The 57,671-nt window shown below is 60.5% G+C and carries 47 protein-coding genes, 1 tRNA gene and 1 pseudogene (1 of these 49 running past the window's edge); 15 read left to right on the top strand and 34 right to left on the bottom strand.

Annotation, left to right across the window (positions count from 1 at the left end):
* From C9E91_RS04065 to C9E91_RS04015, 11 genes are all read right to left on the bottom strand, one after another.
* Positions 1–240 carry the beginning of a gluconokinase gene (locus C9E91_RS04065; protein WP_107107095.1) on the bottom strand. It extends 288 nt beyond the left edge of the window, so the window shows 240 of its 528 coding nt (coding positions 1–240); its start codon is at positions 238–240; its stop codon lies off the left edge, out of view.
* 14 nt (positions 241–254) lie between these two features.
* A complete protein-coding gene (locus tag C9E91_RS04060) occupies positions 255–1,208 on the bottom strand; it encodes a peptide ABC transporter ATP-binding protein (protein ID WP_107107094.1) in 954 nt (317 codons plus the stop codon).
* Positions 1,208–2,221, bottom strand: coding sequence for an ABC transporter ATP-binding protein (locus tag C9E91_RS04055; protein ID WP_107107093.1), 1,014 nt, complete (start codon positions 2,219–2,221; stop codon positions 1,208–1,210). The genes C9E91_RS04060 and C9E91_RS04055 overlap by 1 nt, the downstream gene beginning before the upstream one ends.
* The gene (locus tag C9E91_RS04050) at positions 2,221–3,114 is read right to left on the bottom strand and encodes an ABC transporter permease subunit (protein WP_107107092.1); all 894 of its coding nucleotides are present in this window, start codon (positions 3,112–3,114) and stop codon (positions 2,221–2,223) included. The genes C9E91_RS04055 and C9E91_RS04050 overlap by 1 nt, the downstream gene beginning before the upstream one ends.
* A gap of 9 nt (positions 3,115–3,123) precedes the next feature.
* Positions 3,124–4,128, bottom strand: coding sequence for an ABC transporter permease subunit (locus C9E91_RS04045; protein ID WP_107107091.1), 1,005 nt, complete (start codon positions 4,126–4,128; stop codon positions 3,124–3,126).
* Between the two features lie 90 nt (positions 4,129–4,218).
* Positions 4,219–5,814 carry an ABC transporter substrate-binding protein gene (locus tag C9E91_RS04040; protein WP_107107090.1) on the bottom strand — a complete coding sequence of 532 codons (1,596 nt, stop codon included), beginning with the start codon at positions 5,812–5,814 and terminating at the stop codon, positions 4,219–4,221.
* 341 nt (positions 5,815–6,155) lie between these two features.
* The gene (gene rirA, locus C9E91_RS04035) at positions 6,156–6,644 is read right to left on the bottom strand and encodes an iron-responsive transcriptional regulator RirA (RefSeq protein WP_107107089.1); all 489 of its coding nucleotides are present in this window, start codon (positions 6,642–6,644) and stop codon (positions 6,156–6,158) included.
* Positions 6,645–6,761: 117 nt separating this feature from the next.
* Complete coding sequence (locus C9E91_RS04030) at positions 6,762–7,859, bottom strand: M48 family metallopeptidase (RefSeq protein WP_107107088.1); 1,098 nt, start codon at positions 7,857–7,859, stop codon at positions 6,762–6,764.
* Complete coding sequence (locus C9E91_RS04025) at positions 7,831–8,895, bottom strand: YjgN family protein (RefSeq protein WP_107107087.1); 1,065 nt, start codon at positions 8,893–8,895, stop codon at positions 7,831–7,833. The genes C9E91_RS04030 and C9E91_RS04025 overlap by 29 nt, the downstream gene beginning before the upstream one ends.
* 253 nt (positions 8,896–9,148) lie before the next feature.
* A complete protein-coding gene (locus C9E91_RS04020; protein ID WP_107107086.1) occupies positions 9,149–9,496 on the bottom strand; it encodes a VOC family protein in 348 nt (115 codons plus the stop codon).
* A 156-nt stretch (positions 9,497–9,652) separates the two neighbouring features.
* Entirely contained in the window at positions 9,653–11,149 is a 1,497-nt protein-coding gene (locus C9E91_RS04015; RefSeq protein WP_107107085.1) for a CoA-acylating methylmalonate-semialdehyde dehydrogenase, read from the bottom strand.
* Positions 11,150–11,261: 112 nt separating this feature from the next.
* Between C9E91_RS04015 and C9E91_RS04010 the strand changes: the two genes are divergently transcribed.
* Positions 11,262–12,143, top strand: coding sequence for a LysR family transcriptional regulator (locus C9E91_RS04010; protein WP_107107084.1), 882 nt, complete (start codon positions 11,262–11,264; stop codon positions 12,141–12,143).
* A gap of 114 nt (positions 12,144–12,257) precedes the next feature.
* Here C9E91_RS04010 and C9E91_RS19715 read toward each other — a convergent pair whose 3' ends face one another.
* Positions 12,258–12,416, bottom strand: a complete 159-nt coding sequence (locus C9E91_RS19715; protein ID WP_181316006.1) for a hypothetical protein — start codon at positions 12,414–12,416, stop codon at positions 12,258–12,260.
* A gap of 320 nt (positions 12,417–12,736) precedes the next feature.
* Here C9E91_RS19715 and C9E91_RS04000 point away from each other — a divergent pair, with 320 nt between their 5' ends.
* Positions 12,737–13,051, top strand: coding sequence for a hypothetical protein (locus tag C9E91_RS04000; protein ID WP_146143973.1), 315 nt, complete (start codon positions 12,737–12,739; stop codon positions 13,049–13,051).
* Positions 13,052–13,162: 111 nt separating this feature from the next.
* Complete coding sequence (locus C9E91_RS19710) at positions 13,163–13,309, top strand: hypothetical protein (protein ID WP_181316005.1); 147 nt, start codon at positions 13,163–13,165, stop codon at positions 13,307–13,309.
* Between the two features lie 50 nt (positions 13,310–13,359).
* Here the strand turns inward: C9E91_RS19710 and C9E91_RS03995 are convergent.
* Positions 13,360–13,436 (bottom strand) — tRNA-His (locus C9E91_RS03995).
* Positions 13,437–13,659: 223 nt separating this feature from the next.
* The gene (locus C9E91_RS03990) at positions 13,660–14,109 is read right to left on the bottom strand and encodes a phasin (RefSeq protein ID WP_107107081.1); all 450 of its coding nucleotides are present in this window, start codon (positions 14,107–14,109) and stop codon (positions 13,660–13,662) included.
* A 223-nt stretch (positions 14,110–14,332) separates the two neighbouring features.
* Between C9E91_RS03990 and C9E91_RS03985 the strand changes: the two genes are divergently transcribed.
* Complete coding sequence (locus tag C9E91_RS03985) at positions 14,333–17,965, top strand: ATP-binding protein (RefSeq protein WP_107107080.1); 3,633 nt, start codon at positions 14,333–14,335, stop codon at positions 17,963–17,965.
* A gap of 20 nt (positions 17,966–17,985) precedes the next feature.
* Here C9E91_RS03985 and C9E91_RS03980 read toward each other — a convergent pair whose 3' ends face one another.
* Positions 17,986–18,387 carry a GFA family protein gene (locus C9E91_RS03980; RefSeq protein ID WP_107107238.1) on the bottom strand — a complete coding sequence of 134 codons (402 nt, stop codon included), beginning with the start codon at positions 18,385–18,387 and terminating at the stop codon, positions 17,986–17,988.
* A gap of 76 nt (positions 18,388–18,463) precedes the next feature.
* Entirely contained in the window at positions 18,464–19,354 is an 891-nt protein-coding gene (locus tag C9E91_RS03975) for a LysR family transcriptional regulator (protein ID WP_107107237.1), read from the bottom strand.
* Positions 19,355–19,529: 175 nt separating this feature from the next.
* Here C9E91_RS03975 and C9E91_RS03970 point away from each other — a divergent pair, with 175 nt between their 5' ends.
* Together C9E91_RS03970 and chrA (C9E91_RS03965) are read left to right on the top strand one after the other, a co-directional pair.
* Positions 19,530–20,444, top strand: coding sequence for a DMT family transporter (locus C9E91_RS03970; protein ID WP_107107079.1), 915 nt, complete (start codon positions 19,530–19,532; stop codon positions 20,442–20,444).
* A 124-nt stretch (positions 20,445–20,568) separates the two neighbouring features.
* Positions 20,569–21,822, top strand: coding sequence for a chromate efflux transporter (gene chrA, locus C9E91_RS03965; RefSeq protein ID WP_107107236.1), 1,254 nt, complete (start codon positions 20,569–20,571; stop codon positions 21,820–21,822).
* Between the two features lie 63 nt (positions 21,823–21,885).
* Here chrA (C9E91_RS03965) and chrA (C9E91_RS03960) read toward each other — a convergent pair whose 3' ends face one another.
* The 4 genes and pseudogenes from chrA (C9E91_RS03960) to C9E91_RS03945 all read right to left on the bottom strand — a co-directional run bounded on the left by chrA (C9E91_RS03960) (position 21,886) and on the right by C9E91_RS03945 (position 28,582).
* Complete coding sequence (gene chrA, locus C9E91_RS03960; RefSeq protein WP_107107078.1) at positions 21,886–23,289, bottom strand: chromate efflux transporter; 1,404 nt, start codon at positions 23,287–23,289, stop codon at positions 21,886–21,888.
* Between the two features lie 6 nt (positions 23,290–23,295).
* Positions 23,296–24,108: pseudogene (locus C9E91_RS03955) on the bottom strand (chromate resistance protein ChrB domain-containing protein).
* 249 nt (positions 24,109–24,357) lie between these two features.
* Positions 24,358–26,277, bottom strand: coding sequence for a DEAD/DEAH box helicase (locus tag C9E91_RS03950; protein ID WP_107107235.1), 1,920 nt, complete (start codon positions 26,275–26,277; stop codon positions 24,358–24,360).
* 352 nt (positions 26,278–26,629) lie between these two features.
* Complete coding sequence (locus C9E91_RS03945; protein ID WP_107107077.1) at positions 26,630–28,582, bottom strand: acetoacetate--CoA ligase; 1,953 nt, start codon at positions 28,580–28,582, stop codon at positions 26,630–26,632.
* A 164-nt stretch (positions 28,583–28,746) separates the two neighbouring features.
* Here C9E91_RS03945 and C9E91_RS03940 point away from each other — a divergent pair, with 164 nt between their 5' ends.
* A complete protein-coding gene (locus C9E91_RS03940) occupies positions 28,747–30,648 on the top strand; it encodes an AsmA family protein (protein WP_107107234.1) in 1,902 nt (633 codons plus the stop codon).
* Between the two features lie 23 nt (positions 30,649–30,671).
* Here C9E91_RS03940 and C9E91_RS03935 read toward each other — a convergent pair whose 3' ends face one another.
* The 4 genes from C9E91_RS03935 to C9E91_RS03915 all read right to left on the bottom strand — a co-directional run bounded on the left by C9E91_RS03935 (position 30,672) and on the right by C9E91_RS03915 (position 34,879).
* Complete coding sequence (locus tag C9E91_RS03935) at positions 30,672–31,487, bottom strand: ABC transporter permease subunit (RefSeq protein WP_107107076.1); 816 nt, start codon at positions 31,485–31,487, stop codon at positions 30,672–30,674.
* A 3-nt stretch (positions 31,488–31,490) separates the two neighbouring features.
* On the bottom strand, positions 31,491–32,402 hold the full coding sequence (locus tag C9E91_RS03930) for an ABC transporter permease subunit (protein WP_107107075.1): 912 nt from the start codon (positions 32,400–32,402) through the stop codon (positions 31,491–31,493).
* A gap of 2 nt (positions 32,403–32,404) precedes the next feature.
* Entirely contained in the window at positions 32,405–33,547 is a 1,143-nt protein-coding gene (locus C9E91_RS03925) for an ABC transporter ATP-binding protein (RefSeq protein WP_107107233.1), read from the bottom strand.
* A gap of 246 nt (positions 33,548–33,793) precedes the next feature.
* Positions 33,794–34,879, bottom strand: a complete 1,086-nt coding sequence (locus C9E91_RS03915) for a polyamine ABC transporter substrate-binding protein (protein WP_245407419.1) — start codon at positions 34,877–34,879, stop codon at positions 33,794–33,796.
* A 334-nt stretch (positions 34,880–35,213) separates the two neighbouring features.
* Here C9E91_RS03915 and C9E91_RS03910 point away from each other — a divergent pair, with 334 nt between their 5' ends.
* Positions 35,214–36,212, top strand: coding sequence for an aldo/keto reductase (locus tag C9E91_RS03910; protein WP_107107072.1), 999 nt, complete (start codon positions 35,214–35,216; stop codon positions 36,210–36,212).
* 55 nt (positions 36,213–36,267) lie between these two features.
* Here the strand turns inward: C9E91_RS03910 and C9E91_RS03905 are convergent, their stop codons facing one another.
* Positions 36,268–37,140 (bottom strand): LysR family transcriptional regulator, encoded by an 873-nt coding sequence (locus C9E91_RS03905; RefSeq protein ID WP_107107071.1) that lies wholly within the window; start codon positions 37,138–37,140, stop codon positions 36,268–36,270.
* 88 nt (positions 37,141–37,228) lie between these two features.
* Here C9E91_RS03905 and C9E91_RS03900 point away from each other — a divergent pair, with 88 nt between their 5' ends.
* A complete protein-coding gene (locus C9E91_RS03900) occupies positions 37,229–37,483 on the top strand; it encodes a hypothetical protein (RefSeq protein WP_107107070.1) in 255 nt (84 codons plus the stop codon).
* Here C9E91_RS03900 and C9E91_RS03895 read toward each other — a convergent pair.
* The 3 genes from C9E91_RS03895 to C9E91_RS03890 form a co-directional block, all read right to left on the bottom strand.
* Positions 37,459–39,996, bottom strand: coding sequence for a methyl-accepting chemotaxis protein (locus tag C9E91_RS03895; RefSeq protein ID WP_107107069.1), 2,538 nt, complete (start codon positions 39,994–39,996; stop codon positions 37,459–37,461). The genes C9E91_RS03900 and C9E91_RS03895 overlap by 25 nt on opposite strands.
* Positions 39,997–40,351: 355 nt before the next feature.
* A complete protein-coding gene (locus C9E91_RS19705) occupies positions 40,352–40,495 on the bottom strand; it encodes a hypothetical protein (RefSeq protein ID WP_162950124.1) in 144 nt (47 codons plus the stop codon).
* Between the two features lie 253 nt (positions 40,496–40,748).
* Positions 40,749–41,933 (bottom strand): BaiN/RdsA family NAD(P)/FAD-dependent oxidoreductase, encoded by a 1,185-nt coding sequence (locus C9E91_RS03890; RefSeq protein ID WP_107107068.1) that lies wholly within the window; start codon positions 41,931–41,933, stop codon positions 40,749–40,751.
* Positions 41,934–42,069: 136 nt separating this feature from the next.
* Between C9E91_RS03890 and C9E91_RS03885 the strand changes: the two genes are divergently transcribed.
* From C9E91_RS03885 to edd, 5 genes are all read left to right on the top strand, one after another.
* Positions 42,070–43,506 carry a glutamine synthetase family protein gene (locus tag C9E91_RS03885; RefSeq protein WP_107107067.1) on the top strand — a complete coding sequence of 479 codons (1,437 nt, stop codon included), beginning with the start codon at positions 42,070–42,072 and terminating at the stop codon, positions 43,504–43,506.
* Positions 43,507–43,516: 10 nt separating this feature from the next.
* Positions 43,517–44,815 (top strand): NAD(P)/FAD-dependent oxidoreductase, encoded by a 1,299-nt coding sequence (locus C9E91_RS03880; protein WP_107107066.1) that lies wholly within the window; start codon positions 43,517–43,519, stop codon positions 44,813–44,815.
* Positions 44,816–44,945: 130 nt separating this feature from the next.
* Positions 44,946–46,421: a glucose-6-phosphate dehydrogenase gene (zwf, locus tag C9E91_RS03875; RefSeq protein WP_107107065.1), complete on the top strand. Its 1,476-nt coding sequence runs from the start codon at positions 44,946–44,948 to the stop codon at positions 46,419–46,421.
* A gap of 15 nt (positions 46,422–46,436) precedes the next feature.
* Positions 46,437–47,135, top strand: coding sequence for a 6-phosphogluconolactonase (gene pgl / locus C9E91_RS03870; protein WP_107107064.1), 699 nt, complete (start codon positions 46,437–46,439; stop codon positions 47,133–47,135).
* Positions 47,136–47,311: 176 nt separating this feature from the next.
* Positions 47,312–49,135: a phosphogluconate dehydratase gene (gene edd, locus C9E91_RS03865; RefSeq protein ID WP_107107063.1), complete on the top strand. Its 1,824-nt coding sequence runs from the start codon at positions 47,312–47,314 to the stop codon at positions 49,133–49,135.
* A gap of 66 nt (positions 49,136–49,201) precedes the next feature.
* Here the strand turns inward: edd and C9E91_RS03860 are convergent, their stop codons facing one another.
* From C9E91_RS03860 to C9E91_RS03835, 6 genes are all read right to left on the bottom strand, one after another.
* Entirely contained in the window at positions 49,202–49,615 is a 414-nt protein-coding gene (locus C9E91_RS03860; protein ID WP_181316004.1) for a hypothetical protein, read from the bottom strand.
* 140 nt (positions 49,616–49,755) lie between these two features.
* On the bottom strand, positions 49,756–50,847 hold the full coding sequence (locus C9E91_RS03855) for an ABC transporter ATP-binding protein (RefSeq protein WP_107107061.1): 1,092 nt from the start codon (positions 50,845–50,847) through the stop codon (positions 49,756–49,758).
* A gap of 24 nt (positions 50,848–50,871) precedes the next feature.
* The gene (gene bglA / locus C9E91_RS03850) at positions 50,872–52,524 is read right to left on the bottom strand and encodes a beta-galactosidase BglA (protein WP_107107060.1); all 1,653 of its coding nucleotides are present in this window, start codon (positions 52,522–52,524) and stop codon (positions 50,872–50,874) included.
* A gap of 36 nt (positions 52,525–52,560) precedes the next feature.
* Positions 52,561–53,724, bottom strand: coding sequence for a carbohydrate ABC transporter permease (locus C9E91_RS03845; RefSeq protein WP_107107059.1), 1,164 nt, complete (start codon positions 53,722–53,724; stop codon positions 52,561–52,563).
* Position 53,725: 1 nt separating this feature from the next.
* Positions 53,726–54,742: a carbohydrate ABC transporter permease gene (locus C9E91_RS03840; protein WP_107107058.1), complete on the bottom strand. Its 1,017-nt coding sequence runs from the start codon at positions 54,740–54,742 to the stop codon at positions 53,726–53,728.
* Between the two features lie 132 nt (positions 54,743–54,874).
* Positions 54,875–56,236 (bottom strand): ABC transporter substrate-binding protein, encoded by a 1,362-nt coding sequence (locus tag C9E91_RS03835; protein ID WP_107107057.1) that lies wholly within the window; start codon positions 56,234–56,236, stop codon positions 54,875–54,877.
* 308 nt (positions 56,237–56,544) lie between these two features.
* Here C9E91_RS03835 and C9E91_RS03830 point away from each other — a divergent pair, with 308 nt between their 5' ends.
* Positions 56,545–57,570, top strand: a complete 1,026-nt coding sequence (locus C9E91_RS03830; protein WP_107107232.1) for a LacI family DNA-binding transcriptional regulator — start codon at positions 56,545–56,547, stop codon at positions 57,568–57,570.
* Positions 57,571–57,671 lie beyond the last annotated feature (101 nt).

The raw sequence follows: 57,671 nt of genomic DNA, 5'->3' as shown, positions 1-57,671 counted from the left end.
GCCTTTCGCAAGACTGGCGGCGATCTGCTGGCCGATCAGGTCGAGCCAGGGCCAACGATCCTCATCCGTCAGCGGAATGCCCTTGCTCATCTTCTCGACATTGGCCGCGGGATGCAGCGCATCACCCTCGACAAAATACTGACCCCGCAGCGCCGCCATCTTTTCGCCGATGGACGACTTGCCGCTGCCGCTGACGCCCATGATGATGACGGCGATCGGGGCTTTTGACATATCGCTCATGGTGCTTCCAGCCATCAATCGAGCGGATAGAAACAGGAGAATTTATGCGTTCCCTCGCCGAACAATTCCGGCGTCACCTGGCGGCATTTATCCTGCGCACGCCAGCAACGCGGATTGAAGTGACAGCCGGTCGGCGGATTGAGCGGAGACGGCAATTCACCCTGCAGGCGGATGCGGTTCTTCTCGCGCTCGGGATCGGCGATCGGCGTCGCCGACAATAGCGCGGCGGTATAGGGATGGCGCGGGCGGGTGAACACCTCTTCCGCCGTACCGGTCTCGACCGGCCGGCCGAGATACATCACCATCACGTCGTCGGCGATATGGCGAACGACCGAAAGACCGTGGGAGATGAAGAGATAGGCTAGCCCCATTTCCTTCTGCAGGTCCATCAGAAGGTTCAGCACCTGCGCCTGGATCGACAGGTCGAGCGCGGAGACCGGCTCGTCGAGCACCAGCACCTTCGGCCGCAGCATCAGCGCACGGGCAATGGCGATGCGCTGGCGCTGGCCGCCGGAGAACATGTGCGGATAACGGTCGTAATGTTCCGGGCGCAGGCCGACACGCGCCATCATCTCCTCAGCCTTGCGGCGGCGGGTGGCGGCATCATCGTCGGTATTGATCTTCAGCGGCTCCTCGAGAATGGAGCCGACCTTCTGGCGCGGATTGAGCGAGCCATAAGGATTCTGGAAGACGATCTGCACGGCGCTGCGCAGGCTGCGGTCGCCGAGCTTCGCCGGCTTACCATCGATCAGCAGTTCGCCCGCCGTCGGGTCCTCGATCATCGTCACCAGGCGGGCGAGCGTCGACTTGCCGCAACCGGATTCGCCGACGACAGCAAGCGTGCGGCCGGATTGGAGGCTGAAGCTGACGCCGTTCAACGCCTTGACGGTCGCCTCCGGCTTGAAGGCGCCGCGCTTGACGGTGTAGAAACGGGCGAGATCGCGCCCTTCGAGAACAGCGCCCGTCATTAACGGCCTCCTGCTGCTTGCGTGGCGGCAAGGCCGGGATGGCCGTGCGGCTTGCCGTGTTCCAATGGATAATTGCAGAGTGCCACGCCGAGTTCCGCGCCCTGACGCTTGACGCCACGGTCGCATTCCGGCGTCGCAAACGAGCAGCGCGGCGCGAAAAGACAGCCCGTGGGGCGATCGTGCTGGCCGGGCACGACGCCGGCGATCGACGGCAGGCGCTCGCCGACCACGGCGCGTTCTGGCAGAGCTGAAAGAAGTGCTGCCGTATAGGGATGATGCGGATCGCGGAACAGGGCCTTCACCGGCTGCTCCTCGACCTTCTGGCCAGCATATTGCACCTGCACGCGCTCGGCGGTTTCTGCTACCACGCCCATGTCGTGGGTGATCAGCACCAGCGCCATGCCCTGCTCTTTCTGCAGCCGCGCAAGCAGATCGAGGATCTGTGCCTGGATGGTCACGTCGAGCGCGGTGGTCGGCTCGTCGGCGATCAGAAGCTTCGGATTGCAGGCAAGCGCCATGGCAATCATGACGCGCTGGCTCATGCCGCCGGACATCTGGTGCGGGAAGTTCGACAAGCGATCCGCAGGCGCCGGGATACCGACAAGATTCAAGAGCTCGATCGAGCGCTCACGGCGCGCCTTGCGGTCGAGACCCATGTGGATGCGCAGGGTCTCGCCGAGCTGAAAGCCGACCGTGAAGCACGGATTGAGGCTCGACATCGGCTCCTGGAAGATCATCGCCATGTCCTTGCCGATGATCTTGCGGCGCTGGCGCGAGGAGATGCCACGCAGGTCCTTCCCATCGAACGTCATGCGGTCGGCGGTGATCTTCGCCGTCCAGGGCAGAAGCCCCATCATGGCCAGCATGGACACAGACTTGCCGGAACCGGATTCGCCGACGATCGAGAGTATTTCTCCCTTATCGCAGGTGAGAGAGACGCCATCCACCGCACGGAACAGGCCGGATGCGGTCTGGAATTCAACGGTGAGGTTTTCAATATCGAGAAGCGGCATCACGACCTCTTCAGCTTCGGGTCGAAAGCATCGCGCAGGCCATCGCCCATCAGATTGATGGCGAGAACCGTGATCAGGATGCAAAGACCGGGAAAAGTGACGAGCCAGGGATTGCTCTGGAAGAATTCACGCGAATCCGCGAGCATCGTTCCCCATTCCGGCGTCGGCGGCTGCGCGCCCTGGCCGAGAAAGCCGAGGGCGGCGGCATCGAGAATCGCGGCCGAGAAGGCCAGCGTCGCCTGCACGATCAACGGCCCCAGACAGTTCGGCAGGATGGTTTTGAACATCAGGCGAAGCGAAGTGGCGCCGGAAACCCGCGAGGCGATGACATATTCCTTGTCGCGCTCGGCCATCACCGAGGCGCGCGTCAGGCGAACGAAGTGCGGCTGGTTGACGATGGAGATCGCGATCATGGCGTTGGTCAGGCCAGGTCCCAGGATCGCCACCAGCACCAGGGCGAGCAGCAGCGAGGGAATGGCAAGGATGATGTCCATGATGCGCATGATGATCGTATCGGTGCGGCCACGAACATAGCCGGCGACGAGGCCGATCAGGACACCGGCGAGCGCCGAAAGCGAAGCAACCACCAGGCCGATGAACAGCGAAAACCGCGTGCCATAGATCAGGCGCGAGAGAAGATCGCGGCCATTGGCATCGGTGCCGAGGAGAAAGTCGCTATTGCCGCCTTGGGCCCAAGCCGGCGGCAGGCGCTGCATGGTGCCGCCATAGGCGTAGTTCGGATCATGTGGGGCGACCACACCGGCGAAGATCGCCAGGAACAGAACGAAGACGAAGATCACCAGCCCGATGACCGCGCCCTTGTTACGCGAGAAATAGTACCAGAACTCCGCGAGAGCGGAGGGGCGGTCGGATTTGAGACTTACCGTGCTCATGGGCCGCTCCTAGTGACGAATGCGTGGATTGATGAAGCCGTAGAGCAGGTCGACGGCGAGATTGACGAGCATGACGATGCCCGCGATCAGCAGCAGACCGCCCTGCACCACAGGATAATCGCGCTTGAAGACGGCGTCGATCATCCACTTGCCGATGCCCGGCCAGGAAAAGATGCTTTCCGTCAGGATGGCGCCGCCGAGCAGCACGCCGACCTGCAGGCCGATGGTGGTGACGACTGGGATCATGGCATTGCGGAGCGCATGCACGGAGACGACGCGCAGCGGCGCGAGGCCTTTGGAGCGGGCGGTGCGGACATAATCCTCACCCAGAACTTCCAGCATGGCCGAGCGCGTCTGCCGGGCGATGACGGCGAGCGGAATGGTGCCGAGCACGATGGTCGGCAGGATCAGCGAATTCAGCGCCGAGGCGAAGGCGCCCTTTTGACCGGACAGGAGGCTGTCGATCAGCATGAAGCCGGTGACCGGCTTGAAGAAATAGATGAGCCCGATGCGGCCGGAAACCGGCGTCCAATGCAGATAGCCGTTGAAGACGATGATCAGCAGCAGGCCCCACCAGAAGATCGGCATGGAATAACCGACAAGGGCCACGCCCATCACGCTCTGGTCGAACCATGTGCCGCGCTTGACGGCGGCGAAAACGCCTGCCGGAATGCCAAGACAGATCGCCAGGATCATAGCGCAGATCGACAGTTCCAGCGTTGCCGGGAAGAAGGTCAGGAAGTCGGTCAGCACGTCGCGCTTGGTGGTGATCGAAGTCCCGAGATCGCCGTGCAGCGCACTCCAGATGTAGTGGCCGTATTGCATGACCAGCGGCTGGTCGTAGCCGAGATCATGAGAGATCTGGGCATGGCGCTCAGGCGACATGACGCGCTCGCCCGACAACAGCATGACGGGATCGCCGGGAAGCAGGCGGATGAAGGAGAAAGCGACGATCGATACGCCGAGGAATGTCGGGATCAGCACCGCAAGGCGGCCGAAAAGAAATCGCAACATGGCAGATGTCCAAAGTTTTCCGGCGGTCAAGCAAATTGCCTGACCGCCGGTTTCACCCGGCTCTCGACCGGGTATTTCAGAGCGTGTCCGTTATTCGGCGATATCGACGCCGTCGAAGCGGTGAACGCCGACCGGATCCTGCACGTAGCCAGAAACCTTGGTGCTCATGGGAACGAACTCCTCGGAATGGTCGATGGTCATCCACGGAGCTTCGCGCTTGAAGACGACCTGCGCCTGTTCGTAGAGCTTAGTGCGCTCCTTGACATCGGCAGTCTGCTTAGCCTTCTTCACGAGACCGTCGAATTCCTTGTTGCACCACTGGGCGCGGTTGTTACCGCCGACTGCGTCGCAGCCGAGCAGCGTATCCAGGAAGTTATCCGGATCGCCGTTGTCGCCGGTCCAGCCGAGGATAGCCGCGCCATCGCGGTCCTTGGCGGAGGAGAGCTTCAGGTACTGAGCCCAGTCATAGGTCACGATCTCGGCCTTGACGCCGATCTTGGCGAGGTCAGCCTGCATCAGCTCGGCAGCACGACGTGCATTCAGCATGTACGGACGCGAAACCGGCATAGCCCAGATCTTCATGCTGAGGTTCTTGACCCCAGCCTTTTCAAGCATCTTCTTGGCTTCTTCCGGGTTGTACGGATCGTCCTTGATGTCCTTGTTGTAGGACCACATGGTCGGCGGGATCGGGTTGGTAGCGACCGAGCCGGAACCCTGGAAGACGGCATCGACGATCGCCCGCTTATCGACAGCCATGTTCAGCGCCTTGCGCACTTCGGCCTTGTCGAAGGGAGCAACCAGCGTGTTGTAGGCGAGATAGGAGACGTTCAGGCCCGCCTGTTCGAGAACCTTCAAGCTCTTGTCGGTCTGGAGATCCTTGATGTCGGCGGCGTTCGGATACGGCATGATCTGGCATTCGCCGGACTTCAGCTTCTGCGCGCGAACGGATGCGTCAGGGGTGATCGCGAAGACGAGATCGTCGATCTTTTCCTTGCCCTTGAAGTAGGTTTCATTCGCCTTGTAGCGGATGACGGCATCCGGCTGATAGGCGACGAAGGTAAACGGACCAGTGCCGAGCGGCTGCTGGTTCATCTGCTCCATCTTCTTGTCGGCCTGCAGCTTGTCTGCATATTCCTTCGACAGGATCGAAGCGAAGTCCATGGCCAGGTCGGCGATGAACGGCGCTTCCGGACGATTCAGCACGAACTTGACGGTGAGGTCATCGACCTTGTCGACCGACTTGATGAGGGTCGGGAAGCCCATGCCCGCAGCATATTCATAGGAACCGCCGGCGACGTACTTGGCCCACGGGCTGTCTTCCTTGAGCTGGCGGTTGAACGAGAAGACGACGTCGTCAGCATTGAGATCGCGCGTCGGGGTGAAGTAATCGGTGGTCTGGAACTTCACGCCCTTGCGGAGCTTGAAGGTGTATTCCTTACCATCCGGGGAAACAGTCCAGCTTTCGGCGAGGCCAGGCTCAACTTCGGTGCTGCCGTGCTTGAACTCGACGAGGCGGCTATAAACCGTACGCGAAGAGGCATCGAAGGTGGTGCCGGCGGTGTAAATTCCCGGATCGAAACCTTCCGGCGAACCTTCCGAGCAATAGACGAGCGTTTTGGACCAGGCGGACGTCGCCATGACCGAAGCCAGGGCGGTCACTGCCAACAGGACAGAGATCTTTTTCATGATGTCGTTTCCCAGGTTTGTTATTCTTTTGAAGCCGTGGATCCCCTGAGGTTCCCTTCCGGATCGCGCCGATGGAACGCTATTTAATGTGTGAAAGCAACACGCCCCGCCCAAAATTTTTCCAAATTATAGAGTTTGGAAATTTTCCTATAAAAATGGTCTTGGATTGGTAACAATCTGACGAAATCGCGCCTCTTTTCGACGCATTTCGGATAATTTTACCCTTGCCTCTTCGCAAACATTAACGATTGGCGACAGAATTTACCTGACGGCACAAACGAAAAATCCGCGGACACCTCAAGGCGCCCGCGGATTGGGAAACTGCGTAAATTTAGGGAGGATCAGGCGGCCGGTGCCGTGATCGCTGGCTTCTTGGCGATTGCTCTGTGATCGTTCTCGGTCAGACCGAGCAGGAAATTGATCTGCGGACGGGCCTTGACGAGATCGTCGATGGAATATTCGGTCAGCACGTCGAAGAAGGCGTTGAGCGCCTTGCGCAGCGCCGAGTTCAGGCCGCAGCTATCGACCAACGGGCATTCGACGACACCTTCCTCGAAGCATTCCGCCATCGCGAAACTATCTTCGGTCACCTTGACGACATCGAACAGGCTGATGCTGGCCGCCGGCTTGCCGAGACGCACGCCGCCATTGCGGCCACGCACGGTCTCGACGAGACCAGCCTTGGTGAGCGGCTGCAAAATCTTGAACAAAAACAGCTCGGAAACACCATAGGCTTTTGCGATTTCCGGGATGCGGCTCAAGTGGCCATCGTTGGCGGCGCAATACATGAGCATGCGCACTGCGTAGTTGGTCTGCTTGGTCAAGCGCATGCCGATCTCCTGGAATCAAGGCCGCATAGGACGGTTCGACTGGTATATAGTGCCTTTCGTAGTTTTGAACAATTCCAAAATATGAAAATCACATTCACGTTATTCTGATGGGGGGACTCAGCCCTTTCCTGCTCCCGCCCTAAGCTCCCTGGCGTAATCGAGAATAGCCTGCTTGCGCTCCGGCGTACCCGGATGGGTCGACAGCATGCTGGTATCGGAATGATCGCCGAGTTTCGTTTCCAGAGTATCGAAGAAGCGCGACAGTGCTGTCGGGTCCATGCCCGCTTCCTGCATCAACTCGACCGAACGGCGATCGGCTTGGGCTTCGGCAGAGCGGGAATAGGCAAGCGCCAACAAGCCGCCCCCCTGGGTCAAAACATCCTGCACGCCGGAACCGACGTCGCCGGCAATCAGCAAGACCAAACCGGCGACGCCGGCGGCGCGGTAAAGTTGGCGGAGGCTATGCTTGTATTCGACATGGCCGATCTCGTGGCCGAGAACGGCGGTGATCATTTCCGTATCGCCGCCGGCAAGGTTCACCAATTCGTCGGTCAGGACCAGATTGCCGTCCGGCAACGCGAAGGCATTCGGGCCGACGACGCCACCTCCGCGAAAGTTCAGCTTATACCGGCCGACACCGCCCTCCGCATGGGTTGCGATCTTTTCGAATTGATCGGCTATTTCCTTACGCCTGGCTTCGGGCAGCTTGCTCGGGCTGAGCGTCACCTGATCCAGCGTCTTCAACGTCCCCGCGGACATCATCTCCGGCACGACCGGCGGCGTCACCAGAACGGCGACCTCCACCAGCGCCGGCAAAGCGTAGTGATAAATGGTCGACGCCAGCACGATCGTCGCAACGGCGAAGGCGATCATGCGCGGGCGCACAATCTCCAGCCGGTGTACAAAACCGCTGCGCCCCTCACCGCGGCCTTGGAGATAAGCGTCGACGGCATCATTATCGCGCGTTTCGAACACCGACTCGTTGCCGAAAACAATGCGCCGCGGAATGGAGCCCACGCGTGGACTGATTTCGATATCGGAACGGATGCCCCAGGCGAGGCGCTTGTCCTTTTCGTCGTCCTCATCCGAGAGGACGGTGAGCGAACCACCGATGTCAACCAGCCGGGCGGCAACCGCCCGGCTGGAATGGGGCGGATGCCAGGTGCCCGTGGCAATTGATGCCGGATCAGAAACCAAAGTCGAAGCCATCGACATCAAGATATTCCGCACTAATGACGCCGCCAGTCGAGCGGATCTGGTCGAAAACCACGCCGATCTCGCCGTCAATGCTTATTGCGGTGTGTTCTGCTAAAAGCCGCTGCATCTGTACCGCAGCCCATGGACGCATCAGGCCCAGCGTTACGAACGTCAGCACCGTATTGACGACGACAACCCAAATATACTCCCCGCGACCAAGGTTGCTACGGAGCTGATGGCGATGATCGATCATTGCTGCCGACCAGACGATGTTGCGGATCGAGGCCCGATAATAAAGGCCGGCGAATACGTATCCGAGCAGGCCAATGGCAAGCCCGACATATGCCGGACCAAGACCAGCATCTGAACCCATTGGGACATTGCGAAAGGCGCCTAAAACGCCCAAAACGAACCCCATGACTGCACCGCCTGCAATGGCGATCGCGATCATGGCACCGAAAACCTTGTAAATCGCACTCAATCGAGGCTCGGTCGAGAATGATCGGTCTCCATAACGCAAATTGTCGAAGATGTACTTATAAAACCAACGACTTGCGACTGGAGACGCCAACCCGAACGAGATCACCGTTACCAAGGCACCTAAGAAGATCGCCTTAAATGCACCTCCATAGGTTCCGACGAAATCGAAGCGCACATTGCGATAGCTCGTCACGCGCGCATTGAACTTCAGGCCGCGCATGAGAAACCATGGGAATACCACCAGCATCACCGGCCAAATTGCCAAGGCGGCCAACGGTGCCACATGCGAAAGGATATTTAAGGCGATGAGAAAGCCGAACACGATCAGCCGTCCGATCAGTATCTGTTTGCCCTTGGCATGATATTCAAAGGTGTGGCCCAGCAGGACCGTATTCCCATAGAAATACCGGTTGCGGCGTACCTTCGCCCAGGCGGAATAAATGCCCAGCGTAACGATCGTCAGCAGGATGTTGACGATCCAGATGCCGAAATACTCTTTGCTGCTTCCAGTAAATGATGCACGTTGAAAAAAGTGCTTATTTCCAATGGGATAATGCTGTTCAACAACTGCCATAATTCCCTGCCCCCACTATTGCCGTTTTCTGGCTGCTTACGGGAAGCAGCCAGAACGATTACCAGCTACCGCGACACATCCATCCCTTGCGTCAACAGATGTGTCGCCGCTATAAATTCTCTCTATCGTTGCATTTGAGAGCAGGAAATTCAGCTATAGGCAATGGGAAAATTAAGAACCGGGATAGGCAATGCGGCCGTGTCACAACTCAGACTGAGACTGCGACTTCAATGCCACACCCCCCGACCCGCCTTTAACTCACCGAAACCCAGACCGCCATCTCACAGCCGCCGGGCTCGCGGAAATGAAAGCGCCGGCCGCCGGGGAAGTCGAAGGCGGGCCGTGTGACGACCCCGCCGGCGAGTTCGACGGCGCGCTGTGCCGCTTCCAAATCCGTCGTGCGCACGACGGGAAGCGGTGCGTCGGTTGCCGCTGCCGCGTCACCCTGGATGCCGGCGTCGATGCCCGCCGCTTCGATGGCGTGATAGGTCGGTCCGTAGCTGACGAAGCTCCACTCGAAAGCTTCCTCGAAAAAACGGCGGGTCTTCAACCCGTCGGTCGACGGAAATTCGAGATAGTCGATCTGATAGGTCACGGGCATCACACCGTCCTCCGGTTGTTCTTGTTTTGTTCTAAAACAAAATACACCGTCCAGCAAGATGACTCAGCAGAAAATAACCGCAACAAAAAACCGCCGCCCAATTCAGCCTCAAATCGGCATTGGACGGCGGCTCGTATCAGACGATATCGAAGAACGTTACTTCATCGTCGGCATGACGAATTCAGCCCCGCCCTTGATGCCGGACGGCCAGCGGGCGGTGATCGTCTTGGTGCGGGTCCAGAACTTGATCGAGTCCGTGCCGTGCTGATTGAGGTCGCCGAAGCTGGACGCCTTCCAGCCGCCGAAGGAGTGGTAGGCGAGCGGAACCGGGATCGGAACGTTGACGCCGATCATGCCGATGTTGATGCGCGAGGCGAAATCGCGGGCGGCATCGCCGTCGCGGGTGTAGATCGCGACACCATTGCCGTATTCGTGCTTCATCGGCAGATCGAGCGCTTCTTCGTAGTTCTGGGCGCGGACAACCGAGAGGACCGGTCCGAAGATTTCGGTCTTGTAGATGTCCATGTCCGGCTTGACGTGGTCGAACAGCGTGCCGCCGACGAAATAGCCGTCCTCATAACCCTGCAGCTTGAAGCCGCGGCCATCGACCACGAGCTTGGCGCCTTCCTCGACACCGCGGTCGATCAGGCCGTTGACGCGGTTATACGCATCCTTGATGACGAGCGGGCCCATATCGGCCTTGTCATCGGTGTAGGGGCCGATGCGCAGGGATTCGATCTTCGGCACGAGCTTTTCGACCAGGCGATTGGCGGTGTCTTCGCCCACCGGAACGGCAACGGAGATTGCCATGCAGCGCTCACCGGCCGAACCATAGCCTGCGCCCATCAGGGCGTTGACGGCCTGATCCATGTCGGCATCCGGCATGATTATCATGTGGTTCTTGGCGCCGCCGAAGCACTGCGCGCGCTTGCCGTTCATCGCCGCCGTGCCATAGACATAGCGGGCGATCGGCGTGGAACCGACGAAGGAAACGGCAGCGATATCCGGATCGGCCAGGATGGCGTCGACGGCTGCCTTATCGCCATTGATGACGTTCAGGATGCCTGCGGGCAGACCGGCTTCGATCATCAGTTCGGCGAGGCGGAGCGGCACGGACGGATCACGCTCGGACGGCTTCAGGATGAAGGCGTTGCCGCAGGCGATCGCCGGGGCAAACATCCACATCGGGATCATGGCCGGGAAGTTGAACGGCGTAATGCCGGCGCCGATGCCGACCGGCTGGCGGATGGAATACATGTCGATCGCCGGGCCGGCGCCTTCGGTGAACTCGCTCTTCTGCAGATGCGGGATGCCGCAGACGAATTCGCAGACTTCCAGGCCACGGAGAACGTCGCCCTTGGAGTCCTCGACCGTCTTGCCGTGCTCCTTGGAGAGCAACAGAGCCAGCTCGTCCATATGCTGGTTCAGGAGTTCGACGAACTTGAAGAAAACGCGAGCGCGGCGCTGCGGATTGGTGGCGGCCCATTTCGGCTGCGCGGCCTTGGCGTTTTCGACGGCTGCGCGGATTTCCTCGACGCTGGCGAGCGCGACGGTCGCCTGCACTTCGCCGGTTGCCGGATTGTAGACGTTGCTCGTGCGGCCGCTGGTGCCAGCGACGTGCTTGCCGCCAATGAAATGACCGATCTCTTGCATGGATGTGCCTCCTCGTTTTCTGGAATGGTGACAGGATCGCACTTCAATTTGCACAAATCAATGAGCTGTTATAAGCAACCGTTGTGCAGAAATTAAAGCCCTGGATGTGCATATGGATTGGGATGATGTCCGCATGTTCCTCGCTGTTGCCCGCACGGGACAGATCCTGGCGGCCTCGAAACGGCTTGGGGTCAACCACGCGACGCTCTCCCGGCGGGTGACGACGCTGGAGGAGCGGCTGAAGACGCGGCTGCTGGTGCGCCGCACCAATGGCTGCGATCTGACCGCCGAGGGCGAAATCTTCCTGCATGCAGCCGAGCGCATGGAAACCGAGATGCTGCGCGCCCAGGCAAGTGTCGGCCATCTCGACAGCGCCATTACCGGCACGGTGCGCATCGGCGCGCCGGACGGTTTCGGCGTCTCCTTCCTCGCCCCCCGTTTGGGCCGGCTGATTGCGCGCTATCCGGAACTGCGCATCCAACTGGTGCCGGTGCCCCGCTCCTTTTCGCTGTCGCAGCGCGAGGCGGATATCGCCATCACGCTGGAACGCCCCGAACAGGGTCGTCTGATCTCATCCAAGCTGACAGACTATACGCTCGGCCTTTACGCTTCGAAGGCCTATCTCGATCAGGCAGGCCTGCCGGACAGCGTGGAGGCACTGAAATTGCACCCGCGCATCGGCTATGTCGAAGACCTGATCTTTACCGCATCCCTGAATTTCTCCGGCGAGATCATGCGGAGCTGGGACGCATCGTTCGAAATCTCCACCTCCATCGGCCAGACGGAAGCGGTGCGCTCCGGCGCCGGCATCGGCATTTTGCACGATTACATCGCCAGGCAATATCCGGAGCTGATCCGCATTCTTCCCGATGTCTCGATCAAACGCGCCTATTGGACCATCTATCACGAAAGCGCCCGCGATCTGGTGCGGGTGCGCACCGTCGCGGATTTTCTGCAGGAGTTGGTGAGCGAGGAAAGGCGGATGTTTTTCTGAAGCAGTCAGGCCTCTAAAGCTCGTCGCGATCTTTCAGATTCGCTCCCGCGCTTTGGCTGCTTGTTTTTGCATGTCGTTTTCGCAAGACCGCCGGACACTTTTGCGCAACATGCGTTAGGCATGCTTCGGCGGCTCTTCGTTCTCATCGGGATTGGGAACGGGAATTTCATCCGGCAGCCTGTCGGGATCCGGCTCCTCTATCGGCGGCACGGGTGCCCAGCCGGGACCGGGCATCGGTGGCTTTTCGGGAATCGGCTCGCGTGGCACGGACATGGCCAGGTCCTTCTGTCTTATTGTTGATATGAACAGAACGACGGCGAACAGGCAGGGTTCCACAGGAATTCCAGCCGCCCACCGAGAACGCCATGGCCTGGCTCCCCTGCCCCGGCATGAATTCCCGTTTCATTTGCGCACGGAACCAGTTCGTGCATAAGTAGAATAATAGACTTTCGTTTTCATCCAGGCAGGGTCCGAGGGGCGCTTGATGTTGAAAGGCGGGGTATTCTTCGCGGCGCTCGCCGGCGGTCTCAGCGCATGCACGAGCATCGACTATTCGCAGCTCCCCCCGGAAAAGGTTCGACCAGGTGCGCAACGTGTCGTTCAAGGACTCCGCGGATATCCTCGGCGAAGCCATCCAGGGATTGGTGAAGGCGAACAAGGTTCAGCGAAACGATGTGGCCGGGACGGCCATCACTGCAGCGGTCGGCAGCAGCATCGCCGATAACCTCTGGAACAAGAAGGGGGCGTGTGCCGCCTCCAAGGTCAGCCCCGAGGATATCGCGGCGGTCAAAAAAGCCATCCCTGGCGCTGCCCAGCCCGCCGCCAGAAGGACATTCAGGGTGCCGCCCGAAACGCCCGCAATACCGCCCCGCGGCCGCGCCAAGATCGTCTCGCGGATCACGTTCTAGGAGTGTCTTTGGGCGAGCACCAGAGATGCGCGACCGCATCGAGGTGACACGGCGCTGGACAAGGGCCGGTCGTGGCCTAGAATCCTAAGAACGTCTCAGGGAGCAAAGATCATGAGCGAGAAAAAGAAACCGAAGCTGACCGAGAAAGAACGCAAGGAGCAGGACGATTATCTCGAAGAGGCGCTTGAGGAGACCTTTCCTGCGAGCGATCCAATCTCACCGGGACATGTCGCAAAGAAGCCTGAGGACAAGAAATAGCCCGCCGCTGATATCCGGCTGCCTGCTATCGTTTGATCTATGGGGAGAAATGGTACGGTTGGGGGGTCTCGAACCTCCGACCTCAGGTGCCACAAACCTGCGCTCTAACCAACTGAGCTACAACCGCACATGCTCGCGTCGCCGCGAACGGGGGTGACATACGAGGACTTTGAAATTATTTCAAGTCCTATCTCCCTGCAATATGAAAAAGCTGGGCATGACCGCCTTCCAAAGCACATATCGCAGTCGGACGAGCCTGCGAAAAGCGTTGTGAGGCTGAATCAAAAACGTCCCGTTTCCAGTGTTCACCTGAAAACGGGACGTTCCGATCTTGGGAGGTTTTTTAAGAATTAGGCAACCTTGAAGGAGGACATGGCCTTTTCAGCAGCGTCCTTGGCCGGCTTTGCCAGCTTTTCGGCAACCTTCTTGGTGGTTTCCTGGATCGACTTGGCCTGCTCGACGGTAACTTCAGCCTGCTTGCGGATGAAGGAGGTCTGCAGTTCGAAGAGTTCGGCGACGGACTTGACGCGAAGCAGAGCTTCCATGTGCGCCAGCGAGCTTTCAGCATTGGCGCGCAGCACGTCGATGGTCTTGAGCCCGATTTCCACGGAGCCAGCCTGGGCGGTCTGGACAGTGGCCTCGAGGGTCTTGCCAGCGTCTTCGGCAGCCGTCTTCATCTTGGCGAAGGCTTCCTTGGACTGTGTAGCGCCCTTTTCGGCGAAGTCGCGGAAGGATTCAGAGAGCTTGGACGGGTCGAATGCAGCCGTTGAAAAAACGTCGTCTTTCTTTACAGTAGCCATGATAGCGCTCCTATACGGGCCCTCCTCAGAGGCGCCCTTGGTGAATTGATTGAGCCCTATATAATATAAACTATTGTGCAGTGCAACATCTTTTTTGCGATGCACAACGCGTTAACCCTTCCAGTCAAAAACCTGGCCCGTCGCTGGACCTGAAACCGGGGCGCCGTTATTAATAAAGCGTTAAAGTAAGAGAGGCGATCACGCCCGCAAAACAGGTCGGAACATGCCCGCAATTCAGTATCCGTTCATTGACATTGCCGTGCACCCCCGCGTTCGGGAGCGTTTTGCGCGCGGCGAAGCCATGGTGCTGTTTTCGACCGGCTTGGATCGCGTGCTCTGGGCCAACGGCGCCGGCGCCAACCTCTTCGGCTACGATATCATCTACGATTTCCTCGACCAGGGACCGAAGACCGGCGATGTCTCCTTCCGCCAGATCGAGGCGACGGCGCGCGGACTTGGTGCGGTCGGCGACCAGCGCACTTTCCTGATCCGCATGGCCTCCGGCTTCCAGCGCTCGGTCGTCAATGCCGCGGTCGAAATCATCCAGGTCCAGGCCGGTGAAGAGGCGGTCCTGTTTTCTTCCCCGGTCTCCTCCAAACCGCTCGCCGCGGCCGAGAGTGCAAAACGGATGATCGACGGCTTCGACGATCCCGATACGCATATGGCCGTGATCGGCCGCGACGGCGAAGTCATCGCCGCTTCCGCCCGCTTTGATGCACTGGGCGTGACGCCGCAAACCGCAAGGATGTTGACGACCATGGCGGGGGCACAGGCGGAGCGGCTTATCAAGCGGCCGATCCCGACCGGCCATGGCTATCTGCCCGCCGCCGTCGGCAAGCTGTCGGAAATCCCTGCCCTGCATCTGCTCTTCGTCGTCGATACCGCAGCCGGTGGTCTCGACCCGACGGCAAGCCTCGGGGCCGAAGCATCTGCCGGCTCCGCAACGGGCGCCGCGATCGAACCGGAAGCGGAAGAGGCGCGGAATGAGCTGGAGACAGCAGCGGCTGAGGAGATGCCCGTTGCCGACGCAGCGCCTGCCCCAGAAGTTCTCTCCCCTGAGGTCATCGACGCGGTGGCCGATATCGAGGACATCGAGCATGCGCCGGAAACATCTGGCGCCGACCATGAAGAGGTACATGCACACACCGATGCCGTCGGTCAGAATATCGACGCGCTGGTGATGATGGATGGCGTGACGCCCGAACAGATCGAGGCGGCCGCCCATGCCGACGAGCTTGTACCAGAGGCCGATGACGATCTCCGACCGAGCACCGGAGAAAAGCGGGCGGAGGATGCTGAAGCCGGCGCTGAGCCCGTCGCAGCCGAGGCAGGCGTTCCCGAAACCGACCAGTTGGAGGGTTTCACCTTCAAGCGCAGCGGCCGCGCCACGCGCTTCGTCTGGAGGATCGACGCCGAAGGCCGCTTCAGCGAAGTCTCGCGCGAGTTCGCTGAAGCCGTCGGCCCACATGCCACGAAAGTAACCGGCGTCGCCTTCGCTGACATCGCCAAGCATTTCAATCTCGATCCGGACGGCAAGATCGCCGAGCTTCTGGCCCGGCGCGACACATGGTCCGGTCGGACGATCTACTGGCCGGTGGAAAATACCAACCTGGTAGTGCCGGTCGATCTGGCTGCGTTGCCGACCTATACGCGCAGCCGCGAATTCGACGGTTTCAGAGGCTTCGGCGTCGTCCGCCTGTCCGATGCCATAGAAGATCCGATGAAGCTTGGCTTGCGGCTGGATGGAGAGGACGAACAGGCGGCACCGGGCACTGTTGACAAGCCAACCGTCGAGACGGCTGCGCCGGCAATTACCGAAGAAGCATTGCATGACGCGACGGAGGAAAATGTCGCCGCAGAAGAGGAGACGGCTCGCGAAGCAGGACCCGAGGCAACGAACGAACCCGTTGCCAGGGATGACGAGCCGCCTGCCCTGAAGATTGCCGAGACGCCGAACCGCCGGGAATCCGACAAGGTCATCCGGTTGCACGAGCGCCGCATGCAGACTCCAGGCGGCTTGTCATTGAGCGAACAGGCAGCCCTCCGCGAGATCGCCCGGCAGCTCGACCCCTTCGGCAAACGCGCCGAGCCGCCGAGCGGCGAGCCTGAAACGACAGAACAGTCCGAAGAGGTGGTGAGCATCTCCCCGCTGCCGAATGCTGCGGATGAGGTTCTGTCCGATGCTGTCGAGGCGCCGGCCGACGATATTGCTGCCAAAGATCAGTCGGAAAGCGGCGACACTGCACAATCCGAACAGGACATGCCGGCGCCTGTGGCCGAGGCAGAAAAGCCTGAAGAAAACATCGACCCGCTTGAAGTCTTGAGCACCGCCATTCCGCCGCGCGTGAAAATGCGTGACGGCCTGTCGGCCGAGATCGTCGATCAACTGCCCCTCGCCATCCTCGTGCATGCCGGCGACCGGCTGATCCACGGCACCCCGGAATTCCTGCGGCTGACGGGCTATGAAAGCCTCACGGACCTGGACCATGTCGGCGGGCTGGATGCGCTGCTGCAGCGCCATGACCTCGAAGGCAAGACCGAGCAGCCGGGGACGATGATGGTGGTGCGCGCCGACGATACGCTCGTGCCTGTTACCGCGCGGCTGCAATCGATCCGTTGGGAAGACGGCACCGCTTTGATGCTGGCGCTGATGCCGCTCGAAAAGAGCGAGGCCCCTGCGCCGGAGCCCGTGCCGGAAGAAGCGCGGCCGGAACGCATGGTCGAAAAGCTCGCCAAGCTGCAGGTCGAAATCGAAGAGCTGCGTTCGACGCTGGAAACGGCAACGGATGGGGTCATCATCATCGGGCAGGAGGGCGAAATCCGGTCGATGAACCGCTCGGCAAGCGCGCTCTTCAACTATGACGACCAGGAAACCCGTGGCAAACCTTTCGTCATGCTTTTTGCACATGAGAGCCAGAAGGCCGTGCTGGACTATCTCGGCGGTCTCTCCGGCCATGGTGTCGCAAGCGTGCTGAACGACGGCCGTGAAGTGATCGGCCGCGAGGCATCGGGTGGCTTCGTGCCCTTGTTCATGACCATGGGGCGCCTAAACTCCTCGAACGGCTATTGCGCCGTCATTCGCGACATCACGCAGTGGAAGCGCACCGAGGAAGAGTTGCGCAATGCCAAGCGCGCGGCGGAGACGGCCAATGCCCACAAGACCGATTTCCTTGCCCGCGTCAGCCATGAGATCCGTACGCCGCTCAACGCCATCATCGGCTTTTCCGACATGATGGCCGGCGAGCGCTTCGGGCCGATCGGTCACTCCCGCTATATCGAATATGCTGCGGATATTGGCCGCTCGGGCCGGCATGTGCTCGACATCGTCAACGATCTCTTGGACATCTCCAAGATCGAAGCCGGTGAGATGGACCTGGAATTTTCGTCCGTCGGCCTCAACGAGGCAATTGCCGAAGCCGTATCGCTGGTGCAGCCGCAGGCCAACAGCCAGCGTGTCATCATCCGCACGGCGCTGTCGCAAGCCGTGCCGAATGTCGTGGCCGACCTGCGCTCGATCAAGCAGATCGCGCTCAACATCCTGTCGAATGCCATCCGCTTCACGCCATCAGGCGGCCAGATCGTCGTGTCCACCTCTTACGAAGGCAATGGCAGCGTCGTCATGCGCATCCGCGATACCGGCGTCGGCATGACCCGCAGCGAGCTGGAGCAGGCGATGAAACCCTTCCGACAGGTCTCGACCAATGCCCGCAAACGCGGCGACGGCACCGGCCTCGGTCTGCCGCTGACCAAGGCCATGGTCGATGCCAACAGGGCAACCTTCTCGATCAATTCCGCGCCGAATGAAGGCACGCTGGTCGAGATTACCTTCCCCTCGCCGAGGGTGCTGGCGAACTGAGAGAGATCGCCAGCTCGTCATCAGAACCAGAGATCGCGCACGCACCGTCCTTTCGAAGGAAGGTCTTCAAACGTGTCGAGCCCATCGAAGTGATCGATAGGCAGGTCGGAGACGAGATCCGGTGGAGCAAGCCGGAGATTGACGGCAATGCGTCGGCGGCCATCCTTTTGAAGCCTCAGGCCGCGCCAGCTCAATACACAGGCGCAGGACGGGCAGAACAATATTTCGAGAGAAGACTTCTCCCTGCCGGCGCGCGTATAGGAAGCGGTCTGCCCGGTGACGGAAATCCGCCCCCCTTCGTAGTCATAGGCCCACAACGCGCCGTAGCGCCGGCAGAGCGTGCAATTGCAGGCCGTGATCGAGCCTGGATCGCCTTCGAGCGTCCAGCCTGCCTTGCCGCAGTGACATGAGCCGATCAGCATGAGCATGCCGCTCCATTCCGGTGCCCGTTCGAAGGCGGCATTCTGCCCCAGTCGCGAGATCCCTGCAAATCCCCTGTCAGCTCGCCAGAGCCAGCCCGCCGTAACGGCTGATTTCGCTTTCGATCTCCGCCACAAGCGTATCGAGCGCCGGATTTCTCACCTTGCGGCCGCGGCGCACCACATAGGCCAAGGCAGGCGGTGCCGGCAGGCCATGAGTGATGATCTCCATTTCGGGCTGCAGGTGACGGCCGTTCAGAAGCGCCACGCCCAAGCCCGAAGTAACAGCCGCGACGATCCCCGCCGCGCTCGCGCATTCGAATACGGTTTCGAGAACCACCCCGCCGTCCTGTCCGATATCGAGCGCCCAGCGGCGATAGAAGCATTCATCGTCGAAGGACAGAAAAGGAACTGGCTCGCCTGGCGGCAAGGAAAGGTCCGGATGCTTGACCCAATGAAGCGCCTCCCGGAAGAGAACGACATCGGTCGGGCGGACCTCATGGGCGAAAACCTGCACGATGGCGGCGTCAAGCTCTCCCCGCTCGAGCATGCCCCTGAGAATCAAGCTCATGCGGACCTTGGTGCGAACAGAGACATTCGGATGCAGCCGGCGAAATCGCCCCAATATCCGGGCAAGGTCTGTGCAGGTCGTATCCTCGGTCAGGCCAAGGGCGACGCGCCCGGCAAGCGATGTCTTCGACAGGCTCAACAGCGCCTCGTCATGCAGGCCGAGGATGCGCCCGGCATAGTCAAGCAGATCCTCCCCGGCCGCGGTGAACATCGACGCTCCAGGCTTGCGGCTCAGCAGATCGCAATCGAGGCTCGTCTCAAGCCGCTTGATTTTATGACTGACGGCGGATTGCGACAGGCCCAGGGCTTCGGCCGCGCGGGTAATGCCGCCGTGATGGCGGATCGCCCATAGCGCGCGCAACGCGTCGATTTCCAAACGTCGGCTGGTGAACTCGGTCATGGCAAACTCGGCCCGCATGATAGTCTCGCAGAGAGAATGCATATTCCGACAGCATCTGGCAAATATTCATTAGTTCTAAGACTGATATGTCATGCGATGATCGATATTTGTCATGTGTAATCGAATTGGCCCTGGCCTATGGCTGAAAGGCAGGTGACATTCAACCGAGAGCCTTATGACTGACCAGCCCCTCTCCCGGCCCATATTAAATAACAGCCGCTTCCTTTGGCCGTTGATGGCGACGCTGCTGATCTTTAGCTGGAGTTCCGGCTTCGTCGGTATTCGTTATGCCAGCCAGGAGGCCAGCGTCATACTGGTCCTGTTCTGGCGGACGCTGCTGTCGGGATTGGTCCTGCTGCCTTTTGCATTGGCGATCGGGCCACGGATGCGGCTGCGCGCGATAGCGGATCAGATGTTGTTCGGCGTGATGTCTGTCTTCCTCTATCTCGGCGGCTTTGCGCTGGCGATCGAACAGCGGGTACCGACGGGGCTAGTGGCGCTGATCTCCGATCTCCTGCCGCTGGCGATTGCGGCCTTGTCACAACCCGTCTTGGGGGAACGGCTGAGCGGGCGCCAATGGCTGGGAACGGCGATTGCTGTGGCCGGCGTGTTGATCGTGTCGCTAGACAGCCTCAACTTCGGCGCGGCCCCGTTTTGGGCCTATGGATTGACGGTCGGCTCGATGCTCGTCTTTGCCTTCGCATCGGTTCTGCACAAAAGGCGGCGGACCAGGCTTATGCCCGTTCACCAAAGCCTCTGCATCCATACTCTTACGGGCTCGGTGCTGTTCGGCGTCTGCGCCATGATGCAGGGCGATCTTGCGCCACCGATGACCCGCGGTTTCGCGATCGGCATGATTTGGCTGGTGCTGATTGCAACCTTTGCCGCCTACTCGGTCTACTATACGAGCCTGCGCCTCTTCCCGGTGGCGCAGGTCAGCGCGGCCATCTATCTCAGTCCACCCGTCACCATGCTGTGGGCCTGGGCCTTATTTTCCGAACCGCTGACAACGGCGATGTTCGTAGGATTGGCGGTGACGCTGGTGGGGGTCTGGCTGACCTCGCGCGGCCCTTCAGTGGAAAAGGTCTGACGTATCCTCTTGTTCCGAAGCAGACATTTCTGCTGCGTCCGCGGACCGATCAACGGCAAGCGGCTCGTTGCAAGAAAATATCCCAGTCGTCTACTGTCATCGCGCCGTCATTGACGACGGGGATATGGACCGAGCGAAATTGGGAGACGTAGTCGTGGACGCAAACGAGGCAGCCGAAGACGGAGCGGTAGTTCCACCGGCGGGCACGCCTTGGGAGGTCTTCGGCGCATTCCTTAAGCTCGGCCTCACCTCGTTCGGCGGGCCGATCGCGCATCTCGGATATTTCCGCGACGAACTCGTGGCGCGGCGGAAGTGGATCGACGAAAAGGGTTATGCCGATCTCATTGCCCTCTGTCAGTTCCTTCCGGGACCTGCCTCGAGCCAGGTCGGCTTTGCCATGGGCTTGTTGCGGGCTGGCCCGCTGGGCGCGCTTGCGGCATGGAGCGCTTTTACGCTTCCATCGGCACTGATCCTCTTTATCTTCGCCACCGCGGCCACTGCCCTCGACAATCCCCTCGGGCAGGGTTTGCTGCATGGGTTGAAGCTCGTTGCCGTGGCTGTTGTCGCCCAAGCGGTCTCGGGCATGGCAAAATCGCTGACGCCAGACCGGCCGCGCGCCGGCATCGCGCTCGCGGCGATTTTCATGGTGACGTTTGGCGGGACGCTCGGCCAGCTCGGAGCCATTGTGCTGGGTGCCGTTTCAGGACTTGCACTTTGTCGCGGAGCTGTGGTCGGGCACAAGCCAAGTCTTTCGTTCGGAATATCCAGATCTGCAGGCCTCTTTTGTCTGCTGGCGTTCGTGCTTTTGTTATTCGGGCTGCCGCTCGTTGTTTCGGCTCTGGATTGGCAGGGGCTGCGTCTCTTCGATGCCTTCTATCGTTCCGGCGCACTCGTGTTCGGCGGCGGGCATGTCGTGCTGCCGCTGCTTCAGGCAGAGGTGGTGAGGCCGGGCTGGATATCGGAAAACGCCTTCCTTGCCGGCTATGGCGTTGCGCAGGCCGTACCCGGCCCGCTCTTCACCTTTTCGGCCTATCTCGGGGCGGCGATGGTGCCCTCTCCCCAGGGCCTTGCAGGCGCAGTCATCTGTCTGCTCGCTATTTTTCTGCCCGGCTTTCTGCTGCTCGTCGGCACCTTGCCTTTCTGGGACAGGCTCAGCACCTATCCGCTGGCTCAGGCGGCCATGCGCGGCGCAAACGCAGCCGTGGTCGGCGTGCTGGGCGCCGCCCTCTATAATCCCGTGTGGACCAGTGCGGTCCTCTCATCAGCCGATTTTGCCCTTGCCCTTTCCGGCTTTCTTCTACTGGTGGTGTGGAAGGCGCCGCCATGGATCGTCGTTGTACTAATGGCCGCCGGCGCGCTTATTTTGCAAATGGCGTAGTTTCCGCATGTTATGGGCTGGGCCTACTCTCCGAGGGCTTGGTCACCCGGGCGACGGTGCCCGTCACGAAACAAAGACGGTCCAGCCAACGCCCAAAGCGGCAGATGCCAATAGGGTTGTTATCACCGACATCCTCAGACGGAAGATGGCTGTCGCGGCCAAGAGAGTCAGTACCAGCGAGGGCAATGAAAGTGAGGTTAGGACGGGTGCATCCATCGTCCAAGAGCCATAGGTGAAACTTGTGGTCTCGCGGAACAGCACATGGAGCCCGAACCAAATCGCGAGGTTCAAGATGACGCCTACGACCGCTGCCGTTATCGCTGACATGACACCGGTCAGAACGACATTGCCGCGCATCTTCTCGATGAATGGCGCGCCTGCGAAAATCCAAAGGAAGCTCGGTAGGAACGTGACCCATGTTGTGAGCACGGCGGCGAAAGTTGCTGCTGTAAGAGGGCTGAGAGTCCCGGGATTACGATAGCCTGCCAGGAACCCAACGAACTGCGTCACCATGATCAACGGTCCAGGAGTCGTTTCCGCCATCCCCAGACCGTCCAGCATCTCACCCGGCCGCAGCCAGCCCAACTGCTGTACCGCCTCCTGTGCGACATATGCCAGCACGGCATACGCACCTCCAAAGGTTACGATTGCCATCTCGCTGAAGAATATCCCGATCTTGGAAAAGACGTTGTCGGGGCCGAGCGTGATCAGGATGGCAGCAACCGGGATAAGCCACGCGGCGGCCAGCGCACCTGAGGTCTTGAGAGACCAGGCGAGGTTTGGTCGAGCGTGCAGAGGAATCTCCTCGCCAAGAACGGAGTCCTTGTCTTCCAGGATTGCCTCGGAGCCCGACTTGTGCCCGCCGCCCGCCTTGAAGGCCGCTACCCCTCCGCGAGAGGCAAGGTAACCGATAAGTCCCGCCCCAACGATGATTAGCGGAAACGGAACGTGCAGGAAGAAGATCGCAACGAAGGCGGCAGTGGCCAATGCAATCATAGTCCTGTTTTTGAGGGCTCGGCTACCGATGCGGAAGACGGCCTGGATTACGACCGCCAGCACGGCGCATTTGAGCCCGAAGAACATGCCTTCAATGAAGGTCAAGTTCCCGAACAAGACGTAGATGTAGCTGAGTGCGAGGATCGCAAGGAAGCCTGGCAGGACGAACAAACTGCCCGCGATCATACCGCCCAGGGTCCTGTTCAGCAGCCAGCCGATATAGATGGCAAGCTGATGTGCTTCTGGCCCCGGCAGCAACATGCAGTAGTTCAGAGCATGAAGGAATCTATGCTCTCCTACCCACTTCTTCTCGTCAACGACGATGCGGTGCATAACGGCGATTTGTCCAGCAGGCCCGCCGAAGCTCAGGGCGGCAACACGGGTCCAGACCTTGATAGCCTCGCCGAGCGGGACAACATCCCAGTCAGCCGAGTTTGATCGCGCTGCCGCGTTCTTTACGAGGTCGGTCATAGGCTCTCATGCCTTCCTCGGGTTGGGCCAATTGTGCGTCTCTTCTGTCGCATCACGACACCAACGATAGAAGGCATCATATAACGTCATGCCGGCTTCCAATTGCTCCAAGTCGTCGTTGAACATCCGCGAAAGCCCGAGCGAGGCTGCGAGCAGTCCGGATACTTCAGGTGCCAGGTCGGGTCGGGCGGTATCGGCGCCTCGAACGATGGTTGCAAGATGAAGGAGGGGCTCGGTGCCGAGGCCGAACTCTTCGATCATGACATCGAAGGTGCACAGCTCGCCGCGATGTCTCCAAAAGACATCCTCGATGTCGAAGGGCATCGCCTTGAAGCGATCAGCGACCGCTAAAACTTCAACTGCCGGGGCGAACAGAAAGATCGCTGACGGATCGATAAAGCGCCGGATCAACCATGGGCAAGCGATGCGATCGATCTTCGGCCGTGCTCTTGTGACCCAGACGGTTCGTCCCTTGGCATCTCGGGGCGGCAACTTCTCCTCGGGGACCAGTACACCCTTCGCGCTCCGTCACGCCTCGAAACCGCCTTCGAGAACCTCCGCCTCCTTTCCGAAGACACGAAGATAGGCAGCGACTCCGTGACCGAGTTTCTGTCCCTTCTGACAGAGGACGATGGCTGGCCCAGCCAGTTCGTTCGTCCAGTCGGTTACCGTTCGATAATCGCGACGGATCGAGCCGGGAATAAGACGGGGATCAGCAGCGAAATCCTCGTCGTTGCGGACGTCGATGATCGTCGGCGAGTTGGGCGTGCCGATAATACGATTCAGCTTGTCGGGTGTAATTTCCAGAAATGACGGCATAACGCGTCCTCCGTTGGCTCGGGTTCCAGGACGCGATTCTTCAGCCGTGGCCTCATGGGGTGATCGCAACCCCATGGACAATCTTCTGCCGGACGTGATCCAAATGTCAAGCCGAATAACCGCCTACCGCGCTCAGCAGACATTTTCTCAACTTCCGCAGCCGACTCCTATGGTGACCGTGACATGGCTGTCGCGGCAAAATATCTGCGATAGAGTACGCCGCGCCCCTATGGAGCGCGGCAGCCGGGATTACTCCCCGCGAGACTTCGCAGCCTTGCGCGCGGCCCTTGAGTTCGGCTTGCCACCCTTGGGAGGGCCGTCGTTCTTGGCGAAATTCGGCTTGCCGGGCTTCTTTGCCCAAGGCTTCTTGTCCGAACGCTCGGAAACTCTGCCCTCGCCTGCATGCGCCCGTTCCGGCTTGCGGTCGGACTTCCATTTCGGCTTGCCGCCGTCCTGTGGGCGGGCATCCCTGTCGGCGAAGGGCTTCGTCTTGCCGTAGGTTCCTTCCCGCTTCGCCTGCGAAAAATCCGGTATGCCAGCGAGCGGCTTGACGCGGATGCCTCTTTCCAAGGTCTTGTCCGGGCCGATGGCCGACAGGAAGCGTTCGGCGCCTTCTTGTGAAAATTCGACGAAGGTTTCCTCGGGCTGCATCTTGATTGCGCCGATGTCGCGCTTGGTCAGGTTGCCATTGCGGCAGAGCATCGGGATCAGCCAGCGCGGCTCGGCATTCTGCTTGCGGCCGACCGAGAGCGACACCCAGACGCCGTCGGTGAAGTCGTTGCGTCCGGCGGACGGCCCGTCGTGGTGAGTGACGGGGAAATCGTCGCGGCGTGGCTTTCTGCGCTCGCCTTCGGCGGGCACGTCCTGCAGTTCTTCAGGCGCGGAGTGGCCGGCCCGATATTGCCGCAGGAACGCAGCGGCAACCTGCTCGGCGCCATGGCGCTCCAGCAATTGTTGCACGATCGATTGCTCATCTTCAGCAAGCGGCGCGGCAAAGACCGGATCGGCGAGAAGACGCTCATCGTCACGCAGGCTCACCTCGTCGGCTGACGGCGGCTTTGCCCAGGTGGCGCGGATGCGGGCAGCTTCCAGCAGGCGTTCGGTACGGCGACGGGCGCTGAGCGGCACGATCAAGGCGCTGACGCCCTTGCGGCCGGCGCGGCCGGTGCGGCCGCTGCGGTGCAGCAGGGTTTCCGGATTGGTCGGCAGGTCGGCGTGAACCACCAGTTCCAGGCCCGGCAGGTCGATGCCGCGGGCGGCGACGTCGGTCGCGATGCAGACGCGGGCGCGACCGTCGCGCATGGCCTGCAACGCGTGTGTGCGTTCGCTCTGGCTAAGCTCACCAGAAAGCGCAACGACGGAGAAGCCTCGGTTGTTGAAGCGCGCCGTCAGATGGTTGACCGCGGCACGCGTCGAGCAGAAGACGATAGCGTTCTGCGCTTCGTAATAGCGGAGAACATTGATGATGGCGTTTTCCCTGTCGCTCGGGACGACCGTCAGGGCGCGATAGTCGATATCGACATGCTGCTTGGTTTCCGAAGCGGTGGCGATACGCACGGCGTCGCGCTGGTAGTTTTCGGCGAGCTTTGCGATCGAACGAGGCACGGTTGCCGAAAACATCAGCGTCCGCCGGTCGGCGGGCGCAGTTTCCAGAATGAATTCGAGATCCTCGCGGAAGCCGAGATCGAGCATCTCGTCGGCCTCGTCCAGCACCACGGCCTTGAGCCCGGAGATATCAAGCGAATTGCGGCGAATATGGTCGCAAAGGCGGCCTGGCGTACCGACGACGATATGCGCGCCGCGCTCAAGCGCCCGCTTTTCGGTGCGCATGTCCATGCCGCCGACGCAGGAGGCAATGGTCGCGCCCGTCAGTTCATACAGCCATTCCAGCTCACGCTGCACCTGCAGCGCCAGTTCGCGGGTCGGCGCGATCGCCAATGCCAGCGGCGTGCCGGCCGGGCCGAAGCGCTCGGCACCTTCCAGCAGGCTGGGCGCCAGCGCCAGGCCAAAGGCAACTGTCTTGCCAGAGCCTGTCTGGGCCGAAACCAATGCATCCTTGCCGGCAAGGCCGGGATCGAGCATGGCCTTCTGTACCGGCGTCAGCGCTTCGTAACCGCGCTTTGCCAAAGCCTGGGCGATCGCAGGAGCGATGCCTTCGAATTCGGTCATATCTTGTCTTTCGGAATTCTTCGCGCGCCAGCCGGCGCGGATCGTCGTGGCCCGCACGTTGCAGGCCTCTTCTTCAGGCGTGCACATACTTGGTCGGCAAGCCATTGTACAGAGCAGGCGCGTATTTGTGCGGCGCACAACGAAAAAAAGGCAGCGGATGGCGCTGCCTTTGAGGTCTATGCTGCCTAACGAAAGCTCGAGTCAATCAACGTCATGTCTCGGGAGCCTCACGGCTCCAAGCCGTCCTAACTCATACGAACAGCCCCAAGTTGGACTTTACCTTTGACCAATCTCTCTTAACGCCGGGTTACCGCCGATAGGTCAGCGTTTGCCCATGAGTTTTAAGGGACTATCAGTTTTTGAGCTCCTCCAGCCCGGAAAAGAGGTCCAACGCCTCGGGATTGGCGAGCGCTTCCTTGTTCTTCACCGGCCGGCCATGCACGACGTCGCGGACAGCAAGCTCGACAATCTTGCCCGATTTCGTGCGCGGAATATCGGTGACGGCGATGATCTTGGCCGGTACATGCCGCGGCGAGGCGCCGGTGCGAATGCGGGCCTTGATCGCCTTGGCCAGATCTTCGGTCAACACCGCGCCCGCGGCCAGGCGGACGAAAAGCACGACACGCACGTCGTCATCCCAATCCTGGCCGATGCAGAGCGCTTCGAGGACTTCGGGCATCTGCTCGACCTGATTGTAGATCTCGGCCGTGCCGATACGCACGCCACCGGGATTGAGCGTTGCGTCCGAACGGCCATGGATGACCAAGCCACCATGCTCCGTCCATTCGGCAAAATCGCCATGGCACCAGACGTTGTCGAAACGCTCGAAATAGGCGGCGTGATATTTGACACGATCAGGATCGTTCCAGAACATCACCGGCATCGACGGAAAGGTTTTGGCGCAGACAAGCTCGCCCTTTTCGCCGCGCACCGGCTTACCCTCTTCGTTCCAGACATCGACGGCAAGGCCGAGGCCAGGCCCCTGGATTTCGCCGCGCCAAACCGGCTGCAAGGGATTGCCGAGCACGAAGCAGGAAACGATATCGGTGCCACCCGAGATGGAGGCAAGCTGGATGTCGTCCTTGATGCCCTCATAGACGAAGGAGAAGCCTTCCGGCGACAACGGCGAGCCGGTGGACGTCATCAGCCGCAGGCTGGAAAGGTCGTGCGACGTCTTCGGCGTCAAGCCGCTCTTGCGCACTGCATCGATATATTTGGCCGAGGTGCCAAACACGGCGAACTTCTCCGCCTGCGCATAGTCGAACAGGATATTGCCATCCGGCGCGAAGGGCGAACCGTCATAGAGGCAGAGCGTAGCGCCAGCGGCAAGCCCGGTCACCAGCCAATTCCACATCATCCAGCCGCAGGTGGTGAAGTAGAAGACCTTTTCGCCGGGGACCACGCCGCAATGCAGGCGGTGCTCCTTGATGAGCTGCAATAATGCGCCGCCGGTCGAATGGACGATGCATTTCGGCACGCCCGTCGTGCCCGAGGAAAACAGAATGAACAGCGGATGCGAAAATGGCAGCGGCACGAATTCGACGGACTTCGCCTCGAAGGGCGCGATGAACGCATCCAACGTTCTTGCATCCGGCGTCACAGCCGCGACCGCATCGGCATCGCCGGCGTAGGGAACAATGACGGCAGGCGCGCCGAGGCGCTGCGCGATGGCACTGACCTTTGCCGTCACATCCTGCAATTTGCCGCTGTACCAATAGCCGCTGCAGGCGATGAAGAGTTTCGGCTCGATCTGGCCGAAACGATCCAAGACGCCCTGCTCGCCGAAATCCGGGGAGCAGGAGGACCAGATGGCGCCGATCGAGGCGGCGGCCAGCATGCAGGCGATGGTTTCCGGCATATTCGGCATCATCGCCGCGATGCGGTCACCCTTGCCGATGCCAAGGGCGCGATAGGCCTGCTGCAGGCGCGATACCATGGCCGAGAGCCGATCCCAGGACCAGCGGTCGCGCACCTTGTCTTCGCCCCAGAAGACCAACGCATCGCCCTCGCCGCTTTTCGACAAAAGGTTCTCAGCGAAATTCAGCTCGGCATCGGGAAAGAAACGCGCCTCCAGCATCAGGTCGCCATTAATTAGCGCCCTTTCGCCGCGTTTTCCCTTGATGCCACAGAAATCCCACACTGCCGTCCAGAAGGTTTCACGGTCGGCAATCGACCAGGCATGCAGGCTGGCGAAATCGGAGAGCGAAAGGCCGAAGCGTCGGTTGCAGTCTTCCATGAAGACGAACATCGGGCTCTGCCGGCGAAATTCATCCGATGGCGTCCAGAGCGGCTGACTGTCTCGCATATTATCTCCTCCGGTTTTCGGCTTATATACCATGCTGCAGCGCATTATAAAGTCACTGAGTTGTCGGCATTCCCGCTGTACAATGTTTGCATCCGCCGATCATTTCCTATATCCGGCAAACGCAGGCATATCAGCGCTATCCGTATGAAAGTCTGAGTTGGATCATGAGAGCGTCGAGGAACAAGAAGTGGTTGATAACGATGCGATCGGCCTCGCGCTGGCTACCTGCCGTTGCGCGCACCACGGGTATTGTCCTTCTCACCATCATCATCGTCTTCGCCGTCTTCAGAGCAACCGCTCCTTTCCTGATTTCCAGCGGCCTGGTTCGCGCCGGCATCGAGAACGCGCTGTCGGACTGGACGGGATATCGCGCCCAGATCGAGGGCACGCCGACGCTGGAATTCTGGCCGACGCCGCGCGTGACGCTCAACCAGATCACCATCCGCGAACCGACGAAAAACGGCAAGGTGCTCGGCCACGTCGACAGCCTCTCGGCGGATTTCTCGCTGTTTGCGGCACTGCGCGGACGCGCGCATTTTCATGAATTCCATTTCGTGCGGCCGGTGATCTATATCCGGCGCGACGAGACCGGTCTGATCGACTGGACGAATGAGGGGCTGCTGTCCAAAGCAATCGAACGGGTGGAGACATCCTCCAACCAGAGCACGCCGATAAGCAAGGATCAGGATGCCGTCATCGGCATGCTGACCATCGAGGACGGCAGCGTCGAGATGACGGACGATCGCAGTGGCAATCTCTACAAGATGACCAGCGTCAATGCCGACATCTCCTGGCCGCGGCTGTCTGGGGCGATGACTGCCGTCATCCTGGCGCGGCTCAACGGTCAGGACGTCAAGATCGATTTCAATTCCGCCCAGCCCCTGCTGCTCTTTGCCGGCAAAAGCGTCGATGCGAAGACAAGCTTCTCCTCTTCGCTGATCAATTGGGCCTATACCGGCGCCACCAGTATTTCCAATTTTTCCGCGCTCGCCGGAAATCTGGATCTGAGTGTGCCGAATGTGCCCTCCTTCCTGACCTGGAGCGGAGAACATCTGCCGGGCGCCGATACGCTGCGAAACGTCTCCCTCAATGCCGACGTCGCGGCAATCCCGAATGGCCTTCGCTTCAACAATCTGAGCTTCAAGGTCAACGATTCCGCTGCCTCCGGCGTCATGGACCTAAGCTATCCCACGGGTGGCAAGCCGAAGATTTCCGGAACGCTCGCCTTCGACCAGATGAATCTCAATCCGTTCCTGGCAGCCTTCTCCATGCGGCTCGCTGCCGATACCGCCATCGACGCCTTGCTCAACGGCAATCCGCTGCAGCGCCTCGATTTGGATATGCGGCTCTCGTCGAACAAAGCCGTGCTCGGTCCCTTCCAGTTCGATGATATCGGCGCCAGCCTGCTGGTCGCGGGCGGCAAGGCAAAATTCGATATCGGCGATAGCGGCTTCGAGGGTGGAGAACTCACCTCGCATCTGGAGGTCACGCAAAATGACTTCGATGGCGGCGGCAAATTGCAGATCTCCATCCACGATGCCGATTTCGGCGGGCTGTTCACCCGGCTCAACCTTGTAGGGCCTCTGCCGCTGACGACCGGATCTCTCGATCTTTCGCTCAGCACTTCGAAGCCGATCTGGGCCGCCAATCTCAGCGATGTCGCCGGCAAGATGCATTTCACCTCGGCCACCGGTTCCTTCCGGCAGTTCAACATCTCCACCTTCCGTGCGCTTGCCTCCCAAAAGGGCTTTTTCCGGATGAGCGATATCGGCGATACATCCTTCGACTTCGACAGCGTCGATGTCGATGCGAGCTTTGCCAAGGGATCGGTCGAAGTTCACAGTGCCAAGATCGTAGGCCGCAACGAAACGGTGACGCTGAACGGCGTCATTCCCTTCCGCAGTAACGGACTGGCGCTGTCGGGCACGATGCAGGCAAGCAACCCGGCCAATGCGGCGGAGCTGCCAATGCTGCCCTTTTTCATCGGGGGCACCTGGCCGGACCCGGTGATCTCGCCGGTCACGACGCTGCTGCAAAAACCCGGTCAGCAGCCACAGCAACAATAGGCGCCACCTACGGCGGGCTTGCCCTATGCCGCGGCGGCCGCCTGCTCGTCCCTCTGGCGCTGTACTTCGCGACGCTTGGTCACGATCGAGGCGCAGATGACGCCGACGGTGACGACACCGATCAGGATGGTGCAGATGGCGTTGATCTCAGGCGTCACGCCGAGCTTCACCTGGCTGTAGATCAACATCGGCAAAGTCTTGGCGCCGGCCCCCGAAGCAAATGTGGCAATCACCAGGTCATCCAGCGACAGCGTCAGCGCTAGCACCCATCCGGAAAACACGGCCGGCGCGATGATCGGCAGCGTAATCTCGAAAAAGGTGCGCACCGGCGGCGCGCCGAGATCGAGCGCTGCCTCCTCGATCGAGCGGTCGAAGCTCAGAAGCCTGGACTGCACGACGACCGCGACGAAGCACATGGTCAGCGTCGTATGCGCCATGACGATCGTCCAGAAGCCGCGATCGAGGCCGGCGGTGACGAAGAGCAGCAACAGCGACAGGCCGGTGATGACATCAGGCATGACCAGCGGAGCGTAGATCATGCCGGAAAACAGGATGCGGCCGTTAAAGCGCGTGTAGCGCACCAGCGTCAGCGCCGCGAGCGTGCCGAGGACGGTGGCGATCGTCGCCGAAAACAGGGCGATGCGCACCGTCAGCCAGGCGGCGTTGAGCATGTCGTTGTTTCGAAGCAGATGGCCGTACCATTGCGTCGAGAAGCCGCCCCAGACCGTGACCAGCCGCGAGGCGTTGAAGGAATAGATGACCAACAGCAGGATCGGCAAATACAGGAAGGCGAGACCGAGTGTCACGGATACGATGTTGAAGCGGGACCAGCGGGTCATGGCTTACCTCCCCTTCTCATCGGCTTTCGCCTGTATATGCTGGAAGAAGACGATGGGCACGACCAGCACGAGCAGCAGGATGGTCGCCACTGCCGACGCCAGCGGCCAGTCGGTATTGCCGTAGAACTCGCTCCACAACACCTTGCCGATCATCAACGTTTCGGAACCGCCGAGCAGATCGGGGATAACGAACTCGCCGACCGCAGGGATGAAAACCAGCATGCAGCCGGCGATGACGCCGGGGATCGACAGCGGGAAGGTCACGCGCCAGAAGGCGCCGATCGGCGTGCAGCCGAGATCCTGCGCCGCCTCGATCAGGGTGCCGTCCATCTTTTCCAGCGAGGAATAGAGCGGCAGCACCATGAAAGGCAGATAGGAATAGACCATGCCGATATAGACGGCGGTATTGGTGTTCAGGATCACCAGCGGCTCGTGGATGATGCCAAGCGCCATCAGCAATTGATTGAGCAAGCCCGTCGTGCTCAGGATCGACATCCAGGAATAGACGCGGATCAGGAAGCTCGTCCAGAACGGCAGGATGACCAGCATCAGCAGCGTCGGGCGAATGCTGCGCGGCGCCTGCGCCATGCCGTAGGCAATGGGATAGGCGATGATCAGCGTCAGGATCGTCGATATGCCTGAAATCTTCAGGCTCTGGACATAGGCGTTGAAATAGAGCGGATCGCCGGCCAGCCAGGTGTAGTTGTCGAAGGACATGCTCTGCAGCTTGTCCCACCAATCGCTGAAACTGTCCGACCAATTGAAAGCCGGATCATAGGGCGGAACCGAGAGCGCCTTCGTCGACAGCGAAATGCGGAAGACGATCAGGAAGGGCGCGAGAAAGAAGATCAGCAGCCAGGCATAAGGAACGATGATGACGAGGCGCTGGTAGATGGATGAGCCGAGCGTCCTCATGATCAATCCTTCAGCAGCACGCCGGCATTTTCATCGAAGGAGACCCAGACGTCCTGATCGTAGGCGAAAGGCTCCTCGACAGCGCGTACCGCATTCAGCGACGAGGCCTTCACGACCTGCCCGCTCTTCAGCTTGACGTGGAGCACCGTCATGTCGCCGAGATAGGCAATATCCCAGATCTCGCCCTCTGCGGCATTGACCGAGGCGTTGGCGGGCGGCCGCGGCGTGACACGTAGCTTTTCCGGCCGAATGGCGAAGCCCGCACGGCTGCCTTCGGTGGGCATTTCGCCGGTTGCCGTGCGCAAGGTGAAGCCATTGTCGACGGCGATCTCGACCGTGCCGCTATTTGCGCGCGTGACATTGCCATCGAGAATGTTCACGTCACCGATGAAGTCGGCGACGAAGCGGGAATTCGGAGCCTCATAGATCTCCGCCGGCGTCGCCACCTGCACGACCCTGCCATGGCTCATAACCGCGATGCGGTCAGCCATGGTCATCGCCTCCTCCTGGTCGTGCGTCACGACGACGAAGGTGAGGCCAAGGCTCTGCTGCAGGTCCATCAGCTCGAACTGGGTTTCCTCGCGCAGCTTCTTGTCGAGCGCGCCGAGCGGCTCGTCGAGCAGCAGCACCTTCGGCCGTTTGGCGATCGAGCGGGCGAGCGCCACGCGCTGGCGCTGGCCGCCGGAGAGCTGGTTCGGCTTGCGCTTGGCAAATTGCTCCAGCTTCACGAGCTTCAGCATCTGCGCGACGCGTTCGGCGATCTCCGCTTTCGGCATGCCGTCCTGGCGCAGCCCGAAGGCGATGTTCTTTTCCACCGTCATGTGCGGGAAAAGCGCATAGGATTGGAACATCATGTTGACGGGACGGCGATAGGGTGGCGTGCCAGCAAGGTTCTGGCCGTCCAGCACGATCTCGCCCGTCGTCGGCTGCTCGAAGCCGGCCAGCATGCGCAGCAGCGTGGACTTGCCGCAGCCGGATGCGCCGAGCAGGGCGAAGAATTCGCGGTTGTAGATATCCAGGGAAAGATTGTCGACGGCGGTGAAATCGCCGAACTTCTTGGTGACGTTCTTGAAGGAAATATAAGGCTTTGCCGAAGGATCGGCCCAAGGAGCGAAGGAACGCCGGATATTGCCGAGAGACTTCATCATCTATCCCCGAAATGAATGCCGCTCCGGCTTTTCCCCATCCGGTAGCGCTTCAGATTTCATATTATTCCATCCAGAACTGCGCGCCCTGGATCACCATTGCACTAGAGCGGCAAAGCGTTTCACGGAATCGCTTTCCCGCTCTATCCTTGTTTTTGCGCATTCCGGACGGAAAACCGCTTCGCACTTTTCCTGGAATTGCTCCAAGGAAAGGCCCGGGCGTTTCCGTCCGGGCCTTTGTCTGACTTACTGACCGGTCACGACCTTGGTCCACAAGCGCGTCGCCAGGCGCTGCGTTTTCGGATCCCACGGCGTCACCGTGAACAGGTGCTTCATGATCTCATCGGTCGGATAAACTGCCGGATCCTCAAGGATTTCCTTGTTCACGAACTGCTGCGAAGCCTTGTTGCCATTCGCGTAGGCGACAAAGTTGCTGGCCTTGGCGATGACTTCCGGCTTCATGATGTAGTTCAGGAACGCATGCGCCTCGGCCACATGCGGTGCATCGGCCGGGATCGCCATGACGTCGAACCACATCTGCGCCTGTGCTGGGATCGAATAGTCGACATGGACGCCGTTCTTCGCCTCTTCGGCGCGGTTGCGCGCCTGCAATATGTCGCCGGAATAACCGAAGGCGAGGCAGATATCGCCGTTGGCGAGCGCATTGATGTATTCGGACGAATGGAACTTGCGGATGAAGGGCCGGATCGACGTCAGGAGCGCTTCCGCCTTCTTGAAATCCTCAGGCTTGGTCGAGTTCGGGTCGAGGCCGAGATAGGCCAGCGCCGTCGGGATGACATCCTTCGGCGCGTCAAGCATGTAAATGCCGCAATCCTTGAACTTGGCAGCGACCTTCGGGTCGAAGATCACGTCGAGGGTCGGCTTGTCGTCGGTGCCGAGGATCTGCTTCACCTTGTCGACATTGTAGCCGACGCCGTTGGTGCCCCACATGTAGTCGACGGCATATTGGTTGCCGGGATCATAGGTGGAGATGCGCTTCATCACCATGTCCCACATGTTGGAAATGTTTGGCAGCTTCGACTTGTCGAGCTTTTGGAACACGCCTGCCTTGATCTGGCGTTGCATGAAGTCCGCCGTCGGCACGACGATGTCGTAGCCGGTCTTGCCAGCAAGGAGCTTGGTCTCCAGCGTCTCGTTGGAATCGAACGTGTCGTAGACGACCTTGATGCCGGTTTCCTTGGTGAAATCGGCCAGGATCGAATCATCGATGTAATCCGACCAGTTGTAGATATTGACGACCTTGTCTTCGGCCTGAGCTGCCGTCACCAGCGAAACGGCGGCAAAAGCCGTTGCTGCCAGCCGTGCGAACATGGACTTCATGGTCTCTCCTGTTTGTTCAAGGGCATCCCGGCGATACCCAACCCTCTGTTTTTCCCGTCAGACTAGAAAGGAATTCCGAAGGCCACAAGGGGGAAAAGCAAGGCAGTATGAGCTTTGGCGGATTTGCCGAAAATCGGCAGGCGACACCCGCGGAAACGGCAATATGCGGAGCGCACGTGATTGTGAACGCAAGACCCGCTTCCCGCGTGAATGCCGGGATGAGCTTTGCTAACATCGGGCCGTCTCATCCTACAAATAGCCTCCCGCCTATTTCGCCGCCCTGCCCCAAGGGCAAAATCAACCCGCGTGTCCAAGGGTTTCCATCATGCAGTATCAAAAATTCGGCAATACCGGTCTCAGCGTCTCCCGCCTGTGCCTGGGCACCATGACCTTCGGCCTGCAGATCGAGCAGGAAGACATCGCGCATGCCATTCTCGACAAGGCGACCGATGCCGGCGTCAACTTCATCGATACGGCCGACGTCTATCCGCTCGGCGGCGGCGAACAGCTTGCCGGCCGCACCGAGGAGATCCTTGGCCGCTGGTTGAAGGGCAAGCGCGACCACTTCATCGTCGCCACCAAAGCGGTTGGTAAGGTCGGTCCCTCTCCCTGGGACCAGGGCGCATCGCGCAAGCACCTGCTCGACGCCATCGATGCGTCGCTGCGGCGTCTCGGCACCGATTACGTCGACCTTTATCAGCTCCATTCCGACGACCGCGAAACACCGATCGACGAAACGTTGGAGGCGCTCGACGTCATCGTGCGTTCGGGTAAGGCCCGCTATGTCGGTGTCTCGAATTTCCTTGCCTACCGGCTGGCGCTCGCACTCGGCCGCGCCGATGTCCTGCACACCGCCCGCTTCGTCTCCGTGCAGCCGCGCTACAATCTGCTGTTCCGCCAGATCGAGCGCGAGCTGTTGCCGCTCGTGGAGGAACAGCGCATCGCCGTCATTCCCTACAATCCGATCGCAGGCGGCCTTTTGACTGGCAAACACAGGCATGACGTCGCGCCGACGGAAGGCCGGTTCAGCTCGCAATTGCGCAGTGCCGGCGCCAACTATCTGCAGCGCTACTGGCACCAACGCGAATTCGAGACCATTGAGAAACTGCGCGGCATCGCCGATGAAGCCGGCCATTCGCTCACCCAGCTTGCCGTCGCCTGGGTGGCCGCCAATCCGGTGATCACCTCCGCCATCATCGGCGCCAGCCGCCCGGACCAGTTGACCGACACGCTTGCCGCCATCGACCTCAAGCTCGATCCGGCGCTGAAGGCAAAGCTGGACGACGCGACGGTGGAATATCGCTGGGGCGACGCGGCTCGCTGAACATTGGTCCGTTATCCGGGATCAAGATACCGGCGGCGACCATGGCCGCCGGTTTTCATATATAGGTAGGCCGGTTGCCGGCGAAGAGATCAGCATGGCTCTTCAGCAGTCGCGTCATGCGATCGACCACGGTGCGGATTTCGCGGCGATGGCGGTCGGCATCGTTCATGACGATCCACTGCCCGTGACGAAGCGACGCAACTTCCTCGCCGACCCGCTCCAGCCGCGGCTCCAGATCGCCAACGAAGCAAGGGAGAACGGCGATGCCCGCTCCCGCAAGCACGAGATCGTAGAGGGAGCGTGGCCGGTTAACGGTCACCGCGATCGCCTCGCGCTGGTTCTGATGCGGCCAGCGCAGGTAGGCGGAGATCGCATCCTCTTCCGCGACTGCGATCCAGCGTCTCGGCCCGGCGAAACGCATGTTGCGGGCTTGATAGGCCGCATAGGCGACATCGCCGGTCTTGACGGCCGCCAGATTGGTCTCCTCCGGCTCGAAGGCGCGGATGCCGATATCGCTTTCGCGATGGGCAAGGCTGGCACGGCGTTCGGCGAGATTCAGATCGATGCGGAAGCCGTCGCGTTCGGAGCAGATCGATGGCATGTTCTGGCTGAGCAGCCAGCCGACCCAGGTGCCCGCCGCGATCCGGACGATTGCCGCACCCTGGGCGTCGCGCTGCCAGCTCTCGATCTTACGCGCAGCCGCTTCCATCTCCAGCAGTTGATCGAACAGCTCCTGGCCGTCGCCGGTCAGCACATAGCCCGTCTGGCTGCGCTGGAAGAGCGAACGCCCGATCTGGCTCTCCAGGTCCAGCATGCGCCGGCCGATCGTTGCCGGGCTCAACCCGCTTGAAGATGCAGCGCCCGTCAGCCCGCCGCCGCGGGCGACATCGAGGAAAAGTTGATAGGAATCCCAAAGAGCATTTTTCATAACTGAAAAATATAAGGGGAAAATGGTCGTTTATAAAGAAAATTCCTCTGTGTAATTGAAGGGATGCCTCCCAATATGGAGACTTCCCATGATCGATTGCATCGCCTTAGCTAGAATTATCCAACTGGAGAACGACGCCCGCCAGGCGCAATGGCGCCGCAACGAGGACGCTTTCTATCAGGAATATGGCCGCGACCCCTGGGCGCTATTTACCTGGTTCGCGAACGCTCTCGATGCCGGCTATGCATGGTTCAAAACGAAAAAGGCGGACCGGCCTGATATCGGCCGGTCCGCCTGTGATGGTGACGATTGCTGCGGTCAGGCGGCTTCTGCTCGCATATAGCCCACGCCCTGCCCGCCTTCGATCTTGAACTGCTGGATGAGATAGAGCAGCGCGTCCGCTTCGGAGGCCAGTTCGCGGCTGGCCGCCGTGGTTTCTTCGACCATGGCCGCATTCTTCTGTGTCATCTGATCCATCTGGTTGACGGATGAGTTGACCCCCTGCAGCGCGCTTGCCTGGTCGTGGCTGGCGCGCGCGATCATTTCCACATGCTGGCTGATGGTGACGATCTGGCCGCTGATCTGGGCGAGCACGGAGCCCGCCTCCTGCACGAACTGCGAGCCGGAATTGACCTCGTGGGTCGATTTGTTGATCAGCCCCTTGATCTCCTGCGCCGCAGCGGCTGAGCGTTGCGCAAGTTCGCGCACCTCCATGGCCACGACCGCGAAGCCCTTGCCGGCTTCGCCCGCGCGGGCAGCTTCGATACCGGCATTCAAGGCCAGCAGGTTGGTCTGGAAGGCGATCTCGTCGATGACGCCGATGATCTGCTCGATCTGGCGTGAAGCATCTTCGATACGCCCCATGGCGTCGATAGCGTTACCGACGACGACGGAGCTGTCGTCGGCGCTGCGCTTGGCTTCGCGCACGATCGCATCCGCTTCCTTGGCGCGCTCGGCGGAGGAGCGGACGGTGACGGTGATCTCATCCACAGCGGCGGCGGTTTCTTCCAACGCGGCCGCCTGCTGCTCGGTGCGCTTCGACAGGTCCTCGGCCGAGGCTGCCATCTGGCTGCCGTTGCTCTGGATCATCTCGACATTGTCGCGCACCTGGCTGAGCGTCTGCTGCAGACGCGAGAGCGAGCTGTTGAAATCCTGGCGGAGCTGTTCGAGGCGGCCGATGAAGGGCGTTTCGATGCTCGAAGAGATATCGCCCTGAGCCAGGCGCTCGAGGCCGGCGGCAAGCTCGCTGACGGCGAAGTCGATCTGGCGGTCGAGCTCGCGCTTTTCGGCATCGTTGCGCTGGCGCTCGTGCTCGGCGGCGGTTCGTTCCTCGTCGCTCTGTTCTTCGATGCGGATCTTCGAGAGCGCGTTTTCCTTGAAGATACCGAGCGCGCGGGCCATGTCGCCGATTTCGTCGTAACGCTGCTCGCCGGAGATCGCGGTTTCCAGCATGCCGTCGGCAATGCGGCGCATGGCGGCGGTGATCTGACCGATCGGACGCTGCAGGGTCAGGACCAGGGCGATGCCGCCGGCGACCGAGAGGATAATGCCGAGCGTGGTAGCGAGGATCGAGATGTAGTTCGCCTGGTCGCGCTCCGTGCCGGCGCTTTGCTTCTGGGTTTCGGCAAAGGCGGTGAGCTGACCCCAGACCTGATCGAGCTGCTGGCGGGCGCTGGCATATTCGGTGATGCGCTGCGCGATGGTATCGACCAGCTTGCCACCGGCATCATCCATCGACTTGATCGCCGGACGGATGGCCTTGTCGATATCGCCGGCAAAATCCATGTTCTTGGCGCTCTGGTTCAGGGTATCCATGTCGCCGCCAAGCTTGGAGACTTCCTGACGCAGACGAACGAGATTGTCCTTGTTAGTATTGGTGGTGAAGTCGGCAAGCACGAGCTGCAGCGAATAGATCGAAGCTTCGAGACGGCGGGTGTCCTGCAGAATGGAATTGGTCTGGACGACACGAGCATCCAGTTGAACGAAGGTCGTGGTCGCCTGGCGCATCATCTGCGTCGCCGTGAGCTGCGTATAGGTAGACATCTGCCGGAAGCGAGAAAGCAATCGACCGATCGAGGTGATGGTATCGTCCGTCGGAGCATCGGCGCTTTCGGCGAAAGGCGTCAGATCCTTGATGGTGCCAGCCAGCGACTGCACGACGCTTTTCTGGTTCTGCGGCACAGCGAGATCGATCGCGCGTAGCGCCTTGTTGAGGTCAGGCAATCGGTCCTTGAGCAGCTTGACCTTGTCGGCAGGCGTTGCGGCCTTGTTGAAATCTTCGGCGACGGAGACGAGCGAATCGCCCCCCTTCAGCAGGCGGTCGGCGGCGCGCAACGTCGCGGTCGCGTCGGCCTCATCCTTGCGCATCTGGTCTTCCAACTGCTGACCATCGTAGTCGACATTGAAACGGGCGCTGATCAGCGCCCTCTGCGCGTCTTCGATCACCTTGCGAAAGGCGACTTCCTGCTCGTGCAATGTCCAGAGCTTGGCGACCACGTTCGAGGTGTCGGCGGTCTTGGTCGTCGCGTCCATCAGATTGTCGCGGCCCTCCGCTTCCTTGCCGAGCTGGGCCATCGTTGCGTTCAGAACGCCCTGCTGCGACTTGATATCCTGATAGAGCTTGTCGCGTTGCTGTTCGTTGGTAATGCGCAGGAAGTCATCCATCGAACCGTAGAGGTTCTTGAAGCCCGTCAGCGATTGCAGCACGCTGTTGGAAATTTCCATGCGCCCCTGCAGCAGGCCGGAAGCGTAGAGCCCGGTGAGGCCTACGGCGGAAATGCTGATGACGAAAGGCAGGACGAAGATCAGAACCTTCGTCTTGATCTTGAAACGGGACAGGATCTTGTCAATGAACATGGTGCCTCTGGCCTCTCATACGCCGCACTCACCCTGCCGACGCCGCCACGGCGCTGACCGGATACACAACCATCAATCTTAAAATTTTTCGCAGACGGGGTCCCAACCATGTCGGGAGGCAATCATTGCTTCGGCTCTACGTTGTAGAAGCACGCCCCAGAAAATCTTCGGGGATTGTGAGTTCGATTAATTAATTTTCGGATAAGGCGGCGTGCCAATGAGCGACAGGGCGTTTGATAGCGACAGAAAGCCTTGAAATGCAGGGATGCGAGGCCTCAGCCGAGAGGATGTCGGGCGTATGCACACATGACGGCCGCCGGGAAGGCGGCGGCCGAAGCCGATCAGGCCGATGATGTCAGAAGCTGCGCACCGCGAGGTAAGCAATGCAGGCAGCCGTGGCGCCGGTCGCCAGCATCAGCAGCCGGATGGCCACCAACTTGGCATTGTCACGGGTTTGAGCAATTGCAATAGCGCGAGCGCGACGTTGTGTTCTATTCATGAGCCTAAATCCCATTTTCGCACTGACACGATAACCGGCAAAAGGTCGTTCCGGCAACTGCCAATGTGGACAATAAAGATGTAGGAAAGGAAAATGCCGGAACCAGAGCCTAGCCGCAATTGTCGCACCCAGCGAATATTTGTCCGAAAGGTGTAGGATTCCTTGCCCGGCAGTTCTACTTCAGTAGCACCTCAACGAAGATGCTTCCGTTACGCGGCCGCGTGTGGCGTTGGACGAAGTCAAAGCGAGCGCTTCAAGCTGCCTCGCCGGCGACATGGCCCGAGGCCCAAGCCCACTGAAAATTATAACCGCCGAGCCAACCGGTGACGTCGACACATTCGCCGATGAAAAAGAGGCCGGGGATGGTTTTTACCTGCATCGTCTTTGAATCGAGGCAAGCCGTATCGACGCCGCCAAGCGTGACTTCTGCTGTCCGATACCCTTCGGAACCCGACGGCTTGACCGGCCAGGCCTGGACCGCGGCGGCAAGCTGCTGCAGGCGCCTGTCGGGTTGATCGGCCATATTGCCCGACATGCCCTCTCCCTCCGCGAAATGCTGCGCCAGCCGCTTCGGCAATATCTCCGCCAAAGCCGTCTGCGCCGATTGCCGGCCGTTGGCTTGGCGAGCTGTTTTCAGGGTGATGAAAATGTCGATTTCGGGCTCGATCGCGACGGTGATCTCATCCCCTTCCCGCCAGTAAGAGGAGATCTGCAGGATTGCCGGGCCGCTCAAGCCGCGATGGGTGAAAAGCAGGGCTTCGCGGAATGCGGTCTTGCCATGGCGGATTTCGGCAGGCGCGGCAATGCCGGCAAGCGGTGCCAGGCGCTGAAGAAGCTGGGGATCGAGGGTCAGCGGCACGAGGCCGGGGCGGGTCTCGACAAGCGGCAGGCCGAACTGTTCGGCGATGCGATAGGCAAAGCCGGTGGCGCCCATTTTCGGGATCGACTTGCCGCCGGTGGCGATGACCAGAGAGCTTGCCTCCAAAGCACCCTCCGATGTGGCGATCCGGTAGCCCCCGCCGGCGATCGGTTCGATGGCACCGAAATCGGTGCGCAGCCGTAACTCCACGCCGGCCGCCCGCATCTCGTCGATCAGCATGCGGATGATGTCTTTGGCGCTGTTGTCGCAGAAGAGTTGCCCGAGCGTCTTCTCGTGCCAGGCGATGCCATGGCTTTCGACCATGGCGAGGAAATCCCTTGGCGTGAAGCGCGCCAATGCCGATTTGGCAAAATGCGGATTGGCCGAGAGGAAGTTCTTCGGGCCAGCATGGATATTGGTGAAATTGCAGCGGCCGCCGCCGGAAATCCGGATCTTCTCGCCCGGCGCTGCGGCGTGGTCGAGCACCGCGACAGAGCGCCCGCGCTGGCCGGCGCGAATGGCGCACATCATGCCCGCGGCACCTGCGCCGAGGACGATAACATCATATCTGCCGGCCACGTTTCATTCCTTTACCCATTGCTGCGCCGCATCATCGCTTTTCCATCATATGGCGAAAGTCCGAGCGGTTTCCCCCTCGCCAATTGGCAAACTGCCGTTATGATGCAATCACCGATCAACGCAAATACGGTGTTTTATGGCCGCGAAAAAGACCCCGCTGAAAGCTTCCTTGCAGGTCTCGAAAGTCGCAACAGTTCCCCCCAGCTTACGATCGGCGCGCGGCGTTGCAAATTGGAAGGAAGCGGCTCAATGGCTGCGGGCACGCGGGATCGAAGACATAGAGTGCATTACGCCGGACCTTGCGGGCGTGCCGCGCGGCAAGATGATGCCCACCTCGAAATTCACCTCCAACACCTCGCTGGCCCTGCCCTCGGCGATCTATCGCCACACGATTTCGGGCGAATATCCCGAGGAGACCGAAAGCTTCCGCTATGAGCCGCGCGACAGCGACCTGAAGCTGGTGCCCGATCTTTCGACGCTCTCGGTGGTGCCCTGGGAGAGCGATCCGACGGCGCAGGTGATCTGCGATATCGTCAATTCCGATGGCGAGGAAGTCTCCTACACACCGCGCAATGTATTGAAGCGCATCATGAGCCTCTACCGCGAGCGTGGCTGGAAGCCGGTCGTGGCGCCGGAAATCGAATTCTACCTCGTCGCCAAGAACGACGATCCGGACTATCCGCTGCATCCGCCGAAGGGCCGTTCGGGCCGCTCGATCCTCGGCGGCCAGGGTTATTCGATCGCTGGCATCAACGAATTCGACGAATTGATCGACGACATCTATCACTTCTCGGAGAAGCAGGGCCTGGAGATCGATACGCTGATCCATGAAGAGGGTCCGGCACAGCTCGAAATCAACCTGCGTCATGGCGATCCGATCGAGCTTGCCGACCAGGTGTTCATGTTCAAGCGCACCATTCGCGAAGCGGCGATGAAGCACGGCATCTATGCCACCTTCATGGCCAAGCCGATCCAGAGCCAGCCGGGCTCGGCGATGCATATCCACCAATCCGTGGTCGATATCGTGACCGGCAAGAATGTTTTCACCAATCCGGACGGCAGTCCTTCGCCGGAATTCTTCCACTTCATCGGCGGCATGCAGCGCTACGTGCCGAATGCGCTGGCGATGCTTGCGCCCTATGTGAACTCCTATCGACGCCTGGCGCCCAACATGTCCTGCCCAGTCAACAACGCCTGGGGCTACGACAACCGCACAACGGCGTTCCGCGTGCCGGTCTCCGATCCGCAGGCCCGCCGCGTCGAGAACCGGTTGCCGAGCTCGGACGCCAATCCCTATCTGGCGCTCGCGGCCTCGCTCGCCTCCGGCTTGCTCGGCATCATGAAGAAGGTGGAGCCGACCGCACCGACCGAAGATTCCGCCAATGAGGGTTCGATCGACCTGCCGCGCGGACTTCTGGAGGCCATCGCACTGCTGGAGGACGAACCAGCTTTCGAAGAGGTGCTGGGCAAGGACTTCATCGACCTCTATGTCGGCGTCAAACGCGGCGAATTCGAAACCTTCATGCAGGTGATCAGCCCCTGGGAGCGTGAATTCCTTCTGCTGAACGTGTGAGGGGGCGCCCATGACATTGCAGGAAGCGTGGCAGAGCCCGATAGCGCCTGGGCTTTCCTGGTATCAGGCAACCGTCGGCCCTCGCCCGGCCTATCCAAAGCTCGACGGCTCCCGGCGCGCAGACGTTGCGATCATCGGCGGCGGCTACACCGGCCTGCAGGCAGCCTACAATCTTGCCAAGGGCGGCGTCGATGTGGTGCTGATCGATGCCAACCGCTTCGGCGACGGCGCATCCGGCCGCAATGGCGGCCAGCTCGGCACCGGCCAACGCTCCTGGCCCGAGGAGCTCGAAGAGAAGATCGGCTACGAGCGTTCAAAGGCACTGTTCGATCTTGCCGAGGACGCCAAGCGCCATCTTCTCGACTTTGCCGCCGAGCAGGGCATCGACATCGACTTCATGCCCGGCCAGATGAATGTCACCCACAAGCGGAGCTACAAGCGCGCCTATATGGAGAACGCCGAAATCGCCGCGACGCGCTATGGCTATCCGCATGTGAGCTTCATGGATCAGGCCGAAACCCAGGAGCGGCTCGGCTCAAAGCTCTATCTCTATGGCGTCAGGGATATGGGCACGGGCCATATCCATCCGCTGAAGCTTCTGATCGGCCTCGCGCGGGTAGCGCAGGCCGCCGGTGCTTCGCTCTTCGAAATGACGCCGGCGAAGGCGATCCGGCAATCCGGCGGCAAGACGCTGATCGAGACCGACAGCGGCACGATCACCGCCGACCGCGTGCTGATTGCCTGCAACGGCTATATCGGCAATCTGGAGCCGGTGACCGCAAGCCATGTGATGCCGATTCGCTCTTTCATCGGCGCTACCGAGCCGCTCGACAAATTTCCCGATGTCCTGCCCGGCGGCGAAGCAGTGGCGGATTCGCGATTCGTGGTGCGTTATTTCCGCAAGTCGAAGGATGGGCGTCTGCTGTTCGGCGGGCGCGAGGCCTATACCGCAGATAACCCGCGCGACATAACGCAGCACATCCGCCGCCAGATCGCCGAAATCTACCCTGCCCTCGGCAATATCAACATCACCCATGCCTGGGGCGGATCTGTCGGCATCACCATGCCGCGCCAGCCTTTCGTGCGCGACGTCATGCCAGGCGTCACGTCCATCGGCGGCTATTCCGGACACGGAGTCATGCTGTCAAATTATTGCGGTAAACTCTATGCGAAAACGGTTCTCGGGAACGCCGACGACCTTGCGCTTTTCAAGGCGTTGAACATCCCGCCCTTTCCCGGCGGTGCCCGCATGCGGGCGCCTCTCCTGTTCCTGGCGCTCTCGTGGTTTGCGTTGCGCGACAGGTTTTAGATCCGGAGCGGATTTCCTCTTTCGGCAATCCGCTCTAAAAAGCCGAGTCTGAATTTTGCGATGCACACTGGCCTTTTTAAATCGATTAGATTAAAAGGGGCCTCAACCAAGACCGATTGAGAGATCCCTCATGAGCAGCCAAATCATTCCCGTTGAACCATTTGACTATGTCGTTTTCGGCGGCAGCGGCGATCTTGCTGAGCGCAAACTCCTGCCTGCCCTTTATCACCGTCAAATCGAAGGCCAGTTTTCCGAGCCGACTCGTATCATCGGCGCATCGCGCAGCGCGCTGTCGCATGAAGAATACCGCAAATTCGCCGAAGCGGCGCTGAAAGAGCACCTGAAAAAGGGTGAATACGACGATGCGGAAGTGAAGAAATTCTGCGCGCGCCTGTTCTACGTGCCGGTCGATGCGCGCAGCGATGCTGGCTGGGATCATCTCAAGAAGCTTCTGGACGAAAGCAAGGACCGCGTCCGCGCTTTCTATCTCGCCGTCGCTCCCGGCATTTTCGGCGACATCTCGCAGAAGATTCACGAGCACAAGCTAATCACCAAGCAGACCCGCATCGTCGTCGAAAAGCCGATCGGTCGCGATCTCGCTTCCGCCCTGCAGCTCAACGACACGATCGGCAAGGTCTTCAGGGAAGAGCAGATCTTCCGCATCGACCACTATCTCGGCAAGGAAACGGTGCAAAACCTGATGGCGCTGCGCTTTGCCAACGCGCTTTATGAGCCGCTGTGGAACGCCAACCACATCGACCATGTGCAGATCACGGTTGCGGAAGCGGTCGGCCTCGAAGGGCGCGCCGGCTACTACGACACGGCCGGCGCGCTGCGCGACATGGTGCAGAACCACATCCTGCAGCTCCTCTGCTTGACCGCGATGGAAATTCCGTCCTCGATGGACTCCGAAGCCGTTCGCGACGAAAAGCTGAAGGTTCTGCGCGCCCTGAAGCCGATCGACGCTTCCAATGTCGAGCAGGCGACGGTTCGCGGCCAGTATCGCGCCGGCGCTTCGGCAGGCGGCCCAGTCAAGGGCTATCTCGACGAGCTGGAAGGCGGCGTTTCCAACACCGAAACCTTCGTCGCCATCAAGGCCGAAATCGGCAACTGGCGCTGGGCCGGCGTTCCCTTCTACATCCGCACCGGCAAACGTCTTGCTGGCCGCATGTCGGAAATCGTCATTACCTTCAAGCCGATCCCGCACAACATTTTCGATCAGGCCGCCGGCCGCATCGTCGCCAACCAATTGATCATCCGCCTGCAGCCGGACGAAGGCGTCAAGCAGTCGCTGATGATCAAGGACCCGGGTCCGGGTGGCATGCGCCTGCGCAATGTCTCGCTCGACATGAGCTTCGCTTCGGCATTCAATGTCCGTAACCCGGACGCCTATGAACGCCTGCTGATGGACGTCGTCCGTTCCAACCAGACGCTGTTCATGCGCCGCGACGAAGTGGAAGCCGCATGGGAATGGGTCGATCCGATCCTCAAGGGCTGGGAAGCCACCAGTCAGCCGGTGCAGGGTTATACCGCCGGCACTTGGGGTCCGAGCCAGGCCATCGCTCTGATCGAGCGTGACGGCCGCACCTGGCATGACGATATCTAACCTGGGACGAGGACGATGACAGCGAACATGCATGCTTTCGCCAATGGCGCCGAACTCGCCGGCAAGCTCGCGGACAAGGTGGTCGAGGTTCTCTCGGCCGCCATCGCCGCCCGCGGCTCGGCAAGCATTGCGGTCTCCGGCGGTTCGACGCCGAAGGTCTTCTTTCAAACGCTGTCATCGCGTTCGCTCGATTGGAGCAAGGTGACGATTACCCTTGTCGACGAACGGTTCGTGCCGGCTGACAATCCGCGCTCGAACCACCTGCTCGTTCAGGAAAACCTGCTGAAGGACAAGGCGGCGGCGGCACAGTTCTTTCCGCTTTACCAGGACGTGCCTTCCGTCGAGGAAGCCGCCGTCATCGCCACGGAAAAGACCAAGTGCATCGGCTTTCCCTTTGACGTCGCCATCCTCGGCATGGGCAATGATGGCCACACGGCTTCGTTTTTTCCGGGCGGGAGCAATCTCGTAGCGGCGCTCGATGCGAAGAGCCCGCGCGGCATCATTACGATGGAAGCCGAAGGAGCCGGCGAACCCCGGCTGACCTTCACCTTCTCCAGCCTTCAGGATGCCAGATTGCTGGTGCTCCATATCGAGGGAGAAGGCAAGAAAGGCGTTCTCGCCAAAGCGGAAGCGCCGGGCGAAGAGACCGAGATGCCCATCCGCGCCGTTCTGCGCCGGGCTGCCTCTCCGGTCGAGATTTATTGGGCTCCCTGATACGGCCGACAGGCCTCGTCATCGAACCCTGAAAGACACAGCAACATGTGCTGCGCCATGTGCCCGTAAGGGCGCACCGGCAAAGCATTGACTTTTGAACCTCGCGCCACGCCCTCCACCAAGACAGATCGAAGCGATCTTCAGGGCACCGCGCAACAGACGGAGGCAGATCGACCATGGCCGCTGACGCCCGCATTTCCGCGATCACTACACGCATCATCGAGCGCTCGAAGCCAACACGCGAGCGCTATCTGGACCGCCTGCGCAATGCCGCAACAGTGGGCGCACAGCGCGCCGTGCTCGGCTGCGCCAACCTCGCGCATGGCTTTGCCGTCTGTTCCCCCACCGAGAAAGAGGCATTGGCGGGCGACCGCGTGCCCAATCTCGGGATCATCACGTCTTATAACGACATGCTCTCGGCGCATCAGCCCTTCGAGACCTATCCCGCGATCATCCGCGAGGCGGCCGCAGAGGCAGGCGGCATCGCCCAGGTTGCCGGCGGCGTGCCGGCCATGTGCGACGGCGTCACGCAGGGCCAGCCCGGCATGGAACTCTCGCTCTTCTCGCGCGACCTGATCGCCATGTCGGCCGGTGTCGGCCTGTCGCACAATATGTTCGATGCGGCCGTCTTCCTCGGCGTCTGCGACAAGATCGTGCCCGGCCTCGTCATCGCCGCTCTCTCCTTCGGCCATCTGCCGGCCGTCTTCATTCCGGCCGGGCCGATGACCTCGGGCCTGCCGAACGACGAGAAGTCCCGCGTGCGCCAGCTCTATGCCGAAGGCAAGGTCGGCCGCGCCGAGCTTCTTGAAGCGGAATCGAAGTCCTATCACGGCCCCGGCACCTGCACCTTCTACGGCACGGCCAATTCCAACCAGATGCTGATGGAGATCATGGGCTTCCATATGCCTGGCGCCTCCTTCGTCAATCCCGGCACGCCGCTGCGCGAAGCGCTGACGCGCGAAGCCACCAAGCGCGCGCTCGCCATTACCGCCATGGGCAACGAATTCACGCCTGCCGGCGAGATGATCGACGAGCGCTCGATCGTCAACGGCGTCGTCGGCCTGCATGCGACTGGCGGCTCGACCAATCACACGATGCACCTCGTCGCCATGGCGCGGGCAGCCGGCATCATGCTGACCTGGCAGGACATTTCCGAGCTTTCGGACATCATCCCCCTGCTCGCCCGCGTCTATCCGAACGGGCTTGCCGACGTGAACCACTTCCATGCCGCCGGCGGCATGGGCTTCCTGATCAAGGAGCTTCTGAAGAAGGGGCTGCTGCACGACGATGTCCGCACCGTCGCCGGCCAGGGGCTTTCCGCCTATTCGATCGAGGTGAAGATCGGCGCCGATGGCGGCGTCGTCCGTGAACCGGCACCGGAAAAGAGTGGCGATCCGAAGGTCCTGGCAAGCATCGAGACGCCCTTCCAGGGCAATGGCGGCCTGAAGATGCTGCGCGGCAATATCGGCAAGGCGGTCATCAAGATTTCCGCCGTCAAGCCGGAGCGCCATATCGTCGAAGCGCCGGCCGTCATCTTCCACGACCAGCTCGAAATGCAGCAGGCCTTCAAGGACGGTAAGCTGAACCGCGATTTCGTCGCCGTCGTCCGCTTCCAGGGACCGAAGGCGAACGGCATGCCGGAGCTGCACAAGCTGACGCCCGCACTCGGCGTGCTGCAGGATCGCGGTTTCCGCGTGGCGCTGCTGACCGATGGGCGCATGTCCGGCGCGTCCGGCAAGGTCCCGGCCGCCATTCACGTCACCCCCGAAGCCGTCGAGGGCGGACCGATTGCCCGCATCAAGGAAGGCGACATCATCCGCATCGATGCGATTGCCGGTACGCTGGAGGTGCTGGTCGACGCCGCCGACATGGCCGAACGCGAGCCCGTCGTTGCCGATCTCTCCGAGAATGAATTCGGCATGGGCCGCGACCTCTTCGCCCCCTTCCGCCGCGCCGCCGGCCCGGCCGATCAGGGCGCCAGCGTCCTGTTCCGTCATTGAGACAATAACAGCCCCAAAAAGAGCCCGCGCAGCATCTGCCGCGCGGGCTCTTTTTTTCGGTCGAAATTAAGCGCGGATATCGAGCACGCGGTCGCGATGCGACGGATGGGTGCTGTAGACGAAGATCTTGTTCATTTCCTTTTCCGACAACAGGCGCAGGAAACGGACCTCGATGGTGTTGTTGGGATAAACCTTCATCAGGATGCAACCGACCTTGGTGATGCGGGCATCGGGGATGTCGAGATAGAACTGCTTTGGCAGATTATATTGTGTGAGGATCGCCAGGACTGCGCTGCTCTGCGAGATGCGGATGATATCGCAGCGGCGCGACGCCAGGTTCATGACGCCTTTTTCGGTATATTCGATCCGCGCGGCGTTCATCGTGTCCTCCATCCGATACCGCACCTCGCGGTCGTACATGAAGGACTCTTCCTTGTTGAGGAAATGTTGGCCTGGGTTAGCGGTGCCGGAAGCTGCCATTATCGTAAATCCCTGAAGTATATTACGAACCTCAGGCTATCAGCGGGTATTTAACAGAAGGTTTGGAAGCGCTAGACCAAGTTGCATTTTATTGTATTTCTACACTTGGACTAGCGCTCCCGCACCCTTGGGAGGATGCCTTATTGCTTACGATAGGTGTGGCCATCAGCATCGAAGAGATGCAGCTTCTGCCTATCGGCCGCAAAGCGCATCTTCTGCCCGCGCTTAACGTCTGCGATGCCCGGTATCTTGACGATGATCGGCTCACCATCCACCAGGCCCTCGATATAAAGTTGCGTAACCTCGCCCAGGGCTTCGACGATGGAGACCTCGCCCTCGAAGAGGTAGTTCTCGTCAGTCGCGATCCGCAGGTCTTCCGGGCGAACGCCGAAGCTTGCGGTCTTGCCTTGCTCGGATGCCGCCGTCGCAATGTCGAGCATCACCGTCTTGCCGCCCGTCAGCGTCACCGTCGTCGTTGCGCCGGTTCCGGTGACCGTCGCCGGGATGATGTTCATGGCCGGCGAGCCGATGAACTTCGCCACGAAGAGGTTGGCCGGGTGTTCATAGAGTTCGAGCGGCGCGCCCACCTGCTCCACGCGACCGGCCGACAAGACGACGATGCGGTCCGCCAAGGTCATGGCTTCCACCTGGTCGTGGGTAACGTAGATCATCGTCGTCTCGGGCATGGAGTCGCTGAGTTTGGCGATCTCGATACGTGTCGCGACGCGCAGCGCGGCGTCGAGGTTCGATAGCGGCTCGTCGAACAGAAAGACCTTGGGGTTGCGGCAGATGGCGCGGCCGATTGCAACACGCTGGCGCTGACCGCCCGAAAGGGCCTTGGGGAGACGCTCAAGATATTGCGTGAGCTGAAGGCTCGCTGCGGCAGCGCGAACGCGGCGGTCGATCTCCTGCTTGCTTTCCCCGGCAATGCGCATGCCGAAAGCCATGTTGTCGAAGACCGTCATGTGTGGATAGAGAGCATAGGACTGGAAGACCATCGCGATGCCACGTCTTGACGGCGGCACCTCGTTGACCTTTTGCCCTGCGATGAGCATGTCGCCGGAGGTGATGCTCTCAAGCCCGGCGATCATACGCAGCAATGTGGATTTGCCGCATCCGGACGGGCCGACGAAGACGATGAATTCGCCCTCTTGGATATCCAGATCGATGCCATGCAGAACATGCACATTCCCGTATGATTTTCGGATGTCCTTTAGAACAAGCCCTGTCATCTATGCTCTCCTCCTCCCAAACACTCAGGCCAGACGCGCGAAGTAAGCGCCCCAAGCCGGAATATCGATCTTGTTGCCATAGTTATTGCTTGCAAAACCGTGACCGGCCAGTGCCTGCCAACTCCCCTCGGGCAGGGTTGCCGTCGTCTCCGTCGCGCTCATGTTGAACACGCAGAGAATGGTTTCGCTGCCATAGTGACGCGTATAAAGCAGCACGTCGCCCTGCGGTTCCGTAAACGCAATCTCGCCCTTGGCGAAGGCCGGGTGCTGCTTACGGAAGGTGAGGAAGCGGCGATATTGCTCCAGCACCGAATTCTCATCTCCATTCTGCACGCTGACGGCGCGCAGGATATGCTCTACCGGCACCGGAAGCCAGGGTTTCACGGTCGAGAAACCACCCTGGGTGACCTGGCTGTCCCAGACCATCGGCGTGCGGCAGCCATCGCGCCCCTTGAATTCCGGCCAGAACTGGATGCCGTAAGGGTCCTGCAGATCCTGATAGGCGAGATCGGCTTCCGTCAGGCCAAGCTCTTCGCCCTGATAGAGGCAGACCGAGCCGCGCAGTGTCAGGATCAGGGCCGCATATTGCTTGGCAAGCGCATCGCGATCGGCAACCAGGCTGCCCCAGCGGCTGACATGGCGCACGACGTCATGGTTTGAAAATGCCCAGCAGGCCCAGCCTTCCGGCGCGGCAACAGCAAAATCCTTCATGACGTCTTCCACGCGATCCGGCGACAGCGGGTCCGGCGCCAGGAACTCGAAGGCGTAGCACATGTGCATCTTGTCGCCGCCGGAGGTGTATTCGCCGACGATTTCGAGCCCGCGCTGGCTGTCGCCGACTTCGCCGACGGCGGCGATCGCCGGATATTCGTCGAGCACGGCGCGGAAACGCTGCAGGAACTTCAGGTTCTCCGGGCGGTTCTTGTCGTAGAGATGCTCCTGGAAGTTATAGGGATTGACCGCCGGGGCGGTGGAAGCATTGCGGCGCGACGGCTCCAGCGCGGGGTTGTCGCGCAGTTCCCGGTCGTGGAAATAGAAGTTGATGGTATCGAGGCGGAAGCCGTCGACGCCGCGATCGAGCCAGAAGCGCACGACATCCAGCAGCCGGTCCTGAACCTCGGGATTATGCAGGTTGAGGTCGGGCTGCGAGATCAGGAAGTTATGCATGTAATATTGCATGCGGGTCGGATCCCAGGCCCAGGCGGAACCGCCAAAGATCGACAGCCAGTTGTTGGGCGGCGTGCCGTCCGGCTTGGCATCGGCCCAGACATACCAGTCGGCCTTGAGATTGTCCTTGCTCGACCGGCTTTCGACAAACCAGGGATGGCGGTCGGAACTGTGCGACAGCACCAAATCGATCATCACCTTGATGCCCAAGCGATGCGCTTCAGCCACCATCACATCGAAATCGGCAAGCGTACCGAAGATCGGATCGACATCCTCATAGTTGGAGACGTCATAGCCGAAATCACGCATGGGGGAGGTGAAGAACGGCGAAATCCAGATCGCGTCGACGCCCAGGGAGGCAACGTGTGGCAGGCGGACGGCGATCCCCTTCAGATCGCCGATGCCATCGCCGTTGGAGTCCTGATAGGAGCGCGGGTAGATCTGATAGATCACCGCTCCGCGCCACCAGTCTTTGTCCACCGTCGAAATCGATTGAGAGGCAATGCTCATTCTGCGTAGGTCCTGTATGAGTAGAAAGGTCTTCGGTCAGCCCCCCTTCACCGACCCGGCGAGCAGACCGCGCACGAGATAGCGCTGCAGACCGAAGAAGACGAGGAGCGGAATAATAATGGTGACGAAGGCGGAGGCCGTGAGGATTTCCCAATTGCCGCCGCGCGAGCCGAGCAGAGCGTTCAGGGCTGCCGTCAGCACCAGATGATCCTTGTCGGTGCCGAGGAACACCATGGCGATCAGAAGGTCGTTCCAGACCCAAAGGAACTGGAAGATCGCGAACGAAGCGAGCGCCGGGAAAGACAAGGGCAGGATGATCTTGACGAAAATATCGAAGTCGCTGGCGCCGTCGACGCGGGCGGACTCGATGATTTCCTTCGGCAGGCCGGCAATGTAATTGCGCAGCAGATAGATGGCGAGCGGCAGGCCGAAGGCGGTATGCGCCATCCAGATGCCGGGATAGGTCTTCGACGGCACGCCGAATATCTGCCCGATCTCATTGTAGATGCGCAACAGCGGGATCAGCGACATCTGCAGCGGCACGACGATGAGGCCGACGACCAGCGCGATCAGGAGTGCGCGGCCGGGAAACTCCATCCAGGCAAGCGCATAGGCCGCGAAAGCCGCGATCAGGATCGGGATGATTGTCGCCGGAATGGTAACGGTCAGCGAGTTGATGAAGGACTGACCGATGCCCTCGCCCGTCAGAACGGTGCGATAATTCTGCAGGGTGAATTGCGGCGGGGTGGCGATGGTCAGATAGATGCGCTTGCCGCGCGTATCCGCGTCGAAAGCGGCATTCTTCTGATAGCGGTAGCGGCCGTCGGCATTGACTGTGAGCGTCTCGCCATTGCCAATATCGGCAGGCGCACCCGCCTTGAAGGCTGCCGGGTCCTGCACGCGCAGGCCGAAGGATTGGATCTTGCCATTACCGCCGTTGCCGTCGCCGGATACATTGCCGGTGATCACGTAATTGGGACCGTCCTGCGTTGCCTTGTCGGTGCCGGCGAGGCGCACGGCCGTCGTCCGCGTCGAGCCGGCAAAGGCCGTCCACCACCCGGAGACGACGATCTGATCCTTGTCGCGCAGCGCCGTGATGAAGATGCCGAGCGTCGGCAGCAGCCAGATGACGACGATGAGCACAACCGCGAAATGGACGAAGAGGCGGGCGGGGCCGATGCGGCCGAGATTTCCGAGCATATCAGCGACCCTTCGTTTCTGCGTTTGCACGACGGATGTTCCAGATCATGATCGGCGTGACGGCGACCATGATGACAAGCGCGATGACGGCACTTCGGCCGGAATCGCCGCCGCCGCGGAACAGCCAGTTGAACATCAGATTTGCAAGGACCATCGTGTTCCACTGACCGTTGGTCATGGTGAGCACGATATCGAACACCTTGAGGACGAGGATGGTGATGGTCGTCCAGACCGTCGCGATCGTGCCCCAGACCTGCGGCACCATGATCTTCCAGAAGATCTGCCAGCCATTAGCGCCGTCGATAACCGCGGCTTCGATCGTCTCTTCCGGAATACCACGAAGGGCGGCCGACAGGATGACCATGGCAAAGCCGGTCTGAATCCAGATCAGCATGACCATCAGGAAGAAATTGTTCCAGAAGGGGATGGTGATCCAGACTGCCGGCGTACCGCCGAAGAGCTGCACGACGGCATTCAGCAAACCAATCTGCGTGTCGTTGCCGCCGCGATATTCGTAGATGAATTTCCAGATGACCGATGCGCCGACAAAGGAGATCGCCATCGGCATGAAGATCACCGCCTTGGCGATGTTACCCCACCAGATGCGGTCGGTCATGACGGCGATGACGAGGCCGAAGAAGGTGCAAGCCGCCGGCACGACGGCGAGCCAGAGGATGTTGTTGAAGATCGACTGGCGGAATTCGGTGTCGTTGAAGGCCCAGACATAATTGGCGCCGCCAACGAATTGATTGCCGTCAGGACCGTAGAAGGACAGGATGAGCGTCGCTACAACCGGATACATCAGGTAGACGGCGAGGAGGAAAAGTGCCGGTCCGAGGAAAAGCCAGGGGCGGATGAGGCTGCGGCGACGCAGATTGACCGCGGCGCGGTGAACATCGTCACCTTCTTTCGCCGGAAAAATCAGGTCTAGCAGCTTGTTGGAAAACAGAAAGTAGGCGGCGCAAACGGCAACGCCGAATATCATGGCTCCAATCGCCGTCAGTATCTGCGAAATCATCCTTCCCTCCCGAATAATTGCTTGCATCAAGCCACCTGTCCGGCGCCGTCGGCACCCCCCAAGGCGTCGGCTGCGACAGGGTAGAGTGGCGGCGCCGGCAGATACCGGCGGCGCCCTTCTGCGATGTTGTGATTACTTGATGGAGTCCCATGCCTTCTGGATTGCATCAGCGGAGTCCTGAGCGGACTTGCCGCCGACGAAGTCCACCATGCCGGTCCAGAATGCACCTGCGCCGATCTTGCCCGGCATCAGGTCGGAACCGTCGAAACGGTAGGTGGTAGCGCTCGTCAGGATTTCGCCTTCTTTCCTCAGCGTATCGTTGGCGTAAGCTGCGGTGTTGACGCCCTTATAGGGGGTCAGGAAGCCGGACTGCGCCATCCAGACTTCCTGGGCGATGGGCGTCTGCAAGAACGCGATGAAGGCACGAGCGGCCTTCGAGTCCTTGGTGATCGCTGCTAGCGTGCCGGCGCCGAGAACTGGCTTACCAAGTTCCGGATGCGACGCATAGGGCGGGAAGTAGAAGAAGTCGGCATCCTGGCCGAGCTTCGTGCCCTCCGGGAAGAAGGACGGGATGAAGGAAGCCTGCTTGTGCATGTAGCACTTGGGCGGAACCGCAAAGAGGCCCTTCGGGCTGTCGCGGAAGTCGGTTGACGCCACGGCGGCGACACCACCATCGACATATTTGGGATTCTTAGAGAACTTGCCGAATTCCTCGATGGCGTTGACGACCTTGGGGTCGTTGAACTTCAGGCTGTTGTCGACCCAGCCGTCATAGTCCTTCGGCGCAACGGTGCGCAGCATAAGGTCTTCGACCCAGTCGGTCGCTGGCCAGCCGGTGGCGCCGCCCGAACCGAGACCGATGCACCAGGGGGTGCCGCCGTCCTTGACGATCTGATCGGAAAGCTTGATCAGGTCTTCCATGGTGGTGGGGACCTTATAGCCGGCTTCCTCGAAATTTTCCGGCACGTACCAGACGAGCGACTTCAGGTCGGCCTTGTACGGGAAGGCATAGAAGGCGTCCTTGCCGTCCTTGCCCTTATAGGTACCGTAGCCAACCCAGCTATCGCCGGCGCCGTAGTTGGTTTTCACCCAGCTTGCGAGATCGTCGCCGAGGGGCGTCAGATAGCCCTTGCTGGCGAGGTTGGCGAGGAGGCCAGGCTGCGGCAGGATCGCGACGTTCGGCGGCGAGCCGGCCTGGGTGTCGATGACGATCTGCTGCTCATAGTTTTCCGAGGACGAATACTTCGCGTTGACCCCGGTCGCCTCGGTGAAATAGTTCAGGACGCTCGTGAACAGTGCTTCGTCTTCGCCGCGCCATGGGCCGAAGATCGTCATCGTTTCACCTTTCAAGTCCGCATGAGCGGCCTTGAAGTCGTCATAGCTCTTCCAGTTGAACTTGGAATCCTGGCCGGGCTGGAACTTCAAATCTGCAGCCATCGCCGTACCAGCGGCCAGGGCCGCAACGGCAACGGTCATCAAAAACAATTTCTTCATGTGGTTGTCCTCCCAAATACAAATCCCACGAGCCCGAACACGTTGCGCGTGTTGCGCGCTCATTTCTCAAAGCGCTTTGGCTACTCACTCATTCCATTGCGGGCAGAGCAAAGTCAAGCGAATTTGTGAATTCGGCTAATATACACCGAAATCTCGCGATGCAGCATGGAATGACACCAATATTTCGCAAATTGTCTTGTTTCGAATGGCTCGCCTGCTACATAGTCTAAAGCGCTTTGGAAATCAGTCGCATGGCAGGAGGAGCCTTTGCGACCATTGGAAATGGGCATATGGAGGAGCAGAGACACGTGAATCTGAAGCAGCTATCGCAAATGTTAGGCCTGTCGCAGACCACAGTCAGCCGTGCCTTGAACGGATATCCGGAGGTCAATCGCGAAACGCGCGAGCGCGTGCTCAAAGCGGTTCGGGAAACCGGTTATCGGCCGAACAAGGCCGCGCAACGGCTGGCGACCGGCAAGGCCGGCTCAATTGGCCTGGTGATGCCGATGGCCGCTGGCCATCCGTCCGACCTGCATTTCAGCGAATTCCTGACCGGCCTCGGCGAAGAGGCATTGCGGCATGATTTCCATTTCGTCCTGACGCCGGCCGATCCGAACGACGAAGTCGGTGCTCTGAAGCGGCTTGCCGCCAGCGGCAATGTCGACGCCCTGTTCATCACCTATATGCGCGGCCATGATCCGCGCCTCGAAATGCTGAAATCACTGTCCATACCCTTCCTGGTGCATGGACGATCCTTTGGGACGGAGCCGGACTACCCCTATCTCGACATCGACAACGAGGCCGCCTTCTACGACGCCACAAAGCTGCTGCTACAGCTTGGCCATAAGCGTTTTGCGCTGCTGAACGGTCCGATCTATCTCGATTTCGCCATCCGGCGGAAAAAGGGCGTGGTCACGGCACTTGCCGAACGCGGCCTGGTGCTGGACGAGGCCTATGTCAGCCACACGGCGATGACCGATGAACAGGGCCTGTTCGCCATGGAGCGCATCCTGCAGCTCGACGAGCGGCCAACCGCCATCCTCTGTTCCAGTACGGTGCTGGCGCTCGGCGCAGTGCGCGCCATCAACCAGGCGAAACTGAAGCTCGGCGAGGATATTTCGCTGATCGCCCACGACGATGTGCTGACGTTGCTGAAGCCGGAGAATTTCACCGTGCCGTTGACAACCACGCGATCGTCATTGCGCGCCGCCGGCGTGCGCGTCGCCGAGCGCCTGATCGGCGAGATCAAACAGCTCGAGACATTTCCCGAGCAGGAGCTTTGGAAAGCCGAGCTGATCGTGCGTGCCTCGACCGGCGTGGCGCCGGCCGAGTAAGATGCTCTGATGGGCACGATCTATTCCGAAACCGCTTGATCGGTTTCGGGATCATGCCGACGACTTTAGAATTTCGGCGGCGTCTGACCGGCGGCACGATG

The sequence above is a fragment of the Rhizobium sp. SEMIA4064 genome, from assembly GCF_003025035.1.
Taxonomy (GTDB): domain Bacteria; phylum Pseudomonadota; class Alphaproteobacteria; order Rhizobiales; family Rhizobiaceae; genus Rhizobium; species Rhizobium paranaense.
Note: the sequence above shows the minus strand (reverse complement) of the source record. Positions and strands in the feature narration are given on the sequence as shown.

Coding starts and splice junctions, on each gene's coding strand:
- rirA (WP_107107089.1), bottom strand. CDS start 6,644: ATGCGCTTGACCAAGCAGACCAACTACGCAGTGCGCATGCTCATGTAT.
- C9E91_RS03845 (WP_107107059.1), bottom strand. CDS start 53,724: ATGCTCGGAAATCTCGGCCGCATCGGCCCCGCCCGCCTCTTCGTCCAT.
- C9E91_RS03940 (WP_107107234.1), top strand. CDS start 28,747: ATGAGAGCGTCGAGGAACAAGAAGTGGTTGATAACGATGCGATCGGCC.
- C9E91_RS03855 (WP_107107061.1), bottom strand. CDS start 50,847: ATGACAGGGCTTGTTCTAAAGGACATCCGAAAATCATACGGGAATGTG.
- C9E91_RS03935 (WP_107107076.1), bottom strand. CDS start 31,487: ATGACCCGCTGGTCCCGCTTCAACATCGTATCCGTGACACTCGGTCTC.
- C9E91_RS03905 (WP_107107071.1), bottom strand. CDS start 37,140: ATGAAAAATGCTCTTTGGGATTCCTATCAACTTTTCCTCGATGTCGCC.
- C9E91_RS03885 (WP_107107067.1), top strand. CDS start 42,070: ATGGCCGCGAAAAAGACCCCGCTGAAAGCTTCCTTGCAGGTCTCGAAA.
- C9E91_RS03950 (WP_107107235.1), bottom strand. CDS start 26,277: ATGACCGAATTCGAAGGCATCGCTCCTGCGATCGCCCAGGCTTTGGCA.
- C9E91_RS03980 (WP_107107238.1), bottom strand. CDS start 18,387: ATGCTGATCGGCTCATGTCACTGCGGCAAGGCAGGCTGGACGCTCGAA.
- edd (WP_107107063.1), top strand. CDS start 47,312: ATGGCCGCTGACGCCCGCATTTCCGCGATCACTACACGCATCATCGAG.
- C9E91_RS04040 (WP_107107090.1), bottom strand. CDS start 5,814: ATGAAAAAGATCTCTGTCCTGTTGGCAGTGACCGCCCTGGCTTCGGTC.
- C9E91_RS04060 (WP_107107094.1), bottom strand. CDS start 1,208: ATGACGGGCGCTGTTCTCGAAGGGCGCGATCTCGCCCGTTTCTACACC.
- chrA (WP_107107078.1), bottom strand. CDS start 23,289: ATGACCGACCTCGTAAAGAACGCGGCAGCGCGATCAAACTCGGCTGAC.
- C9E91_RS04020 (WP_107107086.1), bottom strand. CDS start 9,496: ATGCCCGTGACCTATCAGATCGACTATCTCGAATTTCCGTCGACCGAC.
- C9E91_RS19710 (WP_181316005.1), top strand. CDS start 13,163: ATGAGCGAGAAAAAGAAACCGAAGCTGACCGAGAAAGAACGCAAGGAG.
- C9E91_RS03945 (WP_107107077.1), bottom strand. CDS start 28,582: ATGCGAGACAGTCAGCCGCTCTGGACGCCATCGGATGAATTTCGCCGG.
- C9E91_RS03930 (WP_107107075.1), bottom strand. CDS start 32,402: ATGAGGACGCTCGGCTCATCCATCTACCAGCGCCTCGTCATCATCGTT.
- C9E91_RS03990 (WP_107107081.1), bottom strand. CDS start 14,109: ATGGCTACTGTAAAGAAAGACGACGTTTTTTCAACGGCTGCATTCGAC.
- C9E91_RS04050 (WP_107107092.1), bottom strand. CDS start 3,114: ATGAGCACGGTAAGTCTCAAATCCGACCGCCCCTCCGCTCTCGCGGAG.
- C9E91_RS03880 (WP_107107066.1), top strand. CDS start 43,517: ATGACATTGCAGGAAGCGTGGCAGAGCCCGATAGCGCCTGGGCTTTCC.
- pgl (WP_107107064.1), top strand. CDS start 46,437: ATGACAGCGAACATGCATGCTTTCGCCAATGGCGCCGAACTCGCCGGC.
- bglA (WP_107107060.1), bottom strand. CDS start 52,524: ATGAGCATTGCCTCTCAATCGATTTCGACGGTGGACAAAGACTGGTGG.
- zwf (WP_107107065.1), top strand. CDS start 44,946: ATGAGCAGCCAAATCATTCCCGTTGAACCATTTGACTATGTCGTTTTC.
- C9E91_RS04015 (WP_107107085.1), bottom strand. CDS start 11,149: ATGCAAGAGATCGGTCATTTCATTGGCGGCAAGCACGTCGCTGGCACC.
- C9E91_RS03910 (WP_107107072.1), top strand. CDS start 35,214: ATGCAGTATCAAAAATTCGGCAATACCGGTCTCAGCGTCTCCCGCCTG.
- C9E91_RS03975 (WP_107107237.1), bottom strand. CDS start 19,354: ATGACCGAGTTCACCAGCCGACGTTTGGAAATCGACGCGTTGCGCGCG.
- C9E91_RS03860 (WP_181316004.1), bottom strand. CDS start 49,615: ATGGCAGCTTCCGGCACCGCTAACCCAGGCCAACATTTCCTCAACAAG.
- chrA (WP_107107236.1), top strand. CDS start 20,569: ATGGACCGAGCGAAATTGGGAGACGTAGTCGTGGACGCAAACGAGGCA.
- C9E91_RS19715 (WP_181316006.1), bottom strand. CDS start 12,416: ATGTCCGTGCCACGCGAGCCGATTCCCGAAAAGCCACCGATGCCCGGT.
- C9E91_RS03895 (WP_107107069.1), bottom strand. CDS start 39,996: ATGTTCATTGACAAGATCCTGTCCCGTTTCAAGATCAAGACGAAGGTT.
- C9E91_RS19705 (WP_162950124.1), bottom strand. CDS start 40,495: ATGAATAGAACACAACGTCGCGCTCGCGCTATTGCAATTGCTCAAACC.
- C9E91_RS03925 (WP_107107233.1), bottom strand. CDS start 33,547: ATGAAGTCTCTCGGCAATATCCGGCGTTCCTTCGCTCCTTGGGCCGAT.
- C9E91_RS04025 (WP_107107087.1), bottom strand. CDS start 8,895: ATGGCAGTTGTTGAACAGCATTATCCCATTGGAAATAAGCACTTTTTT.
- C9E91_RS03970 (WP_107107079.1), top strand. CDS start 19,530: ATGACTGACCAGCCCCTCTCCCGGCCCATATTAAATAACAGCCGCTTC.
- C9E91_RS04030 (WP_107107088.1), bottom strand. CDS start 7,859: ATGTCGATGGCTTCGACTTTGGTTTCTGATCCGGCATCAATTGCCACG.
- C9E91_RS03900 (WP_107107070.1), top strand. CDS start 37,229: ATGATCGATTGCATCGCCTTAGCTAGAATTATCCAACTGGAGAACGAC.
- C9E91_RS04055 (WP_107107093.1), bottom strand. CDS start 2,221: ATGCCGCTTCTCGATATTGAAAACCTCACCGTTGAATTCCAGACCGCA.
- C9E91_RS04010 (WP_107107084.1), top strand. CDS start 11,262: ATGGATTGGGATGATGTCCGCATGTTCCTCGCTGTTGCCCGCACGGGA.
- C9E91_RS03835 (WP_107107057.1), bottom strand. CDS start 56,236: ATGAAGAAATTGTTTTTGATGACCGTTGCCGTTGCGGCCCTGGCCGCT.
- C9E91_RS04045 (WP_107107091.1), bottom strand. CDS start 4,128: ATGTTGCGATTTCTTTTCGGCCGCCTTGCGGTGCTGATCCCGACATTC.
- C9E91_RS03915 (WP_245407419.1), bottom strand. CDS start 34,879: ATGTTCGCACGGCTGGCAGCAACGGCTTTTGCCGCCGTTTCGCTGGTG.
- C9E91_RS03985 (WP_107107080.1), top strand. CDS start 14,333: ATGCCCGCAATTCAGTATCCGTTCATTGACATTGCCGTGCACCCCCGC.
- C9E91_RS03840 (WP_107107058.1), bottom strand. CDS start 54,742: ATGATTTCGCAGATACTGACGGCGATTGGAGCCATGATATTCGGCGTT.